The sequence below is a fragment of the Pseudomonas sp. DTU_2021_1001937_2_SI_NGA_ILE_001 genome (assembly GCF_032463525.1).
Classification (GTDB): domain Bacteria; phylum Pseudomonadota; class Gammaproteobacteria; order Pseudomonadales; family Pseudomonadaceae; genus Aquipseudomonas.
The window spans coordinates 570,786-624,220 of the sequence record NZ_CP135971.1; the positions used below are offsets into that span (position 1 = coordinate 570,786).

Annotated in this window: 57 protein-coding genes, 3 tRNA genes and 1 pseudogene (2 of these 61 cut by a window edge); 22 read left to right on the forward strand and 39 right to left on the reverse strand. The window is 62.5% G+C overall.

Going from position 1 to position 53,435, the window contains the following annotated elements; translation table 11 throughout:
* Both RRX38_RS02435 and RRX38_RS02440 read right to left on the reverse strand, forming a co-directional pair.
* Positions 1 to 149, reverse strand: partial view of a hypothetical protein gene (locus RRX38_RS02435; protein WP_315961358.1) — the 5' portion only. Its footprint begins 4 nt before the window's first position; the window shows 149 of its 153 coding nt (coding positions 1-149); its start codon is at positions 147 to 149; its stop codon lies beyond the left edge, outside the window.
* 89 nt (positions 150 to 238) lie between these two features.
* Entirely contained in the window at positions 239 to 1,807 is a 1,569-nt protein-coding gene (locus RRX38_RS02440) for a sensor domain-containing diguanylate cyclase (protein WP_315961359.1), read from the reverse strand.
* Positions 1,808 to 2,177: 370 nt separating this feature from the next.
* Between RRX38_RS02440 and RRX38_RS02445 the strand changes: the two genes are divergently transcribed.
* From RRX38_RS02445 to glgB, 3 genes are read left to right on the forward strand one after another with little or no spacing between them, the layout of a single operon-like run.
* Entirely contained in the window at positions 2,178 to 4,196 is a 2,019-nt protein-coding gene (locus RRX38_RS02445) for an alpha-1,4-glucan--maltose-1-phosphate maltosyltransferase (protein ID WP_315961360.1), read from the forward strand.
* Positions 4,197 to 4,214: 18 nt separating this feature from the next.
* The gene (gene treS, locus RRX38_RS02450; RefSeq protein WP_315961361.1) at positions 4,215 to 7,544 is read left to right on the forward strand and encodes a maltose alpha-D-glucosyltransferase; all 3,330 of its coding nucleotides are present in this window, start codon (positions 4,215 to 4,217) and stop codon (positions 7,542 to 7,544) included.
* Positions 7,541 to 9,766 carry a 1,4-alpha-glucan branching protein GlgB gene (gene glgB, locus RRX38_RS02455; protein ID WP_315961362.1) on the forward strand — a complete coding sequence of 742 codons (2,226 nt, stop codon included), beginning with the start codon at positions 7,541 to 7,543 and terminating at the stop codon, positions 9,764 to 9,766. Before treS ends, glgB begins: the two co-directional genes overlap by 4 nt.
* A 147-nt stretch (positions 9,767 to 9,913) precedes the next feature.
* On the opposite strand, the gene RRX38_RS02460 is transcribed toward glgB, so the two are convergent.
* Complete coding sequence (locus tag RRX38_RS02460) at positions 9,914 to 12,538, reverse strand: autotransporter outer membrane beta-barrel domain-containing protein (protein WP_315961363.1); 2,625 nt, start codon at positions 12,536 to 12,538, stop codon at positions 9,914 to 9,916.
* Between the two features lie 161 nt (positions 12,539 to 12,699).
* Entirely contained in the window at positions 12,700 to 13,941 is a 1,242-nt protein-coding gene (locus RRX38_RS02465) for an MFS transporter (RefSeq protein ID WP_315961364.1), read from the reverse strand.
* Between the two features lie 153 nt (positions 13,942 to 14,094).
* On the opposite strand from RRX38_RS02465, the gene RRX38_RS02470 reads away from it, so the two are divergent.
* Entirely contained in the window at positions 14,095 to 15,216 is a 1,122-nt protein-coding gene (locus RRX38_RS02470; RefSeq protein WP_315961365.1) for a lactonase family protein, read from the forward strand.
* A gap of 39 nt (positions 15,217 to 15,255) precedes the next feature.
* On the opposite strand, the gene RRX38_RS02475 is transcribed toward RRX38_RS02470, so the two are convergent.
* Complete coding sequence (locus RRX38_RS02475; RefSeq protein WP_315961366.1) at positions 15,256 to 16,845, reverse strand: ABC-F family ATPase; 1,590 nt, start codon at positions 16,843 to 16,845, stop codon at positions 15,256 to 15,258.
* A gap of 71 nt (positions 16,846 to 16,916) precedes the next feature.
* Entirely contained in the window at positions 16,917 to 17,345 is a 429-nt protein-coding gene (locus RRX38_RS02480; RefSeq protein WP_315961367.1) for a tyrosine-type recombinase/integrase, read from the reverse strand.
* 87 nt (positions 17,346 to 17,432) lie between these two features.
* Here RRX38_RS02480 and RRX38_RS02485 point away from each other — a divergent pair, with 87 nt between their 5' ends.
* The 3 genes from RRX38_RS02485 to RRX38_RS02495 all read left to right on the forward strand — a co-directional run bounded on the left by RRX38_RS02485 (position 17,433) and on the right by RRX38_RS02495 (position 19,170).
* On the forward strand, positions 17,433 to 17,747 hold the full coding sequence (locus RRX38_RS02485) for a hypothetical protein (protein WP_315961368.1): 315 nt from the start codon (positions 17,433 to 17,435) through the stop codon (positions 17,745 to 17,747).
* 321 nt (positions 17,748 to 18,068) lie between these two features.
* Positions 18,069 to 18,455, forward strand: coding sequence for a hypothetical protein (locus RRX38_RS02490; protein WP_315961369.1), 387 nt, complete (start codon positions 18,069 to 18,071; stop codon positions 18,453 to 18,455).
* A gap of 127 nt (positions 18,456 to 18,582) precedes the next feature.
* The gene (locus RRX38_RS02495; RefSeq protein ID WP_315961370.1) at positions 18,583 to 19,170 is read left to right on the forward strand and encodes a hypothetical protein; all 588 of its coding nucleotides are present in this window, start codon (positions 18,583 to 18,585) and stop codon (positions 19,168 to 19,170) included.
* Between the two features lie 105 nt (positions 19,171 to 19,275).
* On the opposite strand, the gene comJ is transcribed toward RRX38_RS02495, so the two are convergent.
* Positions 19,276 to 19,755 carry a competence protein ComJ gene (gene comJ / locus RRX38_RS02500; RefSeq protein ID WP_315961371.1) on the reverse strand — a complete coding sequence of 160 codons (480 nt, stop codon included), beginning with the start codon at positions 19,753 to 19,755 and terminating at the stop codon, positions 19,276 to 19,278.
* Positions 19,756 to 20,227: 472 nt separating this feature from the next.
* Between comJ and RRX38_RS02505 the strand changes: the two genes are divergently transcribed.
* On the forward strand, positions 20,228 to 21,013 hold the full coding sequence (locus tag RRX38_RS02505) for an SDR family NAD(P)-dependent oxidoreductase (protein WP_315961372.1): 786 nt from the start codon (positions 20,228 to 20,230) through the stop codon (positions 21,011 to 21,013).
* A 132-nt stretch (positions 21,014 to 21,145) separates the two neighbouring features.
* Complete coding sequence (locus RRX38_RS02510; RefSeq protein ID WP_315961373.1) at positions 21,146 to 21,451, forward strand: hypothetical protein; 306 nt, start codon at positions 21,146 to 21,148, stop codon at positions 21,449 to 21,451.
* A gap of 37 nt (positions 21,452 to 21,488) precedes the next feature.
* On the opposite strand, the gene RRX38_RS02515 is transcribed toward RRX38_RS02510, so the two are convergent.
* On the reverse strand, positions 21,489 to 21,764 hold the full coding sequence (locus RRX38_RS02515) for a hypothetical protein (protein WP_315961374.1): 276 nt from the start codon (positions 21,762 to 21,764) through the stop codon (positions 21,489 to 21,491).
* A gap of 554 nt (positions 21,765 to 22,318) precedes the next feature.
* Between RRX38_RS02515 and RRX38_RS02520 the strand changes: the two genes are divergently transcribed.
* Positions 22,319 to 22,759 (forward strand): hemerythrin domain-containing protein, encoded by a 441-nt coding sequence (locus tag RRX38_RS02520; RefSeq protein ID WP_315961375.1) that lies wholly within the window; start codon positions 22,319 to 22,321, stop codon positions 22,757 to 22,759.
* Positions 22,760 to 22,812: 53 nt separating this feature from the next.
* A complete protein-coding gene (locus RRX38_RS02525) occupies positions 22,813 to 23,160 on the forward strand; it encodes a 2-oxoacid ferredoxin oxidoreductase (protein ID WP_315961376.1) in 348 nt (115 codons plus the stop codon).
* A 17-nt stretch (positions 23,161 to 23,177) separates the two neighbouring features.
* On the opposite strand, the gene RRX38_RS02530 is transcribed toward RRX38_RS02525, so the two are convergent.
* Positions 23,178 to 23,453 carry a peptidylprolyl isomerase gene (locus RRX38_RS02530; RefSeq protein ID WP_315961377.1) on the reverse strand — a complete coding sequence of 92 codons (276 nt, stop codon included), beginning with the start codon at positions 23,451 to 23,453 and terminating at the stop codon, positions 23,178 to 23,180.
* An 88-nt stretch (positions 23,454 to 23,541) separates the two neighbouring features.
* On the opposite strand from RRX38_RS02530, the gene RRX38_RS02535 reads away from it, so the two are divergent.
* Positions 23,542 to 24,717, forward strand: a complete 1,176-nt coding sequence (locus RRX38_RS02535; protein WP_315961378.1) for a PilT/PilU family type 4a pilus ATPase — start codon at positions 23,542 to 23,544, stop codon at positions 24,715 to 24,717.
* Positions 24,718 to 24,737: 20 nt separating this feature from the next.
* Here the strand turns inward: RRX38_RS02535 and RRX38_RS02540 are convergent, their stop codons facing one another.
* The 9 genes from RRX38_RS02540 to RRX38_RS02580 form a co-directional block, all read right to left on the reverse strand.
* A complete protein-coding gene (locus RRX38_RS02540; RefSeq protein ID WP_315961379.1) occupies positions 24,738 to 26,315 on the reverse strand; it encodes an ABC transporter ATP-binding protein in 1,578 nt (525 codons plus the stop codon).
* A 1-nt stretch (position 26,316) separates the two neighbouring features.
* Positions 26,317 to 27,339: an ABC transporter permease gene (locus tag RRX38_RS02545; RefSeq protein WP_315961380.1), complete on the reverse strand. Its 1,023-nt coding sequence runs from the start codon at positions 27,337 to 27,339 to the stop codon at positions 26,317 to 26,319.
* Positions 27,339 to 28,403, reverse strand: a complete 1,065-nt coding sequence (locus RRX38_RS02550) for a microcin C ABC transporter permease YejB (protein ID WP_315961381.1) — start codon at positions 28,401 to 28,403, stop codon at positions 27,339 to 27,341. The genes RRX38_RS02545 and RRX38_RS02550 overlap by 1 nt, the downstream gene beginning before the upstream one ends.
* Positions 28,404 to 30,272, reverse strand: coding sequence for an extracellular solute-binding protein (locus RRX38_RS02555; protein WP_315961382.1), 1,869 nt, complete (start codon positions 30,270 to 30,272; stop codon positions 28,404 to 28,406).
* A 164-nt stretch (positions 30,273 to 30,436) separates the two neighbouring features.
* Positions 30,437 to 30,718 (reverse strand): peptidylprolyl isomerase, encoded by a 282-nt coding sequence (locus tag RRX38_RS02560; protein ID WP_315961383.1) that lies wholly within the window; start codon positions 30,716 to 30,718, stop codon positions 30,437 to 30,439.
* A gap of 73 nt (positions 30,719 to 30,791) precedes the next feature.
* Complete coding sequence (locus tag RRX38_RS02565) at positions 30,792 to 31,874, reverse strand: 3-deoxy-7-phosphoheptulonate synthase (RefSeq protein WP_315961384.1); 1,083 nt, start codon at positions 31,872 to 31,874, stop codon at positions 30,792 to 30,794.
* Between the two features lie 38 nt (positions 31,875 to 31,912).
* Complete coding sequence (locus RRX38_RS02570) at positions 31,913 to 32,056, reverse strand: hypothetical protein (protein ID WP_315961385.1); 144 nt, start codon at positions 32,054 to 32,056, stop codon at positions 31,913 to 31,915.
* 134 nt (positions 32,057 to 32,190) lie between these two features.
* Entirely contained in the window at positions 32,191 to 32,337 is a 147-nt protein-coding gene (locus RRX38_RS02575; RefSeq protein WP_315961386.1) for a hypothetical protein, read from the reverse strand.
* A 235-nt stretch (positions 32,338 to 32,572) separates the two neighbouring features.
* Entirely contained in the window at positions 32,573 to 32,797 is a 225-nt protein-coding gene (locus RRX38_RS02580; RefSeq protein WP_315961387.1) for a DNA-binding protein, read from the reverse strand.
* An 82-nt stretch (positions 32,798 to 32,879) separates the two neighbouring features.
* Between RRX38_RS02580 and RRX38_RS02585 the strand changes: the two genes are divergently transcribed.
* The 7 genes from RRX38_RS02585 to RRX38_RS02615 all read left to right on the forward strand — a co-directional run bounded on the left by RRX38_RS02585 (position 32,880) and on the right by RRX38_RS02615 (position 37,171).
* The gene (locus RRX38_RS02585; RefSeq protein ID WP_315961388.1) at positions 32,880 to 33,269 is read left to right on the forward strand and encodes a helix-turn-helix transcriptional regulator; all 390 of its coding nucleotides are present in this window, start codon (positions 32,880 to 32,882) and stop codon (positions 33,267 to 33,269) included.
* 239 nt (positions 33,270 to 33,508) lie between these two features.
* Positions 33,509 to 34,153, forward strand: coding sequence for a UvrY/SirA/GacA family response regulator transcription factor (gene uvrY, locus RRX38_RS02590; protein WP_315962620.1), 645 nt, complete (start codon positions 33,509 to 33,511; stop codon positions 34,151 to 34,153).
* Between the two features lie 2 nt (positions 34,154 to 34,155).
* Positions 34,156 to 35,979, forward strand: coding sequence for an excinuclease ABC subunit UvrC (uvrC, locus tag RRX38_RS02595; RefSeq protein WP_315961389.1), 1,824 nt, complete (start codon positions 34,156 to 34,158; stop codon positions 35,977 to 35,979).
* A 32-nt stretch (positions 35,980 to 36,011) separates the two neighbouring features.
* A complete protein-coding gene (gene pgsA, locus RRX38_RS02600) occupies positions 36,012 to 36,572 on the forward strand; it encodes a CDP-diacylglycerol--glycerol-3-phosphate 3-phosphatidyltransferase (protein ID WP_315962621.1) in 561 nt (186 codons plus the stop codon).
* Positions 36,573 to 36,636: 64 nt separating this feature from the next.
* Positions 36,637 to 36,712, forward strand: a tRNA-Gly gene (locus RRX38_RS02605).
* A gap of 40 nt (positions 36,713 to 36,752) precedes the next feature.
* Positions 36,753 to 36,826: transfer RNA gene (locus RRX38_RS02610), tRNA-Cys, on the forward strand.
* A gap of 259 nt (positions 36,827 to 37,085) precedes the next feature.
* Positions 37,086 to 37,171, forward strand: a tRNA-Leu gene (locus tag RRX38_RS02615).
* 82 nt (positions 37,172 to 37,253) lie between these two features.
* Here the strand turns inward: RRX38_RS02615 and xerC are convergent.
* The 4 genes from xerC to RRX38_RS02635 all read right to left on the reverse strand — a co-directional run bounded on the left by xerC (position 37,254) and on the right by RRX38_RS02635 (position 39,147).
* Complete coding sequence (gene xerC / locus RRX38_RS02620; protein ID WP_315961390.1) at positions 37,254 to 38,285, reverse strand: tyrosine recombinase XerC; 1,032 nt, start codon at positions 38,283 to 38,285, stop codon at positions 37,254 to 37,256.
* Position 38,286: 1 nt separating this feature from the next.
* On the reverse strand, positions 38,287 to 38,493 hold the full coding sequence (locus RRX38_RS02625) for a DUF4224 domain-containing protein (protein WP_315961391.1): 207 nt from the start codon (positions 38,491 to 38,493) through the stop codon (positions 38,287 to 38,289).
* Between the two features lie 38 nt (positions 38,494 to 38,531).
* Entirely contained in the window at positions 38,532 to 38,759 is a 228-nt protein-coding gene (locus tag RRX38_RS02630; protein WP_315961392.1) for a hypothetical protein, read from the reverse strand.
* Between the two features lie 145 nt (positions 38,760 to 38,904).
* Positions 38,905 to 39,147, reverse strand: coding sequence for an AlpA family transcriptional regulator (locus RRX38_RS02635; protein WP_315961393.1), 243 nt, complete (start codon positions 39,145 to 39,147; stop codon positions 38,905 to 38,907).
* 526 nt (positions 39,148 to 39,673) lie between these two features.
* Here RRX38_RS02635 and RRX38_RS02640 point away from each other — a divergent pair.
* On the forward strand, positions 39,674 to 40,045 hold the full coding sequence (locus RRX38_RS02640) for a response regulator (RefSeq protein ID WP_315961394.1): 372 nt from the start codon (positions 39,674 to 39,676) through the stop codon (positions 40,043 to 40,045).
* Between the two features lie 187 nt (positions 40,046 to 40,232).
* Here RRX38_RS02640 and RRX38_RS02645 read toward each other — a convergent pair whose 3' ends face one another.
* The 3 genes from RRX38_RS02645 to RRX38_RS02655 are packed head-to-tail and all read right to left on the reverse strand — an operon-like array spanning position 40,233 to position 43,917.
* A complete protein-coding gene (locus RRX38_RS02645) occupies positions 40,233 to 40,658 on the reverse strand; it encodes a hypothetical protein (RefSeq protein ID WP_315961395.1) in 426 nt (141 codons plus the stop codon).
* Positions 40,655 to 42,568 (reverse strand): DNA cytosine methyltransferase, encoded by a 1,914-nt coding sequence (locus RRX38_RS02650; RefSeq protein WP_315961396.1) that lies wholly within the window; start codon positions 42,566 to 42,568, stop codon positions 40,655 to 40,657. Before RRX38_RS02650 ends, RRX38_RS02645 begins: the two co-directional genes overlap by 4 nt.
* A 56-nt stretch (positions 42,569 to 42,624) precedes the next feature.
* Positions 42,625 to 43,917: a DNA-methyltransferase gene (locus tag RRX38_RS02655; RefSeq protein WP_315961397.1), complete on the reverse strand. Its 1,293-nt coding sequence runs from the start codon at positions 43,915 to 43,917 to the stop codon at positions 42,625 to 42,627.
* Between the two features lie 102 nt (positions 43,918 to 44,019).
* On the opposite strand from RRX38_RS02655, the gene RRX38_RS02660 reads away from it, so the two are divergent.
* The gene (locus RRX38_RS02660; RefSeq protein ID WP_315961398.1) at positions 44,020 to 44,571 is read left to right on the forward strand and encodes a hypothetical protein; all 552 of its coding nucleotides are present in this window, start codon (positions 44,020 to 44,022) and stop codon (positions 44,569 to 44,571) included.
* A 5-nt stretch (positions 44,572 to 44,576) separates the two neighbouring features.
* On the opposite strand, the gene RRX38_RS02665 is transcribed toward RRX38_RS02660, so the two are convergent.
* The 13 genes and pseudogenes from RRX38_RS02665 to RRX38_RS02725 form a co-directional block, all read right to left on the reverse strand.
* Positions 44,577 to 45,194, reverse strand: a complete 618-nt coding sequence (locus tag RRX38_RS02665; protein WP_315961399.1) for a 3'-5' exonuclease — start codon at positions 45,192 to 45,194, stop codon at positions 44,577 to 44,579.
* 67 nt (positions 45,195 to 45,261) lie between these two features.
* Complete coding sequence (locus RRX38_RS02670; protein WP_315961400.1) at positions 45,262 to 47,010, reverse strand: AAA family ATPase; 1,749 nt, start codon at positions 47,008 to 47,010, stop codon at positions 45,262 to 45,264.
* 348 nt (positions 47,011 to 47,358) lie between these two features.
* Positions 47,359 to 47,544, reverse strand: a pseudogene (locus RRX38_RS02675) (DNA translocase FtsK); the annotation flags it as partial.
* Between the two features lie 563 nt (positions 47,545 to 48,107).
* A complete protein-coding gene (locus RRX38_RS02680; protein ID WP_315961401.1) occupies positions 48,108 to 48,308 on the reverse strand; it encodes a hypothetical protein in 201 nt (66 codons plus the stop codon).
* 6 nt (positions 48,309 to 48,314) lie between these two features.
* Positions 48,315 to 49,334 carry a hypothetical protein gene (locus RRX38_RS02685; RefSeq protein WP_315961402.1) on the reverse strand — a complete coding sequence of 340 codons (1,020 nt, stop codon included), beginning with the start codon at positions 49,332 to 49,334 and terminating at the stop codon, positions 48,315 to 48,317.
* Complete coding sequence (locus RRX38_RS02690; protein WP_315961403.1) at positions 49,331 to 49,543, reverse strand: hypothetical protein; 213 nt, start codon at positions 49,541 to 49,543, stop codon at positions 49,331 to 49,333. The genes RRX38_RS02685 and RRX38_RS02690 overlap by 4 nt, the downstream gene beginning before the upstream one ends.
* A 14-nt stretch (positions 49,544 to 49,557) precedes the next feature.
* Entirely contained in the window at positions 49,558 to 50,361 is an 804-nt protein-coding gene (locus RRX38_RS02695; RefSeq protein WP_315961404.1) for a RecB family exonuclease, read from the reverse strand.
* A 126-nt stretch (positions 50,362 to 50,487) separates the two neighbouring features.
* Positions 50,488 to 50,862 (reverse strand): hypothetical protein, encoded by a 375-nt coding sequence (locus RRX38_RS02700; RefSeq protein WP_315961405.1) that lies wholly within the window; start codon positions 50,860 to 50,862, stop codon positions 50,488 to 50,490.
* The gene (locus RRX38_RS02705) at positions 50,844 to 51,050 is read right to left on the reverse strand and encodes a hypothetical protein (protein WP_315961406.1); all 207 of its coding nucleotides are present in this window, start codon (positions 51,048 to 51,050) and stop codon (positions 50,844 to 50,846) included. The genes RRX38_RS02700 and RRX38_RS02705 overlap by 19 nt, the downstream gene beginning before the upstream one ends.
* On the reverse strand, positions 51,031 to 51,306 hold the full coding sequence (locus tag RRX38_RS02710) for a hypothetical protein (protein ID WP_315961407.1): 276 nt from the start codon (positions 51,304 to 51,306) through the stop codon (positions 51,031 to 51,033). Before RRX38_RS02710 ends, RRX38_RS02705 begins: the two co-directional genes overlap by 20 nt.
* Entirely contained in the window at positions 51,303 to 51,584 is a 282-nt protein-coding gene (locus RRX38_RS02715) for a hypothetical protein (RefSeq protein WP_315961408.1), read from the reverse strand. Before RRX38_RS02715 ends, RRX38_RS02710 begins: the two co-directional genes overlap by 4 nt.
* A 370-nt stretch (positions 51,585 to 51,954) precedes the next feature.
* Entirely contained in the window at positions 51,955 to 52,263 is a 309-nt protein-coding gene (locus tag RRX38_RS02720) for a hypothetical protein (RefSeq protein ID WP_315961409.1), read from the reverse strand.
* Positions 52,264 to 52,655: 392 nt separating this feature from the next.
* The gene (locus RRX38_RS02725) at positions 52,656 to 52,907 is read right to left on the reverse strand and encodes a DUF1654 domain-containing protein (RefSeq protein ID WP_315961410.1); all 252 of its coding nucleotides are present in this window, start codon (positions 52,905 to 52,907) and stop codon (positions 52,656 to 52,658) included.
* Positions 52,908 to 53,031: 124 nt separating this feature from the next.
* Here RRX38_RS02725 and RRX38_RS24940 point away from each other — a divergent pair, with 124 nt between their 5' ends.
* A complete protein-coding gene (locus RRX38_RS24940) occupies positions 53,032 to 53,187 on the forward strand; it encodes a DUF2188 domain-containing protein (RefSeq protein WP_410524862.1) in 156 nt (51 codons plus the stop codon).
* A gap of 61 nt (positions 53,188 to 53,248) precedes the next feature.
* Here RRX38_RS24940 and RRX38_RS02730 read toward each other — a convergent pair whose 3' ends face one another.
* Positions 53,249 to 53,435 carry the 3' portion of a hypothetical protein gene (locus RRX38_RS02730; RefSeq protein WP_315961411.1) on the reverse strand. It continues 161 nt past the right edge of the window, so only the last 187 of its 348 coding nucleotides appear in the window; the start codon falls outside the window, past its right edge; the stop codon is at positions 53,249 to 53,251.

Here is a 53,435-nt window from a genome sequence, read left to right on the forward strand (position 1 = left end):
AGCTTTGCCGGTGGCTCTTCGTTGGGCGGGTCGCCTACCGGAGCCGGGGGCGGGTTATCGGGCGGGCTCAGTGGTTCGTCCTTGGAAGGGGGAATCACTGGGTCATCGATATTCGGATCCGGTGCTTCAGGCGGAATCGGGATATTCATCGGGCTGATCTCCAGGTGGGTCCGTCCTGGTTTCGATCATGGCCACCGCGGAAAAATTCCTTGTTTCGTATCCAGCGGGCTCGGCGCGCTCAAACCGTGCCGGGCAGGCGCTCGCGGGTGTCGCGCACGGCTGCGCACCAGCGGTCGCGGCCCTGGCGTTTGGCCTCGTAAAGGAAACCGTCGGCTTTTTCGATCATGGCTTGGGCGCTGACCTTTTCCCGGCGTGGCTGATGGACGGTAATGCCGGCACTGGCGGTGACCCGCCCGGCGGGGTGTCCCGAGTGCTCGATGTCGAGGTCGCGAATGCTCTGCAACAGTCGTTCAGCCACCCAGTTGGCACCGGCGGCGTCGGTGTCCGGCAGTAGCAGGGTGAATTCCTCACCGCCGTAGCGCACCGCCAGGTCGGTGGAGCGTTGCAGGGTTTGCTGGATAGCCTGGCCGATGCTGCGCAGGCACTCGTCGCCGAGCGAATGCCCGTAATGGTCGTTGAAGGCTTTGAAGTAATCGACATCCAGCATGATCAGGGCCACCGACTGATGCTGGCGATGCGCGCGGGCGATGGCCTCGGGCAGGGCCAGGTCCAGGCGACGGCGGTTGCCCAGCCCGGTCAGGCTGTCGGTCAGCGCCATGTCCTGGACCTGCAGGTGAGCCAGCAGCAGTTCCTGTTCCATGGTGGCCCGTTCGCGCAACTGGCGCACCACGATCAGGCCGAAACCGCTCAGGCCGCCGATCAGCAGCAGGAGAATGAGGCCGGTCTTGACCACGTCCTGGATCCAGGGGGCGAGGATCGACTGCCGCGACAGCCCGGTTTCGACCACCAGCGGATAGCGGCTCAGGGCGCGATAGCCGTACAGCCGTCGGGTGCCGTCGACCACGGCATGCACATCGGCCACGCCGATGCTCGATTGCGGCAGGAAACGCTTGAAGATCTCGCTTTGCGCCAGGCTCTTGCCGATCACCTGCGCCATGAACGGGCGACGCACCAGAATGCTGCCGTCACGCAAGGCCAGCACCAGGGCGCCTTTGTCATCGATCTTGAAGTCGCCGTAGTAATCGACGAAGTACGCGACCCGCACGGTGCCGAGTATCACTCCGGCGAACGAACCGTCCGGGTTGTTCAAGCGTCGTGACACCGGAATCACCAACTCCTGGGTGGAACGGCTGGTCACCACCCGGCTGATCAGCACATCCCGACCGGGGTGGTCACGGTGATAGATGAAGTAGTCGCGGTCGGCATTGTTCGGCGAGTCGGGCAGTACGGTCTTGTCGGTGACGATCCACTGGCCGTCTGCCCCATAGACGAACAGGCCGTGCAGCTGCGGCATGATGCGGGTCTGCTCGACCATCAGGTCGTGCATGCGCCCCACGTCCAGACCGGCCATGCCGTTTTCTTCGATGCGCCCGGCCAGCACCGAGGTCAGGATGTCGACCTGGCGGATTGCGTCTTCGGCATGCTGGGCGGTGGCCCGGGCGAGGTTGGTCACCGCGTCTTCGGCGGCCGAAAGGGCGTTGCGGTAGTCGCGCCAGACCCGCCAGCCCTCGACGGCGGCAAAGGTGACGATCACCAGCACGATGAAGCTGATCGTCAGGCGCAACAGGCGCCTGGCGCGTTCCTGGCTGACCGCGACGCGTTCCTGTGGTTGTGGGCTTCCCTGCATGGTGCGTTCGTTCTCGTTTGTGGCGCCAAGCATACAGTCACGGCCACGCGCCGTGCTCGTGCTATTCATCAAAGGCGGCATTTTGACATCTATCCATTTGAATGTCTTAGCCTTCGAGCGGCAGAACCGCGCCGCCGCAGCATGCAGGCCTGCAGGTTGCCGCCGGGCAAAGCCGCCGAGGCCGCCTATGCTTGGCAGGCGACCATCCGACCGGCGGCATGCCGGAAAAGCTTTGAACTTTCCAACAGGCCACCGTTCGGAATCCTTGCAGCCGGGATCCCGTGCCAGAGCGTTCCGGGAGGCCCGTTCCATGCATTCATTTGCGGTCTGGCGCAGCGGAGCGTTCCAGGGGCGTAAGGAGAGATGCTCGATGAATGAACAGTCACAGGTTGTCGATTCACAGGCATTCGAGGGCTCACGCAGCCATCGGCCATTGACGCTGACCCAGGCCCTGCAATTGCCCAGGGTAGTGATCGAAGACACTTCGCCGGTGCTCGAAGGCGGTCTGTTCGCCGCCAAGGCCATCGTGGGCCAGCCGGTCACGGTGACCAGCAAGGTCTACGCCGACGGCCACGACAAACTGGCGGTGCAGCTGTGCTGGCGCGCCGAACACCAGGAGCAGTGGCAGCAGGTGCGCCTGCAAGAGCTGGGCAATGACAGCTGGGCGGGTGAATTCACCCCGCCTGCGGTGGACCGCTATCTGTTCCGCCTGGAGGCGTGGATCGACCAGTACGCCAGCTACTGCTACGAACTGGACAAGAAGCATGGCGCCGGGGTGCCCATCGAGCTGGAACTCGAAGAGGGGCGCATCCATCTGCAGCATGCGGCCGAGCGCAGCCATGGCGAGCTGCGCGAGCAGATCGAGGTTGTGCTGCGACAACTGGCCGAGGGCGACAACCAGAGTCGTGTGGTAGTGCTGCTCAACAGCGAGACCCAGGGCCTGATGAGCCAGGCCGATAACCGCGGTTTCCTGAGCATCAGCCGCGAATACCCGCTGGATGTCGAGCGCGAACGCGCGCAGTTCGCCAGCTGGTACGAGCTGTTCCCCAGGTCGATCACCGACGACCAGAGCCGCCACGGCACCTTCAACGATGTGCATGCGCGCTTGCCGATGATTCGCGACATGGGCTTCGATGTGCTGTATTTCCCGCCCATCCATCCCATTGGCCGCGCGCACCGCAAGGGACCCAACAATTCCCTGACCGCCGGCCCCGACGATCCGGGCAGCCCGTATGCCATCGGCAGCCCCGACGGGGGTCACGAGGCGATTCACCCGCAGCTGGGCAGCCGCGAGGATTTTCGTGCCCTGGTGGCCGCTGCCGCCGAGCACGGCCTGGAAATCGCCCTGGACTTCGCCATTCAGTGCTCCCAGGACCACCCCTGGCTGCAGCAGCACCCCGGCTGGTTCACCTGGCGCCCGGACGGCACCATCCGCTATGCCGAGAACCCGCCGAAAAAGTACCAGGACATCGTCAACGTGGATTTCTACGCCCCCGACGCGATTCCCGCGCTATGGCTGGAGCTGCGTGACATCGTGCTGGGCTGGGTGGCCGAGGGGGTGAAGATCTACCGCGTCGACAACCCCCATACCAAACCGCTGCCGTTCTGGCAGTGGCTGATCGAAGACGTACGGCGCCAGCACCCCGAGGTGATGTTCCTCGCCGAAGCCTTCACCAAGCCGGCAATGATGGCGCGTCTGGGCAAGGTGGGTTATTCGCAGAGCTACACCTACTTCACCTGGCGCAACACCAAGGCCGAGCTGGCCGAATACTTCACCCAGCTCAACCAGCCGCCGCTGCGCGATTGCTACCGGCCCAACTTCTTCGTCAATACCCCGGACATCAACCCCTACTTCCTGCAGCAGTCCGGCCGCGCCGGGTTCCTGATCCGCGCCGCGCTGGCGACCATGGGCTCGGGGCTGTGGGGGATGTACTCCGGGTTCGAACTGTGCGAATCGGCCGCCTTGCCCGGCAAGGAGGAGTACCTGGATTCGGAGAAGTACGAGATTCGCGTACGCGACTTCAACGCGCCGGGCAACATCATTGCCGAGATCGCCCAGCTCAACCGCATCCGCCGGCAGAACCCGGCCCTGCAGACCCATCTGGGGCTGAAGCTGTATACCGCCTGGAACGACAACATTCTGTACTTCGGCAAGCGCACCGCCGATGGCAGCAACTTCGTGCTGGTAGCGGTCAGTCTCGACCCGCATCACCCTCAGGAAGCGCATTTCGAGCTGCCGCTCTGGGAAATGGGCCTTCCGGACCACGCCGAGACCCAGGGCGAAGACCTGATGAACGGCCATCGCTGGACCTGGTACGGCAAGGTGCAATGGATGCGCATCGACCCGGCCTACCAGCCGTTCGGTATCTGGCGGATCAGCGCGAAGTAGCCGGGGAGGGCGTGCGTCATGGGAGACAAGGCATCGAAAGCTGCGAGCTTCATCAACGACCCGCTGTGGTACAAGGACGCGGTGATCTACCAGGTGCACGTGAAGTCGTTCTTCGACTCCAATGACGACGGCATCGGTGACTTTCCGGGGCTGATCGCCAAGCTCGACTACATCGCCGGGCTGGGCGTGAACACCATCTGGCTGCTGCCGTTCTACCCGTCGCCGCGTCGCGACGATGGTTATGACATTGCCGAGTACCGCGACGTACACCCCGACTACGGCAGCATGGCCGACGCCCGGCGCTTCATCCGCGAGGCGCACCGGCGTGGCCTGCGGGTCATCACCGAACTGGTGATCAACCACACCTCCGACCAGCACCCCTGGTTTCAGCGCGCCCGGCACGCCAGGCGCGGCTCCAGGGCGCGTGACTTCTACGTGTGGTCCGACACCGACCAGAAGTACCAGGGCACGCGGATCATCTTCCTCGACACCGAGAAATCCAACTGGACCTGGGACCCCGTGGCGGGGCAGTACTTCTGGCACCGTTTCTATTCCCACCAGCCGGACCTCAACTTCGATAACCCCCAGGTGATGGAGGCGGTGCTCGGCGTCATGCGCTTCTGGCTCGACCTGGGCGTCGATGGTCTGCGCCTGGATGCCATCCCTTACCTGGTGGAGCGCGATGGCACCAACAACGAGAACCTGCCGGAGACCCATCAGGTGCTCAAGCGCATCCGCGCCGAGATCGACGCCAACTACCCGGACCGCATGCTGCTGGCCGAAGCCAACCAGTGGCCGGAAGACACCCAGCTGTACTTCGGCGACCGCCATGGCGATGACGGCGACGAATGCCACATGGCGTTCCACTTTCCGCTGATGCCGCGCATGTACATGGCGCTGGCGCAGGAAGACCGTTTCCCGATCACCGATATCCTGCGCCAGACTCCGGAGATTCCCGCCAATTGCCAGTGGGCGATCTTCCTGCGTAACCACGATGAATTGACCCTTGAAATGGTCACCGATCGTGAGCGCGACTACCTGTGGAACCACTATGCCGCCGATCGCCGGGCGCGCATCAACCTGGGCATCCGGCGGCGCTTGGCGCCGCTGGTGGAGCGTGACCGGCGGCGTATCGAACTGCTCAACAGCATGTTGCTGTCGATGCCCGGCACTCCGACCCTGTACTACGGTGACGAGTTGGGCATGGGCGACAACATCTACCTGGGCGATCGCGATGGCGTGCGCACGCCCATGCAATGGTCCATCGACCGTAACGGCGGCTTTTCCCGCGCCGACCCGGCCAGCCTGGTGCTGCCGCCGATCATGGACCCGCTCTACGGTTACCCGTCGATCAACGTCGAAAGTCAGGACCGTGACCCGCATTCGCTGCTCAACTGGACCCGGCGCATGCTCGCGGTGCGCAAGCAGCAGAAGGCGTTCGGTCGTGGTGCATTGCGCATGCTGTCGCCGAGCAACCGGCGCATTCTCGCCTACACCCGTGAATACACCGACGCGGACGGCCATACCGAGATCATTCTCTGTGTGGCCAACATGTCCAGCGCCGCTCAGGCCGTGGAACTGGATCTGTCGGCGCATGCCGGCAGGGTGCCGGTGGAGATGCTCGGTGGCAGCGCCTTTCCGCCCATCGGGCAGCTGACCTACCTGCTGACCTTCCCGCCCTACGGCTTCCATTGGTTTCTACTCGCCGCGGAGAATCAGATGCCCAGCTGGCACGTTGAACCGGCCCAGAGCCTGCCGGACTTTCCTACCCTGGTGCTCAAGAAGCGCCTGGAAGAGCTGCTCGACCAGCCGTTGCGCGACACCATCGAGAACACCTCGCTGACCGGCTACCTGCCCAAGCGCCGCTGGTTCGGCAGCAAGGACAAGACTATCGAGAAGGTCCACATCGCCTATGCCGTACGCTTTGGCGAAGCGCCGCGACCGGTGCTGCTCAGCGAGATCGAAGTCACCGCGGGCGGCCAGTGCGAGCGTTATCAGCTGCCGTTCGGCCTGCTTGGCGAAGACGAGTCGGCCAGCGCCTTGCCTCAGCAACTGGCCCTGGCCAGAGTGCGGCGCGGTGCGCAGGTGGGCCTGATTACCGACGCCTTCACCCTGGAAGCCTTCGTTCGCGATGTGGTGCAGGCCATGCAGGCCGGTACCGAACTGGACTGCGCCGACGGTCGCCTGCTGTTCGCCGGTACCGCCGAGCTGGCGCCGTTGAGCCTGGGACAGGAGTCAGCGGTGCGCTACCTGTCGGCCGAGCAATCCAACAGCTCGGTGGTGGTCGGCGGCAGCCTGGTGCTGAAGATGATCCGCAAGGTCAGCGCCGGTATCCATCCAGAGCTGGAAATGGGCGCGTACCTGACCGCCGCCGGCTACCGCAACATCTCGCCGCTGCTCGGTTCGCTGGTGCGCGTCGACCCCCAGGGGCAGCCGCACCTGCTGATGATTGCCCAGGGTTACCTGAACAATCAGGGCGATGCCTGGGAGTGGACGCAGAACAACCTGGAGCGCGCCGTGCGCGACGAACTCTCGCACCGGGCGCCGGGGCAGGAGCAGAGCTACAGCGCCCTGGACGAGCTGGCGCAATTCGCTGGCAACCTTGGCCAGCGCCTGGGCGAAATGCACCAGGCCCTGGCCACGCCCACCGACAACCCGGACTTCGCCGTGGAACCCACCGACGCCGAGCAGACACGCAGCAGTGGCGTGCGGGTACAGGCGCAGATCGAACGCGCCCTGCAGTTGCTGGAACAGCGCGCCGCTGGCCTGCAAGGTGCCGACCGCGAGCTGGTCGAGCAGCTGCTGCCACGTCGCCAGGCTATTCTGGACCACGTCGCCGCGCTGGCGACGCGCTCCGCAGGTGGCCTGCGCATGCGCGTACATGGCGATCTGCACCTTGGGCAGGTGCTGGTGGTGCAGGGCGATGCCTATCTGATCGACTTCGAGGGCGAACCGGTGCGTTCGCTGCAGGAGCGCCGCGGTAAATACAGCCCCTTCAAGGATGTCAGCGGCGTTCTGCGCTCGTTCGACTACGCTGCGGCCATGGCCATGCGCAGCGCGCAGAGCGTCGATACGTCGGCTGAGGCCAGCGCCGCTCGCGAACAGGTGGCCACGGCCTATCTGCAGCGTTCGCGGCAGGCGTTTCTCGACGCTTATCGGCAGGCCACCGGCAGCCTGGCCCATGCCTGGGAGCATGGCCAGGGCGAGGCGGCAGCGTTGGAACTCTTTACTTTGGAAAAAACCGCTTACGAAGTGATCTATGAAGCCGAGAATCGCCCGGATTGGTTGGCCGTGCCTTTGCAAGGACTGCGTGGATTGCTGCATTTGAACGATGGAGAGTCGAAATGAATGTGCCTGACAAACGCGGTCCGGGCCGCCAACCAATGCCCGCCGCGGTGGACACGGATGCCTTGATCCGTGCCGAGCATCATGATCCGTTTGCCATTCTCGGCCCCCACGACGATGGCCAAGGAGGCCAGATCATTCGTGCCTACTTGCCCGGTGCCTTGAGCGTGCGGGTGCTGGCGCGCCATTCTGGCGAAGACCTCGGCGAGCTGCCGCAGGGCGACGTGCCTGGCCTGTTCGTGGGCCGCTTTGACGAGAAGCAGCCCTACCTGCTGCGCATCCAGTGGGCCGGTGGCGAGCAGGTCACCGAAGACCCCTACAGCTATGGCCCGCAGCTGGGCGAGATGGACATCTACCTGTTCTCCGAAGGCAACCACCGCGACCTGGGCAACTGCCTGGGCGCGCAGGTCATGACGGTCGACGGTGTCCAGGGCGTGCGGTTTGCCGTCTGGGCGCCCAACGCCCGACGCGTGTCGGTGGTGGGCAGCTTCAACAACTGGGATGGCCGTCGCCACCCGATGCGTGCGCGGCATCCTTCCGGCATCTGGGAAATCTTCATTCCCCGCCTGCAGCCCGGCGATGTCTACAAGTACGAAATCCTCGGCCCCCATGGCATCCTGCCGCTCAAGTGCGATCCGGTGGCACGGGCCACCACCTTGCCGCCCGATACCGCGTCCAAGGTCGCCGCGCCCTTGCACTTCGACTGGCAGGATCAGGACTGGATGGCCGGCCGCGCCGAATTCCAGTCCACCGCGGCGCCGTTGTCGATCTATGAGCTGCACGCCGGCTCCTGGCAGAAGGAGCAGAACGAAGACGGCAGCGCCTGGCGGCAGTACGACTGGCGTGAGCTGGCTGACCGGTTGATTCCCTACGTCAAGGAGCTGGGCTTCAGCCACATCGAGCTGATGCCGATCATGGAACACCCGTTCGGCGGTTCCTGGGGCTACCAACTGCTGGCGCAATTCGCGCCCACCGCGCGCTACGGCTCGCCTGAGGATTTCGCCGCCTTCGTCAACGCCTGCCACCAGGCTGGCATCGGCGTGATCCTCGACTGGGTGCCGGCGCATTTTCCGACCGATGAACACGGCCTGGCGCAATTCGACGGCACCGCGCTGTACGAGTACGGCAACCCCCAGGAAGGCTTTCACCAGGACTGGGATACGCTGATCTACAACCTCGGCCGCACCGAGGTCCACGGTTTCATGCTGGCGTCGGCGCTGCACTGGCTCAAGCAGTTCCACATCGACGGCCTGCGGGTCGACGCCGTGGCTTCGATGCTGTACCGCGACTATTCGCGCAAGGCCGGAGAGTGGGTGCCCAACCGCTATGGCGGCCGCGAGAACCTGGAGGCCATCGACTTCCTGCGCCACCTCAATGACGTGGTGGCGGTGGAGGCGCCCGGGGCCATGGTCATCGCCGAAGAGTCCACCGCCTGGCCCGGCGTGACCCAGAACACCCAGCAGGGTGGCCTGGGCTTTTCCTACAAATGGAACATGGGCTGGATGCACGATTCGCTGCACTACATGCAGCAAGACCCGGTGCACCGTGCCCACCATCACAACGAACTGAGCTTCGGCCTGGTGTACGCGTGGTCCGAGCGCTTCATCCTGCCGATTTCCCACGATGAAGTGGTACACGGCAAGCGCTCGCTGATCGACAAGATGCCCGGCGACCGCTGGCAGAAGTTTGCCAACCTGCGCGCCTACCTGACCTTCATGTGGACCCACCCCGGCAAGAAGCTGCTGTTCATGGGCTGCGAGTTCGGCCAGTGGCGGGAGTGGAACCACGACGAACAGCTGGACTGGTACCTGCTGCAGTATGCCGAGCACATTGGCGTGAAGACCCTGGTCGGCGACCTCAACCGCCTGTATCGCGAAGAGAAGGCGCTGCACGAGCGTGACACCGAACCGATGGGCTTCCAGTGGCTGATCGGTGACGACAACGCCAACAGCGTCTATGCCTGGTTGCGCTGGAGCAAGAGTGGCGAGCCGCTGTTGGTCGTGTGCAACCTGACCCCGGTGCCCCGCGAAGGCTATCGGGTGGGCGTGCCGTTCGAAGGCGTCTGGAGCGAGCTGCTCAACAGTGACTCCGAGCGCTATGCCGGCTCCAACGTGGGCAATGCCGGCGAGGTGCGCGCCGAGCCTGAACTGAGCCATGGCCAGCCGGCCTCGGTGCTGCTCAACCTGCCGCCGCTGGCGGTGGTGGTATTCAAGCCAAAAGGCTGAGTCCTTAGCGGCTCAAGGTCGTTCCTGCCTATCCGACAGGAGCGACCTTGAGCCGCGAAGCCGTCTTGCATCCAGCGAAGAAGCACGCATCTGCGCGCCTTTTCGCGGCTCAAGCGGCTCCTGCAACCGGCCGCTTTCCGGCCCTGCCTACCAGCTCACGCGTACCCCCAGGCTGGCTCGCAGCGCTTGCTGTTGTCTGTCATCCAGGTTGTGGCTGTAGTCGGTGCCCAGGTACAGGCTGACCTGCCTGGCCAGCCGTGCTGCCACCCCCACGCCAAGCTCCAGGCGATTGGCCTGCTGTTCGCTGTGAATGCGCTGTGCATGGTCGAACAGCACGGCGTCTTGCCCGGCGAAGGTGTGCCACAGGTTGACCCGTGCATAAGGCTCGACAGCCTGCCCGGCCAGCGTATATCGACCTTTCACCCGGACGCCGGCGCGTGCCGCGCTCCATGGCTCGGCATCGAAACCGATGTGCGCCACGCCGTCATCACGGCTGTCCAGCTCGATGCGCTGGTGCACCAGTTGCAGCTGCGGCTCGACCTGCCAGCGCTGGCTGGCCTGCCAGGGATAACCGGCTTCGGCAGACAGGCTCAGCGCGCGGCCATGCAGGTCGACACCCAGGCCGCGCAGCGAGCGGGTCTTGCCTTCCAGGCGGGTGCTCATCACCACCAGGTCGAGGTACCCACCTTGCGGCTCGCTGAGCGTCCAGTAGCCGCCCAGGCTGTCGCCGCGCAGCCGCAAGCGCCCCGTGTCGCGCTCATTGAACCCCTCGGCAAAGCCCTGTATCTCGCCGCTCAGGCGGCTTTGCGCGACGAACAGCCCGACGCGCTGATAGCGGCCGCTGGCGGTCTGTCCGGCCCACAGGTCCTGGCCGACCTGGTAACCACTGAGGCTGCCTTCGAAGCGGGGTGCGACCGCGCCGGACCAGCCCTGGCGCAGGTCCTGGCCCAGCAGCCGGGCCCAGGCTGCGGGCAGCCGGCCGGTTTCGCCGAGCAGGCTCTGTTCACCTTGGCGTTCATGAAAGGTGCCCAGCGTACCCAGCCCCAAGGCGGCGGCAGCAGGCAGGGCGGCGCTGTAGTTGGCGACTTCCAGGCGGTATAGCGGCACCGGTTCGGCCTGCGCCTGCGCGGCTGGCAAGACCGGTGTGCCTGGCGCAGGTGAGGGCAGGGCACTGGCCGCCGCCATGCCCGCCGGGGCCAGCGGCAGCAGCGTTGTAGCAACAGGTGGCACGGGAGGTGGCACCGGTGTAGGGGGTGTCGGGTTGGGCGCCGGGGTTTCAGGCGTCGATGGCGGCGGCTCGGCCGCCGGGGGCGCGCTGAGCGCAACGGCTGCCGGCAGTGACGAGCGCAGGAACCAGCTGTTTTCCGAACCCGCAGTCACCCCGCCACGATACAGGTAGTACTGGTAAGGCCCGGCCGAAAGCCCTTGAGGCAGGCTGAACGCGGCCGGCTCGCTGACGGCCCCATCGCGGGCCTGGACCACTTCGATACCGTTGGCCAGGGTCTGCGCACCGCTGCCGCCGGCATTGATGATATTCAGGCGGGTAGCGCCACTCAGGTTGCCGGCCGCTACCACCAGCCGGTCACTGATCGCGCTGTCGTCACCCAGCACGCTGCGCAGGCGCAGTTGCCCGCCCTGGCCCTGATAGTCGCCGTGAATCTGCAGGGTGTTGCCAGGATTGCCGGTTTGGCTGAGGTCAATGAGCCCGGCGTTCTGCACCCTGGTGTTCTGACCGGTGACGAAAGGGCGCACCACACCGCTCGACGACGCCAGGCGGCTGCTCGGGTCGATGGACAGGCTGCCGGTCTGGCTGACGGCATCGCCCAGCACCAGCGGCTGATCGAGGCTCAGCAGCGCGCCGTTGACCAGGGCCAGGCTTTCCCAGTTGCGATAACGGCTGGCCGTGGCGCTACGTGTCGCGTCCAGGGTCAGGCTGTCGTTACCAGGCCCGCCGTCGAGGGCGGTGGCGGCGGTGAGTCCCGGCTCGTCGAGACCGGCCAGGCGCGCCGTGTCGTCGCCTTCGCCCAACTGCACCTCGCCACGCACCTGGCCGCCGTTTTGCCAGTCGAAGCGATCATTGCCGAAGCTGGCACGGACACCGCCGATTTCTCCGCCACTGAGGCTGATGCGGTCGTCACCGCCGCTGGTACTGATGACCCCGCCGATGCGCCCGTCCGAGACGATCACCGTATCGCGGCCGAAGCCAGTGACCAGGTTGCCGATAATGCTGCCGCCGCTCAGCTCGAAGTAGTTGTCGTCCAGCTTCATGTCTACCCGGCCGATGCTGCCACCACTCATCTGCGCCCAGTCGCCGTCCTCGAAGGCATTGCTGATGGTGCCGCCGGTCATCACGAAGCGGTCCAGCCCATCGCCCTGGGTCAGGTTGCGCAGGCTGCCGCCGCTCATGTTGAACTCGTCGCGGTCAGGGCCTTGGTTGATGTCGCCGCTGACACTGCCGGCCCCCAGCGTAAAGCTGTCGGCTCCAGCGCCGAGGTTGAAGCTGCCGGTGACCGTGCCTGACTGCATCTCGACCCGGTCGTTGCCGTTGCCGAAGTCGAGATTGCCGTTGACCGCGCCGCTACCGCCGGGCGGGAAGTTCAGTTGCAGGCCATTGTCGGAGCCGTTGAAGGGGCCGCTGCTGCCGCTGTCGCAGACCAGCGCGGCGCTGCCGCTGCCCAGGTCGCAGGCCGCAGGGGCCGGTGGTGACAGGCAGGCCAGCAGGGTGAGGGGGATGGAACAGGGTTTGCCGAATGACGCGAGCACTCTTCTCATGACCACGCTCCCGTAAGGCGTGGTCAGAGGCGGCTGGAGAGTCCGATGTTTGCCCGACGGCCACGCAAGCAACAGCGCTGCTGCGGGGCAGCGCCTTATCCGGTTTTTCCAGCCTGTTCAAAGGCTAGCGTGATCAAGTGAAGAAGTATCCGGATAAGGCGTCAAGAAGTTGACCGATCAGCGGCAGGTTGCGGGCGCCTGGACAGCCAGAAGGTCAGCGCGAAGCCCAGCGCCGCGAGCAGCGCCGAGTAGAAGAAGATCATCGCGTAGCCCTGGCCCAGGGCGATGGCGCCCATGACCGGCCCAGCGAAGGCCATCGCCAGGTCGAAGAACACCGCGTACGCGGCGAGCCCCGCAGAGCGGCTGGCCGCCGGCACGCGCTTGATTGCCTCGACGCCCAGCGCGGGGTAGACCAGCGACAGGCCAAAACCGGTCAGCCCGGCGCCAACCAGCGCAAAACCGGTGTTCGGCGCCAGCCACAGCAGGGCCAGACCGACCACTTCGACAGCCATGCAACTGATCGCCGCCAGGAAGCCGCCCAGGCGTTTGATGGCATTGATGAACAGCAGCCGCGAAAGGATGAAGCACAGGCCGAACAGCGTCAGGCACCAGGCCGCGCCTTCCCAGCCGCGGCTGGCATAGAACAGGGTGATGAAGGTGGTCAGGGTGCCGTAGCCGATGGACGCCAGGGTCAGCGCCAGACCATAGGGTGAAACACGCCCGAACACCGACCAGTACGGCAGGCGCTCGCCCTTGATCACCGCCGCCGCCGGCTTGTGGCGCACCAGCAGCAGACCGCCCCCGGCCAGCAGCATCAGCGCCAGGCCCAGGCTGTGGAAACCCAGGTAGTCGATCATCAGCACACCGAGTGGCGCGCCGAGGGCGATGGCGCCGTAGGACGCGATGCCATTCCAGGAGATCGACCGCGCCGTGTGTTCGACGCCGACCTTGGCGATCGACCAACTGATGGTGCCAACGCCGATCATGCCTTGCGAGACGCCCATGATCAGCCGCGCCACGATCAGCAGCATCAGGCTCAGCAGCGGCCAGGGCGCCAGCAGGGTGCCGAACAGGGTCAGCGCGCCGCCGCTGACGAAACCGCACAAGCCGTAGATGATGGAGCGCTTGCTGCCCAGGGTATCGGTGACCCGCCCGGCCAGCGGTCGGCTGAGCAGGGTCGCCAGGTATTGCGCGCCGATCGCCAGGCCCGCCACCACCGCACTGAAACCCAGCTGGTCATGGATGTAGCCCGGCAGGATCGCCAACGGCAGGCCGATGCACAGGAAGGCAATGAAGGTGTACAGCACGATACCGACGATCTGCAGGGTGACGTTGCTTGAGGTGCGCGAGGTATCGGCACTGGAAGGGAACTGGCTGGCGGGGTCTTGGCTCGGGGCGGGCATGGTTCTCGTCACGGTGGCGGAGTGGACGTGCTTCATCATGGCGGTGAAGCGAGCTGAATGAAAGCAGCCTAACTATTTAGGTAGTGGGGATTGTCGTCATTCACCTCAAGTCATAGGATGACTGATAACAATCAAAACAACAAAGGCGTCCCCATGATCAAACCCCTGCTGTTCGCCGTCGCCACTGGTCTGACCCTCCAGGCCCAGGCGACGACCTTCGCGTATATCTCCAGCCCGGCCGACGGCCTGATCTCGCAGTACCGCCTCGACGAGAGCAACGGTGCCCTGAGCCTGGTGCAGCAGACCCGCGCTGGCGAGCAGGTCAACCCGCTGGCCGCCTCAGCCGATGGCAGCCGCCTTTATGCTGCCTTGCGGGCCAAGCCTTTCACGGTAATCGCCTACCGCATCGAGCCGGGCAGCGGCCACTTGCAAGCGCTGTCTCAAGGTCCGCTGGCCGAGAGCCTGGCGTACCTGGCGCTGGACCGCAGCGCAGGCTACCTGATGGGCGCTTCCTATGGCGGCGACCTGCTCAGCCTGCAGCCGGTCGAGACCGGCGACGCGGCGCAGATCAGGACCTACAAGACCGGCATGCATGCTCACTCCGTGCGCACCGACCCGAGCAATCGCTTTGCCTATGCCGGCAACCTTGGGGTCGATCAGGTCTTGCAGTATCGCTTCGATGCCGCCAAGGGCAGTCTTGAACCGATCGGCAGTGGCCAGGTAGCAGCACCGCCGCACAGCGGTCCGCGGCATCTGGCTTTCGCGCCGGACAGCAGGTTCCTGTATGTGGTCGGTGAGATGAGCGGAACGGTCAGCGTCTTCGCCATTGACCCGGACAGCGGTGCGCTGACGCCGATGGAGGAGGTGGCGGGCATCCCCGAGCGCCTGAAGCTGGCCCACGGCGAAGTGCGCGATGCGCGTAACAACGACCTCAAGGACGACCCGACACCGCGTATCTGGGCGGCAGATATTCGCATGGCGCCAGATGGCCGCCTGCTGTTCATCAGCGAGCGCACCAGCAGCAGCGTCTCGGTATTCAAGGTCGATCCGGGCACAGGACGGCTCACGTTCCTCGACAACCACGCGGTCCAGGAAAAGCAGCCACGCAACATCGCCGTTTCACCGAACGGGCAGTGGCTGTTGGTGACTGGAGAGAAGAGCGACACCGTTGGCAGCTATGCCATCGCACCGGACGGCGGCCTGCGCCGGGTCAGTGAAGCGCCCTCGGGCAAGGGCGCGCTGTGGATCGAGATGGTCCAGGTCCCGCAAGGCTGAAGCCGTGCCCCGCCGCCTGGCGGCGGGGCCTTCACGGCCTCAGAGCACCACACCCTGGCTGCGCAGGTAGTCGTCGTAGGTGCCGCTGAAGTCGATCACGCCGTCGGCCGACAGCTCGATGATCCGCGTGGCCAGCGAGGAGACGAACTCGCGGTCGTGGCTGACGAAGATCAGCGTGCCGGGGTAGTTCTCCAGGGCCAGGTTCAGCGCCTCGATGGATTCCATGTCCAGGTGGTTGGTCGGTTCGTCCATCACCAGCACGTTGGGCTTCTGCAGGATCAGCTTGCCGAACAGCATGCGGCCTTGTTCACCACCGGAGATCACCTTCACCGACTTCTGGATCTCGTCGTTGGAGAACAGCATGCGGCCCAGGGTGCCGCGTACCAGCTGCTCGCCGCCCTGAGTCCACTGGCCCATCCAGTCGAACAGGGTGACGTCGTCTTCGAAGTCGTGGGCGTGGTCCTGGGCGTAGTAGCCGATTTCCGCCGAGTCGGTCCATTTCACGGTGCCTGCATCCGGCTCCAGCTCATTGACCAGGGTGCGCAGCAGGGTGGTCTTGCCGATGCCGTTCGGGCCGATGATCGCCACGCGCTCGCCGGCTTCGACGGTGAAGCTGAAATCCTTGAACAGGGTCTTGCCATCGAAGCCCTTGGCCATGCGCTCGACGGTGACCGCCTGACGGTGCAGCTTCTTGTTCTGATCGAAGCGGATGAACGGGCTGACCCGGCTGGATGGCTTGACCTCGGCGAGCTGGATCTTGTCGATCTGCTTGGCCCGCGAGGTGGCCTGCTTGGCCTTGGAAGCGTTGGCCGAGAAGCGGCTGACGAAGGTCTGCAGTTCGGCGATCTGGGCTTTCTTCTTGGCGTTGTCGGCCAGCAGTTGCTCGCGGGACTGGGTGGCGGCGGTCATGTACTCGTCGTAGTTGCCCGGGAACAGGCGCAGCTCACCGTAGTCCAGGTCCGCCATGTGCGTACACACGCTGTTGAGGAAGTGACGGTCGTGGGAAATGATGATCATCAGGCTGTTGCGCTGGGTCAGCACGTTCTCCAGCCAGCGGATGGTGTTGATGTCCAGGTGGTTGGTCGGTTCGTCGAGCAGCAGCACTTCCGGATCGGAAAACAGCGCCTGGGCCAGCAGCACGCGCAGCTTCCAGCCGGGCGCCACTTCGGTCATCGGCCCGTTGTGCAGCTCGATGCCGATCCCCAGGCCCAGCAGCAGCTCACCGGCGCGGGATTCGGCGGTATAGCCGTCCATCTCGGCGAACTCGGTTTCCAGCTCGGCGACCGCCATGCCGTCCTCTTCGGTCATTTCCGGCAGCGAGTAGATGCGATCACGCTCGGCCTTGACCTTCCACAGTTCCTCGTGGCCCATGATCACGGTGTCGATCACGCTGTACTGCTCGTAGGCGAACTGGTCCTGGCGCAGCTTACCCAGGCGCACGTTGGGTTCGAGCATCACCTGGCCCGCAGAAGGCTCCAGGTCGCCGCCCAGGATCTTCATGAAAGTCGACTTGCCGCAGCCGTTGGCGCCGATCAGGCCGTAACGGTTTCCGGCACCGAACTTGACCGAGACGTTCTCGAACAAGGGTTTGGGGCCGAATTGCATGGTGATGTTAGCTGTAGAGATCAAGTGCTTGTCCTGTAAGGGGTTCAGGCGGGTGTTTCTGTGTCACTGACCTACATGGGCCAAATTTGGGCCAATCACACTCTGGTCGGTAGCTTGTCCAGCTCCTTCCAGTCCGAGTTTGAGTTGATCCATTTTGCGTAGGTGGAAAGCAGCATTTCGACGCTATGGCCCAATTGGCTGGCAATAAATGCTGGATTCATTCCGGCCATCAGGCACATGGTTGCGTAGGTATGGCGGGTGTCGTACTGACGACGCTCGCGGATGCCAAGCGCTTTGAGCACAGGTTTGAGGTGGCGGATTGTAACACTTGGCTCCTGAATCCACATCCCGCCCTTGCTCGGCGGAAACACGTATGGGCTTTCAGCGTAAGCACCTTTCGATGACATGCTGCGTAGCGCCGCGATCCGCCTGGCTTGGGAAAGCGCTCCGATTGCCCGATCATTCAGCAGTACGACGCGGTCTGAGCCCGTCTTGGTTCGCACCTCGATTTTGGCCAAGCGCATACGGTCGTATCTGTCGAACCAGCTCTCGTCGGCCGATACGGAACCGACTCAAGCACACCTCCCTTAAGCAGAAGCCAGAACGCCAAGATGAACGCCCTCGCACAAGCCAGAGCCCTGGTAACCGACATCGGGCAGCATCCAGATCATTTCGGCGAACGTCTGACGGAAGCTGCGCGCATTCTTTGTAGTGCTGCACGGGCTGAGCCATCGAACACTGAGGTGCTCACCTGTTTCGGCGCATTGTTGAGCGATCTGGGCAAACACGAAGAGGCCGCTCGGGTACTGCATGCGGCCATAAAGGCCGGCTCACAAGATCGCAATACGCACTTCAATATTGGCGTCGCACTGATCAACCTTGCAGCACACGAAGAGGCTATGGGCTTCTTCAAGCAAGCCAATTAGCTTGGCTCGTCCACGCAAACCTGGGAGGCATATTTTGATCCGCAGGCGCACTGAGTCGCGGCCCAACATTTTGTTCAGGGCGCGCGCCGTCCGGCATGGCTGCGCTGTACCCGAGTGCGCGCTTATGCTGCATGGCTACCCAAACTGCACTCATCCCTTTCAGGATGGTCGATGCCTGAAGTACTTCTGGGATAGTTCGGTGTCGGCGGAAAGCGAGAGCGCTATATTCGGCGACCCGGCAGATGGATGACGGGCTCCAACCTTCTGCGTTGCTACACCGAAACCGGCCGACGCCCCCTTGATAAACGTTAGCGAGTTGAAATGAGCACTTCGGATATTTTTGTGTTTGGCTCGAATGAGCAGGGAATTCATGGCAAGGGAGCTGCGCTTTACGCGGTGAATAAGTGGGGTGCAATCAGGGGGATTGGCTCAGGCTTGCAGGGTCGTGCTTACGCGATCCCTACCAAAAGCACACCGCGCCGGACGCTGCCAATCGAGAAAGTAAGTACCTACGTACGAGACTTTATCGAGCATGCTCGACGGCACTCCGACAATCGGTTTCTCTTGTCGAAAATTGGTTGTGGCCTGGCTGGGTTTAGCGAAGAAGAAATCTCACCACTCTTTAGCGATTCGCCATCAAATGTCTTCCTGATTGACGAAAACGGCGAACCTATGTTCCCCGCTAGTGAATGGGCCGCGAACTTGTGATCAGTACGCTGATCACTGGTTGGCTGAAGCCACAGAGCGGTAGCGCAGATATGCTTGCGCCGTGGTTGCTTGGGCCGCTATGCCGCACAGCGCTGTGGGCCGCTCAGACTACATATACCGAGGTGCTATGAAGTACGTCGTATTCATCAGTGAACAATCCTGCCCCGACGGTCTCTACACCGGCCCGGTCGCGCCGCAGGATGCGGGCTATTTCACCCGAGGCGTGATCCCTCATCTGCAACCGCTCAGCGATAAGGAGTATCTCGACGGGCCCGCCGCGATACTGCAAACCGGTGCGCGTTACAGCTACATCGTCAGCGGCGAAGACATTTACTGGTGCGTGGAGTGGGAACCGGGTCTTGTCGTGGTGAAGTTCTCGCCCGATAGCAGCATGGCCTGGACAGCGCTGCGCTCGCCCGTCCCCAACTTCGGAGGCCGTCTGGCCTTGGAAGTCGATACGGCCCAATACGATGAAGACGAAGAGAACCATCAATACAACCTGGTTTTCAGGAGCTGGGATGCCCAGTTCGACGAAGACCATAGAGTCTGGGGCGCCTTCAAACCCGCGTCGCCTGGCGAAGAGGCTGCATTCAACGCAGCCATTAGGCACGCCAACAGGCTGTCGAAACAGCATCGGAGCGACGGCCAGGAACATCGTGAGCGCCTGGCGCGCTTCACCGCCCGCTGCGGCGAAGGCATCCGAGTCAAGTATTGACGCGGGCTGGGCTATTCGATTGTCTCTGAGGTGGCGGCGTATGTTTGCCCGGAAGGCGCTGTGCGGTTCGAGCACCCGGAGGGTTGCTCACGTCGGTCCGGTCAATCAGGCGATGCCTTTGACCAGTGCAGCGCCTTGAGTCCCTCCCCAGGGGTCGTCGATGACATACCTGGGCTCCTGATGGGCGTCGCTCGGCACAAATGTGAACTTGTAAAAGACTTCATCGCCCTCGCACACTTCGAAATACAACGCATAGTGCATTTCCTTCAAACCAATATTCAGGCGCTTTGACTCTGTGGCGGAAGCAACCTCGACGCGCGTGCTATCGGCCACTCGAAAGGAAACCGCAATACAACGTTGGGCTCTGCTGTCCTGAGCAAATGCCTCGCAAACGGCCAACTCGACGTGCGCGCCGAATGTGTCGTCAGGCAGCGGATCGAATATCACGTAGTCATCATGAATAATTGCACCCTGCCTGATGTTGAGAGGGCCCCATTGACTGTCTTCTTCGCTGTAGTCACGCCCTCTGACCAGGATTTGACTATGTGATATCAACAAGTCAATCGTCTGCTTATTTTCATTCATCAGTCAGCTTCCACCTTGATTTCTCACCCACTCAACGGTCTTCTCGCGGCCTTTCCAGACTCGCTGTACTTTGAATCGCTAGCAGCGCTGCTTGCAACCGCGGCAGACGCTTATGCTGAACGATCCTTGAAAAGGCGCCGCCTTGATCAATAGATGCTCATCGCTTTGATCAGCGTCGCATTGGCGATGCTCCTGCACGGCAAGCGCTTTAAGCACAGTACTGTTCGATTAAGCGGCATGTGGCCCGGTGGGAGCGGCTTTAGCCGCGAAAGAGCCAGGAAACTCAGTGCATCTGTTGTGAACATGCGGTCGCTCGCGGCTGAAGCCGCTCCTAACCGGGCTAACTGATCAGTATTGGCTTTAAGCACATTTGAGAGCGGGGCATGTAACATTCGACGACTCAATCCATGTTCTGTACGAAATGTTTTGGCCTTGCCTGGCCCCTGATCTCCAAAACCAAAGGGAACTCCGTATGCCCGCCTCATGGTCGTCTCAAGTCGCTTTCATCACCGGTGCCGGCAGTGAGCACGGCATCGGTTTCGCCATCGCCCGCAAGCTTGGCCAGCTCGGGGCGCGGTTGATCGTGACCGCCAGCAGCGCGCGGATCGCGGCGCGGGTCGAAGAGCTGCGTGCGGAAGGTTTCCAAGTGGAAGGGCGGCCGGCCGATCTCACCGACGAAGCCCAGGTCGAGGAGCTGGTGCGCTGGGCGCATGCGCGCTGGGGGCGGATCGATGTACTGGTGAACAATGCCGGCATGGCTGCGGTGGGCAGCCCGGAGACCTTTGCCGAGCTGGCGCAGATGAGCCTGGCCACCTGGCAGCAGGCGATCACCCGCAACCTGACCAGTGCCTTTCTGGTGACCCGCGCGGTACTGCCAGGCATGCAGGCACGTGGCTACGGGCGCATCGTCAATATCAGTTCGACCACCGGTACGGTCGCCAGCAATGTCGGTGAGGCGGGCTACAGTGCGGCCAAGGCGGGCATGGTCGGCATGGGCATGACGCTGGCGCTGGAGGTCGCGCGCCAGGGCATTACCGTGAACGCCGTTGCGCCTGGCTGGATCGCCACGGCCTCCAGCACCGAGGAAGAAATGCAAGCGGGCGCCTGCGTGCCGGTCGGTCGCGCGGGGCGGCCAGATGAGGTCGCGGCGGCCGTGGCGTTTCTGGCATCGCCTGAAGCGAGCTACGTGACCGGCAGCACGCTGGTCGTAGACGGCGGCAACTGCCTGCAGGAAAACAAAGCCGCCGCTCACGCCTGACCGCTTGGCGAGGCGCTGCGGGCAGGAGGCGAAGTACTTCTGCCCGTCGGTCGCGGCGCAGGCACTTCTTATCTACGCCCGTTCTCTCAACTTCACACGCAGATGCCCTGCGTGTGATTAGGGAGAGCGATCATGGCAATTCAAGACAATGGCCCGGAAAACGGCTATCAAGGCCCGGCGGCAGATGCACCCGACACCGACGACGGCCTTTACCCAGGCAAGGAGGGCGACCTGGGGCAGGAGCAGGGCGGTGACACCGCGCCGCTGCCAGGCGCTAATGAACCGTTGGTTTCCGGTGGCGATTCGGTGGAGTCCGAGGCCGGCCAAGGCAGCGACGAGCCTGATTCGTACGCGGGTGATGAGGCTGAAGATCCGGATATGCCGGTGCAGTCGCCGGTGGATGAAGATGAAGAGCCTGGGGCGGGCACTGTGCCTTGATATTCAGGTGGCTGAGCGCGGTCGATTCTCGTGAAAACTAGGCGCCTCGGGCCAGCACGGCCTTGTGCAAGCGGGTGGAGACTGCGCAAGCCTGCACTGCAGGGCTGGGCTTATCGATGGTGGCGGCAGCGGTGCGCAGCGCCTTGATCGAGGAGTCGATGGCGTCGATATGTTCTTGCACGTCGAGCCCGTCGATATGCCCGCCACGTTGGGCGAGAAATACCAGATGGCCGGCCATGGCCAGCGACAGGCGCTCCATGTGCAAGGCCGTTCGTTCCAGGTCACTCTTGATGGTATGCAGGGATTCCAGCATGACAAAGCACCTTGACAGGGTGAGCCGTGGAATCCGTTCTTGAGTTCACGGAGCGTTGAGCCGCGAGTCGTTCGCGGAGCTGTCGGCGCCTGAAGAATGAGGGGCCGACTGGCTGGTGGGGTAGCGAAATATTGGCGCCTGACAACCGACGCAGCGGGCGCCAACTTCTGAAAGGCTGAGATGGAGCTTGTAAGAATTGTCTTACAAAGTAAAGACGCCGGGATCTGGAAATGTTCAATTCCATCGCCTTATGTCGGGAAAGTGTTAAGTGGATTGAAGGTCGTGTGAAATCGCCGTTGCTGCCTGTCGCCACGGACGAAGCAGGTTGCTCCGTTTGTAGCGATTTTGCCTGCAGCCCACGCAAGCCGAGTATTGGCGTGACCGGCTGCTGCGCAAATGCTGTTCCGACACCTTGCCTTCATACCCGCTGCAAGACTCTTGAGACCAGAGGCCACTGTGTCTTTCAGGGGAATGGTCTGTAATGCGGTTGAACCGCTGCGCTTGGCCGGAGGTCTAGCGAGTAGTGCCTTCATTCGCTATCAGGAGCCCCGCCCTTGAACATTTTCGAAGCCCTTCGCGAGAGCCACGACCGTCAACGCCGTTACGCCGAAGCCATGCTCCAGACGCAGGGTGCCAGCGATGAGCGTGCCGAAGCTTACCGCTTGCTCAAGGAAGAACTGCAAGCCCATGAAACAGCCGAAGAACGGCATTTCTATGTGCCCCTGATGGCCCATGACAACGGTGTGGACCTGAGCCGCCACGGCATTGCCGAGCATCATGAGATGGACGAGTTGATGGAAGAGCTGGACGCCACGGACATGTCCAGCCCGGCCTGGCTGGCGACCGCGAAAAAGCTCAGCCACAAGGTGCACCATCATCTTGAAGAGGAAGAGCAGAAGTTCTTCCAGATGGCCGGCAAGATCCTCGATGCCAAACAGAAGAAAACGCTGGCCGAGCATTACGTCAAGGAGCTCGAAGAGCAGCGCGCCGAGTAATGCAGGCACGCAAGGATGCTAGAATCGGCGTTTTTTCAGGGAAACAGGCATTGATGAAACCTGCGATTCTGTTGCTGGCAGCGACGCTGCTGGCAGGCTGCGCCGCCCCATCGAGTTCCGCGCGCAGCGCGGGTCCGCTCAAGATCCTGGCCAGCGGCAAGACTGCCGCCGAGGTCGCGCAGTGCATCGAGGTGTCCTGGCAGGACACCAAGCTGTTCGGTGACACCGCCGACGTATTCCTCGACCGTCTGGACGACGGTGGCTTCACCGTGTTCACCACCCAGACCCGTTATTTCGCCGATGTGGTACGCGCCGGTGCGGGCAGTGAAATACGTTTCTATGCCAGCAAGGGGGCAGACCAGATCCCGCTACGGGCCGCGTCCATCGCGACCTGCCTGTAATCTTGCGCGGTGTTCGTTCAATCGCGGTAGAACACCTGGACCAGGTGATAGCCGAACTTGCTCTTCACCGGCCCATGAACGGTGCGCAGTGGCTTCTTGAAAATGATCTGGTCGATGACCGGGACCATCTGGCCGGGGCGCACTTCACCGAGGTCGCCGCCGCGCTTGCCTGACGGGCACACCGAATGCTTGCGGGCCAGCATGTCGAAGGCCTCGCCCTTGTCGAGGCGTTGCTTGAGGCGTTCGGCCTCTTCGGCGGTCTTCACCAATATGTGGCGGGCTTGGGCTTTCATGGCGCTGCTACCTGTCGCAAAAGCCTGTCATTATGCCTGTCTTGCAGGACGTTGGCTGTTTCAACCTCTTTTTCGTGCGGTGTCGATTATGGATTTCCAGGCATTACTCAAAACCCTGGCCACCCAGGACGGTTCGGACCTCTATCTATCCACCGGCGCGCCACCCTGCGCCAAGTTCAATGGCGTGCTGCGCCCGCTGGGCAGCGAAACCCTCAAGCCCGGTGATGTGGCGCGGGTGGCCGAGGCGATCATGGACGAAGAGCAGCGGCGCGTCTTCGACCGCGAGCTGGAGATGAACCTGGCGGTGTCGGTGGCCGGGGTCGGGCGCTTCCGTATCAACATCTTCATGCAGCGCAACGAAGTGTCGATCGTGGCGCGCAACATCAAGCTGGACATTCCCAAGTTCGAAGACCTGCATCTGCCGCCGGTGCTGCTCGACGTGGTGATGGAAAAGCACGGTCTGGTGCTGTTCGTGGGCGCCACCGGTTCGGGCAAGTCCACCTCCCTGGCGGCACTGATCGACTACCGCAACCGTAACGCCAGCGGGCACATCATCACCATCGAAGACCCGGTGGAGTTCATTCACCGGCACAAGAAGTCGATCATCAACCAGCGCGAGGTGGGCGTGGACACCCGCAGCTTTCATGCCGCGCTGAAGAACACCCTGCGCCAGGCGCCGGACGTGATCCTGATTGGCGAGATCCGCGACCGCGAAACCATGGAGCACGCCCTGGCCTTCGCCGACACCGGGCACCTGGCGATCTCGACCCTGCATGCCAACAACGCCAACCAGGCGCTGGACCGAATCATCAACTTCTTCCCTGAAGAACGCCGCGCCCAGTTGCTGCACGACCTGGGCAACAACCTCAAGGCCTTCGTTTCCCAGCGCCTGGTGCGCACGCCCGACGGCAAGCGTCGCGCGGCGGTGGAGGTGATGATGGGCTCGCCGACCATCCGTGACCTGATCCAGCGCAACGAGCTGACCGAAATCAAGGGCATCATGGAGAAGTCCGAGAACCTCGGCATGCAGACCTTCGACACCGCGCTGTACCGCCTGGTGGTGGAGGGGGCGATCAGCGAGGAAGAGGCCATCAAGCATGCCGACTCGAAGAACAACTTGCGCCTGCGCCTGAAGCTGCATGGTGAAGGCGGCGTGACCGCTGCGCCCACCCAGGCGCCCGCCGCGCCGGTGGGCGTGGCCAGCCCGAGTATGGCGCAGTGGGGGCTGGTGGACGACGATGAGCAAGGGCCCGGGCAGGCCTGAATAGCCGCGGATTGCGGCGGCTATCCCGGTTGCGCTGCCGCCAGCAATTCTTGGGTATAGGGATGCTGCGGTGCGTCGAACACCGCCTGGATGCTACCGCGTTCGACCACCTTGCCATCCTTGAGCACGATCACGTCATGTGCCAGGGCGCGTACCACGGCCAGGTCGTGGCTGATGAACAGGTAGGTCAGGCCGTGCCTGGCCTGCAGGTCGTGCAAAAGGGCTACGACCTGTTTCTGTACGGTACGGTCCAGCGCGGAGGTAGGCTCGTCGAGCAGGATGAAGGCCGGCTTGAGCACCAGCGCACGAGCGATGGCAATGCGCTGGCGCTGGCCGCCGGAGAATTCATGCGGATAGCGATGGCGACTTTGCGGGTCCAGGCCGACTTCGCGCAGTGCCTGGATTACCCGCTCGTCACATTGCGCCGCGTTCAGCCCCTCATGGGCCTGCAGCCCTTCAGCGATGATCTGTGCCACCGACATGCGTGGGCTCAGGCTGCCGTACGGGTCCTGGAACACCACCTGCATCTGTTTGCGCCATGGGCGCATCTCCCGCGCATCAAGCCCATCCAGCGCTTCGCCACGAAAGCGGATCGAGCCACTGGAGTCGAGCAGGCGTAGGATCGCCTGGCCGAGCGTCGACTTGCCCGAACCCGACTCGCCGACGATGCCCAAGGTCTTGCCGCGCTCGATGCTCAGGCTCACACCGTCGACCGCCTTGAGATATTCCCGGTGGCGGCGCAAGAGGCCGCCGGCCAGGGAGAACCACACGCGCAGCTGGTCCACCTGGAGGATTTCCTCGCTCGGCGGCCGGGGCAGTGGCTCGCCGGCCGGTTCGGCATCCAGCAACAGACGGCTGTAAGGATGGCGCGGGTTGTCGAACAGGCTCTGGCAGTCGTTCTGTTCAACGATGCGCCCTTGTTGCATCACGCAGACCCGCTGGGCCACACGGCGTACCAGGTTGAGGTCGTGGCTGATCAGCAGCAGTGACATGTTCAGCGACTGCTGTAGCTCCTTGAGCAGCAGCAGGATCTTGCGTTGCACCGTAACGTCCAGCGCCGTAGTGGGTTCGTCGGCGATCAGCAGTTCCGGTTCGCAGGCCAGGGCCATGGCGATCATCACCCGTTGGCGCTGGCCGCCGGACAGCTCGTGGGGGTAGGCCTTGAGGCGTTTGTGTGGCTCGCGGATGCCCACCAGCTCCAGCAGCTCCAGAATGCGTTTTTCTGCACTGCGCCCGCTGATGCCGCGGTGCACAAGCAAGGTCTCGCCGATTTGCCTAGCCACGGTATGCAGTGGGTTCAGCGAGGTCATTGGTTCCTGGAAGATCATCGCGATGCGGTTGCCGCGCAACTGCTGCAAGGTGCGCGGCGCGGCGCCCAGCAATTGCTCGCCGCGATAAGTGATGCTGCCCCTGGAAGTGGTGCCGGCCTGGGGTAGCAGTTGCAGGATCGAATGCGCGGTGACTGACTTGCCCGAGCCGGACTCGCCGACCAGGGCCAGGCATTCGCCGGGGCGGATGTCCAGGTTCAGGTCGCAGACCGCCGGCTGGCCATTGAAAGCGACGTTCAGGCCGCGTATTTCGATCAGGTTGTCGGTCATTTCACGATCTCGGGTCGAAGGCATCGCGCAGCGCCTCGCCGATGAACACCAGCAGGGTGAGGATCAGGGCCAGAGCGAAGAAAGCGGTCAGGGCCAGCCAAGGCGCCTGCAGGTTGGCCTTGCCCTGCGCGATGAGTTCGCCCAGCGAGGCGCTGCCGGCCGGCATGCCGAAACCCAGGAAATCCAGGGCCGTGAGGGTGGTGATGGCGCCGGTGAGGATGAACGGCAGGTAGCTCAGCGTGGCGCTCATGGCGTTGGGCAGGATATGCCGCAGGATCACCCGTCGGTCGCTCAGGCCCAGGGCTCGCGCCGCCTTGACGTATTCCAGCTTGCGCCCGCGCAGGAACTCGGCGCGCACCACGTCGACCAGCGCCAGCCAGGAAAACAGCGCCATGATGCCCAGCAGCCACCAGAAGCCCGGCTCGACGAAGCCGGACAGAATGATCAGCAGGTAGAGCACCGGCAGCCCCGACCACACTTCCTGCAGGCGCTGGCCGAACAGGTCGACCCAGCCGCCGTAGTAGCCTTGCAGTGCGCCGGCGGCAATGCCGATGACGGTACTGACCAGGGTCAGCGCCAGGGCGAAAAGGATCGACACCCGTGCGCCGCAGATCACCCGCGCCAGCACATCGCGGGCCTGGTCGTCGGTGCCTAGCCAGTTCTGCATCGAGGGCGGGCTGGGCGCAGGCACCGTGAGGTCGTAGTTGGGCGTGTCGGCACTGAAGGGAATCGGCGGAAACAGCATCCAGCCATCGCCCTTGGCGATCAGCTGGCGCACGTACTCGCTGCGGTAGTCGGGCTGGAACGGCAGCTCGCCACCGAACTGCTGTTCGGTGTAGCGCTTGATGGCCGGGAAATACAACGAACCCTGGTAGCCGAGCACCAGCGGCTTGTCGTTGGCGATCAGTTCGGCGCCCAGGGTCAGGGTGAAGAGGGCGCAGAACAGCCACAACGACCACCAGCCGCGCCGATGGTTACGAAAGCGCTCCAGGCGGCGCCGGGCAACGGGAGACAAGCGCGACATCAGGCACTCCTCGCGCTGAAGTCGATGCGCGGATCGACCAGGGTGTAGGCGATATCGCCGGCCAGTTTGATCAGCAGGCCGAACAGGGTAAAGATGAACAACGTACCGAACACCACCGGATAATCCCGCGAAACGGCCGCCTCATAACTCATGCGGCCCAGGCCATCGAGCGAGAAGATCACTTCGATCAGCAGCGAGCCGGCGAAGAACACGGTGATCAGCGCCTGGGGAATGCCGGCCACTACCAGCAGCATGGCGTTACGGAACACGTGGCCGTACAGCACCCGCCGTTCGCTCATGCCCTTGGCCCTGGCGGTGGTCACGTACTGCCGGGTGACTTCATTGAGGAAGGCGTTCTTGGTCAGCAGGGTCAGGGCCGCGAAGCCGCCGATGACCAGCGAGGTAACCGGCAGCACCAGGTGCCAGAAGTAGTCGGCGACCTTACCGAGCAGCGACAGATCGGCGAAGTTCTCCGACACCAGGCCGCGCACCGGGAACCAGTGCAGGCCGGTGCCGCCGCAGAACACCACCACCAGCAGCATGGCCACCAGAAAGGCCGGCATGGCGTAGCCAATGATGATCACCGTGCTGCTCCAGACATCGAAGTGGCTGCCATGTCGTACGGCCTTGCGGATGCCCAGCGGGATCGACACCAGATAAGTCAGCAGCGTTGCCCACAGACCCAGCGACAGGGATACCGGCAACTTCTGCACGATCAGCTCGGTCACCGAGGCACCGCGAAAGAAGCTGTTGCCGAAGTCCAACCGTGCATAGTTGCCGATCATCAGCCACAGCCGTTCATGCAGCGGCTTGTCGAAGCCATACTGGCGCTCGATGTCCTTGATCAGTTTCGGGTCCAGACCCCGCGATGCGCGGGACTGGCCGGCGACTGGCGCATCGGCCGCGGTGCTGCCGACGGCGCCGCCACCGACGCCCTGCAGGCGGGCGATAGCCTGTTCTACCGGGCCGCCGGGTGCGGCCTGGACGATGAAGAAGTTGACCAGCAGGATGCACAGCAGCGTGGGGATGATCAGTAGCAGGCGACGCAGGATATAGGCAAGCATTCACTGCATCTCCGAAACCAGGGCCGAGGCGCCCCGGCGCGCGGCGAACTCTTCGTTGGTGAGCGGGGTAGGGCTGACTTCCCACCAGGTCTGGATCGCTTCGCTGTTGCGCGCCTGGATCTTCGGAATGCCGAAGCGGTTCCACCACACCGTCGAGCTGCCCGGCGGGTAGTAGTTGGAAATCCAGTAGAAACCCCATTGCAGCACGCGGTCCAGGCAGTGGGCGTAGGCGACCATGTCCTGCTGATTGCCGGCCTTGACCAGCCCATCGATGAGCGTATCGACGGCCGGGTCCTGCAGCACCATATAGTTGCTCGACCCGGCGTCGTGGGCGACCTTGGAGCCGAAGGTGTTGTACAACTCCAGGCCCGGCGAATCGCTGACCGAATAGCCGATCACGATCATGTCGTAGTCGCGGGCCATGACCCGGTTCAGGTACTGCGCGGCGTCGATGCGGCGGATGTCGAACTGGATACCGATCTGTGCCAGGGTGCGCTTGTACGGCAGCAGCAGGCGCTCCATTCCTGACTGGGCATTGAGAAAGGTGAAGCTCAACGGCTCGCCTTGCGCATTCACCAGACGATCACCCTGAGGTTTCCAGCCGGCCTGTTCGAGCAACGCCAGGGCCTGCAGCTGTTTGTCGCGGATGAACCCGCTGCCATCGGTGCGCGGTGGGTGAAACACCTGGGTGAACACCTCGTCGGGCACCTGGCCGCGCAGCGGCTCGAGAATTGCCAGCTCCCGCGGCGTCGGCAAGTCGGTGGCGGCCAGTGGCGAGTTGGAGAAGTAGCTGCTCTGGCGGATGTACATGTTGCGCATCATCTGCCGGTTGGTCCACTCGAAGTCCCAGAGCATGGCCAGCGCCTGGCGCACCCGGCGATCCTTGAACATCGGACGGTCCAGATTGAAGATGAAACCTTGCGAACTCTGCACCGCGCCCTTGGCCAGATGGGCCTTCTGCAGGCGCCCCTCGCTCAGCGCCTGGCCGTTGTAGCGGATGGTATAGCCAGTGGCGGAGTATTCGCGGTTGTAGTCGTAGCCGCCGCCAAGCAATACCTGGCGGGCGACATCGGTGTCGCCGAAGTATTCGATCTTGAAACTGTCGAAGTTGTACTGCCCGCGTGCCACGGGCCGGTCGCGCCCCCACCACTGCGGATCGCGTTCGAAGGTGATGCTGCGCCCCGGGTCGACCTTGCCGATGCGATAGGGGCCGCTGCCAGGTGGGATCTCGAAACCGGCGCCGCCGGCGAAGTCGCGGCTCTTCCACCAGTGTTCGGGCAATACTGGCAGCGAAGCCAGTTCCAGTGGCAGGGTACGGCTTTCGTTGTTGCTGAAGTCGAAGCGCACCTGGGTCGGTGACTCTACCGTGACGCTCTTCACGGCGGCGAAACGGGTGCGGTATTCGAGCTTGCCCTGGCTCATGAACAGTTCGAAGGTGTATTTCACATCGGCGGCGGTGATCGGCGTGCCGTCGGCGAAGCGCGCATCAGGGTCGAGATAGAAACGCAGCGACAGGCCGTCCGCGCCAGGCTCCATTCCCTTGGCGACCAGTCCGTAGACGGTGAAGGGCTCATCCAGCGAGCGCACCGCCAGTGGTGAATACAGCAGTTCGTCGATCTGCGCCACGCCCATGCCTTTGTCGACATAGGGGACCAGGTGGTCGAACTGGCCGATTTCCTGGGCGGAACGGCTCATGCTGCCACCTTTGGGGGCATCCGGGTTGACGTAGTCGAAATGTCGGAAACCTGCCGGATAGCGCGGCGCCTCACCATAGACGGTCAGGGCGTGCTGCGGTGCCGCATACAGCGATTGCAGGGTGGCCAGCCACAACAGCGTGACGGCAAGAAGCGGTGAACGAGCAGAACCCATGAACGGACCACAGCGATGAGCGATCCTGCCGTTCTACAGGGAAAGCCCGGCGTCGCCAAGGGTAGGGCGCGGATAAATCCGCGATCGCCGCGGTGCCTGGCAAGGGGGACTGAAAGCGCAACGGCCCGCCAGAGTAGCGGGCCGTTGCGCGAGCGGTGCTGGGATCAGTCCTGGCGGCTGGTCACTTCCAGCAGGTGGTAGCCGAACTGGGTCTTCACCGGACCCTGCACCACGTTGATCGGTGCGCTGAACACCACGGTGTCGAACTCCTTGACCATCTGGCCTGGACCGAACGAGCCCAGGTCACCGCCCTGGCGGCTGGATGGGCAGCTGGAGTTGGCCTTGGCGATGTCGGCGAAGTCGGCACCCGCTTCGATCTGGGCCTTGAGTTCCTTGCATTTCTCTTCGCTGGAAACAAGGATGTGACGGGCAGTGGCTCGTGCCATGGGTAGGGACTCCTCTGGTTAAACGCGCAGCCTACCGGATTGGGCTGCGCATTTCTTCACATTCTTCGCCCGCTCAGCGGTAGCGCAGGCGATCTACTGCTTCGCGCAGCAGGCTCTGTGTGCCGCTCCAGCCCAGGCAACCGTCGGTCACCGAAACCCCGTACTTCATATCTTTGCCAAGAGGCTGGCAGCCATCGAACAGGTGGCTTTCGATCATCACGCCCATCAGGGCCGGGTTGCCCTCAAGCCGCTGCTGCAGAACATCGCGAAATACCTGGGGCTGACGCAGTGGGTCCTTGCCGCTGTTGGCATGGCTGCAGTCGACCATGATGCGCGGGTTGGCGCCGTGTCTGGCCAGTGCTTCGCTGACCTTGGCGACATGTGCGGCGGAGTAGTTGGGGCCCTGGTGGCCACCGCGCAGTACCACATGAGTGTCCGGGTTACCCTGTGTCTCGATGATGGCTGGGTGGCCGTGGCGGTCGATACCGAAATGCCGGTGCGGGTGCGCGGCCGAGCGCATGGCGTCAGTGGCTACGGTAACTCCACCATCGGTGCCGTTCTTGAAACCGACCGGAATGCCCAGCCCGCTGGCCATCTCGCGGTGGATCTGCGATTCGGTGGTGCGTGCGCCAATGGCCACCCAGCTCAGCAGGTCATCGAAGTAGCCAGCCGCCATGGGCTGCAGCAGTTCTGTGGCGACCGGCAAACCCAGCGCGAGCATGTCGAGCATCAGCTGGCGTGACAGGGCCAGTCCGGCGGCCATGTCGTCGCTGCCATCCAGGTGTGGGTCGTAGGCCAAGCCTTTCCAGCCGACCGTGGTGCGCGGTTTTTCGACATAGGCGCGCATCACCAGCAGCATCTGGTCGCTCACTTCGTTGGCGAGTGTGGCCAGGTGTTCGGCGTATTCCAATGCGGCACGCGGATCATGCAGGGAGCAGGGGCCGACGACCACCAGCAGGCGCGAGTCGCTGCCATCGAGGATGGCGCGTACGGCACGACGATGGGCGGCTACCTGTTCGAAAAGGTGGGTTGGCAACGGTTGGCGGTGCTTGAGCTCCGCGCCGGTCGGCAAGCGACGGGCTGTGGTGGCAGAGTCCAGACGGGTGACGGTGCTGGACGAGACATCGATATCTTTCAGGGCAACGGACGAGTTCATGTGCTGGCTTCCTGGGCGGCGGGCTGGCCCGCCTGCCGCTATAGAGGTGTTCGACAAAGAGCGGGATTGATCGGATTGCCACCGCGCAGTGACCGGTCGGAGGCGGCAGGCTGTCCCGAGCGGAGGGTGGTAAATCGCCAGGTGCGGGTCTCTTCGTTGCGGTAATAGGTGAAGTCGGTCATGGGGTGTGTCCTTTTGGAAAATGCTGTTGAAGTCATGGAGCCGGAAAAACAAAACCCCCGGTCGGGGAGGCCGACCGGGGGTTTTTGAGTTCTCTGGTTGGCGTCCCTGGATTTACCGGGCGCCGAACGGGGTATCAGGCGCGCCGATGGCTAAACCAATACCCATAATAAAAATCTGCCGGCAGGGATACCGAAGCACGAACGCCAGCAGCAGCTACACTCGCCACCAGGCATTGGATGCTGGCAGTGGATGCGGTGAGCTGAAGAGGACTGGTGATCATGGGTGTCTCCTGAGGAAGGCTCGAGCTTAATGCAGCCCGAGAGCAACTTCAATTGAAGAATTCAATCAGGCTGAAGGGTGTGATAATCTCAGTTTAAGGCAAAACGCTATCATTCACGCTTGGCTCTTATAGCTGCCGACACTGCTTGTCGGAAAAGGCGATTTCTATCGCGGAAGTAGGGTTTTGGAGAGAAGGGCTTTTCCTGGAAATTTTCGACCCCGAGACGCACCCAGATTCACTCGGAAGCAGGAGCAGCTTCCTCGGCGGGGATGGTCCCTTCCTTCATACCCAGCAAAACCGCGACTTTATGAGCTTCTCCGCGTCGACCTTTCTTGCGGCCAGCCAAGACCTGATAGGTGGTTGCTGGATCGACATCGTTTTCACGCGCGAACTGTTGAACCGATTTCCCCTGTTGATCGAGCCAGGCCTTGGCTTGTGCAGCGGTACGGATTGGAGGCATAGTTCAAAACCGTTCAATTCAGTTTAATTTTCTCTGAATATTACCATTCGTAAGGATAGGGTCAACAGGGTTGTGCATTCAAATGAGTGGAATCGGATACCGGCTAAGGAAAGAACGCGAGCGTCTGGGACTGTCCCAACGGGCGTTCGGCGAAATTGGCGGCGTGGAGGCCAATGCCCAGGGCAAGTACGAAAGTGGCGACCGTACACCCAAGGCCGACTATCTGGCTGCGGTGGCGGCCAAGGGAGTCGACGTGCTGTATGTACTGACCGGCAAGCCTACCCCGATTCCACTCGATAATCTCAGTCTGGCGGAGGAAAAGGTACTGGGCAGTTACCGGAGTCTGCACAAGGAGGATCAGGACGCTATTCGTCGGCTCACCACTTCGATGGCGCAACTTTCTATTACATCTGCTCCGCGCAAGCGCCAGGCTGATGGCGTGCAGGATAGCCCAGTCCTGGACGAAACCTGAGTAATCGGCCTTTCCTAACGCCCGGCCTGTGAGCGGGCGCATAATTTTTGCTGGCATACGGCGGCATCAGTGATAGGTTGTTGTCAGCATTGTCAGAAATTTCAAGTGCGAACCAGGCATTGCCTGCGGATACCAAGCGCCTGAAGCCAAGCCGCTTTGTTTGCAGAGCCTAGGTCTGACTCGCCGTTTTTGCTATGGTGAACGGCAATTGTGTTATGACTGTTTCGCGAGGTAACTCCTTGATTAAGGTGCTAGTTGTCGACGACCACGATCTCGTGCGCACAGGCATAACCCGCATGCTCGCCGATATCGATGGCTTGCAGGTCGTCGGCCAGGCTGATTCGGGCGAGGAGTCACTGAAGAAGGCCCGTGAACTCAAGCCCGACGTTGTGCTGATGGACGTCAAGATGCCAGGCATCGGCGGCCTTGAGGCGACCCGCAAGCTGTTGCGCAGCCATCCGGACATGAAAGTGGTGGCCGTTACCGCCTGTGAAGACGATCCGTTTCCGACCCGCCTGTTGCAGGCAGGGGCTGCCGGCTATATGACCAAGGGCGCCGGCCTGACCGAAATGGTCCAGGCCATCCGTCTGGTATTCGCCGGCCAGCGCTACATCAGTCCGCAGATCGCCCAGCAGTTGGCCCTCAAGTCGTTTCAGCCGGAACAGAGCAATTCGCCGTTCGATCTGCTCTCCGAGCGTGAAATCCAAATCGCCCTGATGATCGTCGGCTGCCACAAGGTGCAGAGCATTTCGGACAAGCTTTGCCTGTCGCCGAAAACCGTCAATACCTACCGTTATCGGATATTCGAGAAGCTTTCGATCAGTAGTGATGTCGAACTGGCATTGCTCGCGGTTCGTCACGGCATGGTCGATGCCAGCGCCTGAAAATGACTGAACTCTTTGATTACAGTGCGTTCCTGGCGACCTGCAGCGGCCGGCCGGGTGTCTATCGTATGTTCGACGCGCAGGGGCTGCTGCTGTACGTGGGCAAGGCGAAAAACCTGAAGAAACGCCTGGCCAGCTACTTCCGCAAGACCGGGCAGGCGCCCAAGACCGGCGCGTTGGTGGCGCGGATCGCGACGATCGAAACCACTATCACTGCCAACGAAACCGAAGCCTTGCTGCTTGAGCAGACGCTGATCAAGGAGCATCGGCCCCCCTACAACATCCTGCTGCGCGATGATAAGTCCTATCCCTACGTGTATCTCTCCGAGGGCGCTTTTCCTCGGTTGAGCATCCATCGCGGGGCCAAGAAGGGTAAAGGCCGCTATTTCGGGCCTTACCCGAGTGCAGGAGCGATTCGCGAAAGCCTTGGCCTGCTGCAGAAGACCTTCCTGGTTCGCCAGTGCGAAGACAGCTATTACAAGAACCGTACCCGGCCGTGCCTGCAGTACCAGATCAAACGCTGCAAGGCACCCTGCGTCGGTTTGGTTGAGCCGGAGGTCTATGCCGAGGATGTGCGCCACTCTGTGATGTTCCTTGAAGGGCGTAGCAATGCGCTGAGCGACGAACTCAATGCCTCGATGGAAAAGGCGGCCATGGCGCTGGACTTCGAGCGGGCTGCCGAGCTGCGCGACCAGGTCGCACTCCTGCGTCGCGTGCAGGACCAGCAGAGCATGGAAGGTGGCACCGGGGACGTCGACGTGGTTGCCGCATTCGTCAACCCGGGCGGCGCCTGCGTGCATTTGATCAGTGTGCGCGGCGGTCGCGTGTTGGGCAGCAAGAACTTCTTTCCCCAGGTGGGCATAGAAGAGGAAGTGGGCGAGGTGATGTCGGCGTTCCTCGCGCAATATTTCCTCGGTGGCGTCGACCGCGAATTGCCCAGCGAAGTCATCGTCAACGTCGTCAATGAAGACTTTCCTGCGCTGGTGGATGCCGTGCACGAGTTGCGTGGCCGTGAGCTGGTGATCAGCCACCGGGTACGTGGCACGCGTGCGCGCTGGCAGCAACTGGCGGTCACCAATGCCGAACAGGCGCTGGCTGCACGACTTGCCAATCGCCAGCATGTGGCTTCGCGCTTCGAAGCGCTGGCTCGGGCGCTGGACCTCGACGAGCCGCCACAGCGTCTGGAGTGCTATGACATCAGCCATTCCAGCGGTGAAGCCACAGTGGCTTCCTGCGTGGTGTTCGGTCCTGAAGGGCCGATCAAATCGGATTACCGGCGTTACAACATCGAGGGCGTGACCGCCGGCGACGACTACGCCGCCATGCACCAGGCCCTCACCCGGCGCTTCAGCAAGATCAAGGATGGGGAGGGCAAGCTACCGGACATCCTGTTGGTGGACGGCGGCAAGGGGCAACTGAACATGGCGCGCGAAGTCCTTGATGAACTGGCCGTGCCCGACCTTATCCTGCTTGGCGTGGCCAAGGGTGTGACCCGCAAGGCTGGCTTCGAAACCCTCTACCTCAACGATGCCGCCCATGAGTTCACCCTGCGCGGCGACTCTCCGGCCCTGCACCTGATCCAACAGATTCGCGACGAAGCGCACCGCTTTGCCATTACTGGCCACCGGGCGCGGCGCGGCAAGACCCGGCGCACCTCGACCCTGGAAGGCGTGGCCGGTGTCGGGCCGACCCGGCGGCGCGAGCTGCTCAAGCACTTTGGTGGCCTGCAGGAGTTGTCCCGCGCCAGTATCGAAGAAATTGCCAAAGCGCCCGGTATCAGCAAAAAGCTTGCAGAGTCGATTTATGCCAATCTGCATAGCGAGTAGAATGCCCGTTCACCTCGTAGCCAGTTGTGCCGATGAATATCCCTAATCTGATCACCGTTCTGCGCGTTCTACTGATTCCGATCTTCATTCTGCTGTTCTATATGCCTTATCACTGGAGCTATGCGGCGGCCAGTCTGGTATTCGCGTTCGCCGCCGCCACCGACTGGTTGGACGGCTACCTGGCGCGCCGCCTGCAGCAGAGCACGCCGTTCGGTGCATTTCTCGACCCGGTCGCAGACAAGCTCATGGTCGCCGTGGCGCTGGTCATGCTCGTACAGACCCACGCCAATTTGTGGCTGACCCTGCCGGCAGCGGTAATCATCGGCCGCGAGATCGTGATCTCCGCTCTGCGCGAGTGGATGGCGGAGATCGGGGCTCGCGCCCACGTCGCGGTGTCCAGCATGGGCAAGTGGAAGACCGCCGCGCAAATGCTTGCCCTCGTCATCCTGCTGGCTAATCCACCCCAGCTCACGTTCTGGGTATTCATCGGTTATGCGCTGCTGCTCATCGCAGCTGGGCTGACCCTGTGGTCGATGCTGCAATACTTGAAGGCGGCATGGCCCCATTTGAAAACCACCGCAGAAAAAAAATAAGTTTTTTAGAATCAAGGGGTTGACGGATGGTTTTGAATGTATAGAATGGCGCACATCAAATGACGCGGGAATAGCTCAGTTGGTAGAGCACGACCTTGCCAAGGTCGGGGTCGCGAGTTCGAGTCTCGTTTCCCGCTCCAGTTTGATAACGTTTAATGTTGATAGCATCAGACGTTTTGAGGCCGAGTAGCAAAATGGTTATGCAGCGGATTGCAAATCCGTAGATGCCGGTTCGATTCCGACCTCGGCCTCCACATTCGAAAGCCCCGTAGATGAAAGTCTACGGGGCTTTTTTGTGGCTGCGATTCTAGAAGGCCTGTTCTCTAATGAGCGGCTGATGTTCCCTAACTTGGCGTTTGGCTGGAAACTTATGGCTGGAGGAAGGCAAGTTCTCTAGCTGCATGATTTCAAAAGTGTTTTTTCTGTTGTGGTGTCACATCTTGTGCCATTCCAGGGCACTTCATGCTTGCCTAGGCGCCGAGGGATCTATATATTCTTCGGTCTGTCACGCCTGCCCCGATGGCGAAATTGGTAGACGCAAGGGACTTAAAATCCCTCGTTCTTTGAACGTGCCGGTTCGACCCCGGCTCGGGGCACCACAAGCAAATCAATAGTTTCGGGATAGTCCGCGACTAAGTGTAATGCCGCTTGTTGGTCCGCAAAAAAAGCCCCGGTCCGCAATCAGCGCGTAGGGGTTACCTTTTTACCCTTCCTTTCGCGAACATACTTCTCTGTCATTACGACAGTCGTATGCCCAAGTTGATCTCTCGCCTGGACGATATCTCCGCTCGATTCAGCTTTGTCCGTGCCAGCTTTGGCTCTCAGATCCCTGAACTGAAATGCCGACTTATCGACGCCGGCTGCTGCGCGAGCATCATCGAACCGCTTGCGAAGCATGCTGTACGTCATCGACTGGCCATCGTCCGCTACGATCAGCTTTGTTGAGTGCACTCGGTAGCCGGCCTTTCGGGTTCTTATGCGTGTTAGCAACGCTTCCAGCTCGCCGACGATCTCGATCCGGCGCTTTGCATTCGTCTTGCTCTGCACGATCCATATCTGCCCGTCGCGGATATTTCTCTCATCCATGGCCAGGGTGTCACTCACGCGCTGCCCTGTGAGGTACGCCAGATCCATAGCATCCTTCAGTCCGTCGTCGGCCTTGTCGTAGACCAGGCTGTACATTGAGTCCTCAACGTACACGTCGCGCCCTTTCTCTTTGTTGCCCTTGATTCCAGAGCATGGATTCGCCAAGGCGGTGTAGCCCGTATCCCTGGCGTAGTTCCAGATCGAACTGAGCAATGCCTTTTCGCGGTTTGCGCGCACCGGGGCAGCCTTTCTCCAGTTCAGGTACTGGCGAACGTGCTGGGGCAGAATCGACTCAAGTGGTGCAGGAGGATCATCGAAGAACGCGATCAGGTTCTTCAGCTCCCGGGCATTGTCCGCCTGCGTCGTGCGTGCCTTGTTGGGTACAACGTCAACAAAGTACTTCTCGGCCACATATCTGAATGTGATCGTGGCCGTTACAAGTGCCGATGATGTGCGATCCCTCTCGAACTCGGCGTACTTCATGATCGCGAGTCCGTAATCAGAGCCCAATGGGATCTCCTTACGCGGATGACCACCGGTGTCGTAGTAGTAATAGGTTGTGCCACTCGCCTTCTTTCTCTCACGAAGGCGAGCAATCGATCCTGGCTTGCTGGGGCGTCTACCCATTTCATCCCGCCTTTCTTGGCTGCCATGTTGAAGGCTCAGGAGCTGCTGCTCCTACTGCCGTTACCGCTTCTGTGGTAACGCTTGGCCAGCCGCTCACTTTGATTGTATGGCGAATGCCATTCCGCTTGAGATTCATGATTTGCCCGGCTTTCGTGCGCGCTCCGGTGAGCTGGCACACATCGTCGTGGCTCAGAAATTCAATTGCCATGGTTGTCTCCAGGCCGCACGGCGGCAGAGGATTAGTTATTAAGCACCGCCTTCGGTGATGGCGATCTCAACACTGACTTTCAGTGCTTCGGCGTCACCCAAATAGACGTGATTGATCGCGGTCTCTTGGCGGGAAAGCACCTCGTCAGTCTCCTCTTCATCCTCTGCCAGTTCAGATAAAGCCAACTGTCGGACGCGCTGAATGTCGAGGCCTTCCGGAACTTCGAAAACAGTGCTGATGGTGGTGGTTACGGTGATTTGAGGCATAGGAGCTCCAGCCCGCCGGCTGGCAGGCATAATAGGAAGGGAAGGGGTTACTACTTCGCTGGCATGCGCAGCTTGGTGCCAACTAGGTAACAGTCCTGCGGGCCGCTACCGGGATGACTCAGGACTGGGCTGACTACCTAGACGCTCAGGAAGCCAGTTGTTCGGATTGCTGATGGCTGTGGCCGCGTGCTTGGGTTACGCGGTCGCGGTTCCACTCGAGCACCTCTGACTTGATCCAGGCCACGGAGCGCTCGCCCAGTTTGACCTGTGCTGGGAACAGCCCGTCGTTGGCCATCTGGTAAATCTTGGTGGTGCCCAGGCCGGTGAGCTTCTTCACCTCAGGCAGCTTGATGAACTCTATTTCGGTGATGGTGGTTTCGGTATTCATGGGGATCTCCTGCCGCAGCGCGGCTTGAATCGTGTGTGTGGCTGACTGGCGTAGCAGGTCACAGCCAGAACCTTTCGGCGACCTGGCGCTGGGTGGGCGCCACTGCCGGCATGGGCCGGCTCGGCTTTTCGTGAGGGGATAATTGCCTGATGCTGCTGGCCGGCGGGCAGAAGGCCTGAGCCGGGTCGGGTTGATTTTCTTGGGCCAGCCAGGCGCCTAGGATGAGGCCAGCTACCAGGGCTGTGATGATGCTGTTCGTGGTCATGGCAGAGCCGCCTTGGCGATAGGTGTTGGTTCGTTGCGCATGGGGTGTTCCTTTCAGACAGGGCGCGTGTTGCAGCGAGTCAGCTATCGAGCTGGGTGAAGTGAAACTTTTCAGCCTGATAGCTATGCGATGCGGAGCTAAGGACGTTCAACGAAAAATCGTCTCGTCATGCGATCGTTGTTGGCCATTTGCGCAAATCGACTGAACCAGTCACGACGCCCTGATTCATATGGGTATCCCTAAATAAAACCGGAGTGGGTCGTGGACAGAGTCGTTCTAGTAGTAGAAGACGAACCCGTGCTGCTAGAACTGGCGCAGGAAATCTTAGATTCAGAGGGGCTGAAAACTATTGGTGCCTGCGATGCGGACGAGGCGCGGTTGGTGCTGGAGTCAACGCCTAACATCAGCCTCGTGATTACAGACATCAAGATGCCGGGCACCATCGATGGTTTCCAGCTGGCCTGGCTGATAGCCGAACGCTGGCCTGACATTCCTGTGCTTGTAACGTCAGGTCATAGTCGACCGGGACTTAGCGAGCTCCCTGGAAACTCGAAATTCCTGCCAAAGCCATGGCTGATTGGAGATTTCATCGACCGATCTACAGAAATGCTGGGAATGAACAGCTCGTCGTAGCTCAATCAGGTCCAGGCATTTCGCGTCATGGTGGGGGGCGTCGTGCGGGGCGCTGTCATCGCTTTCTGCTCGTGGTCAGCTTGGCGCTGCCGGCTGCATTTCGTGTGATCACCGCTGCCCCGCGCCCGGCCGCACTGGTCGCAGACCGGTGACAGTGCCAGGCGCATCCGTTGCTTGCGTTGGCGCTTCATAGGGCTTGGGGTAGGGCGGGGGTCTTCATGTGCTCGACCCGCAGCAGATCCAGCACCTGGTTGAAGCCGTGGGCGAAGCTGGCTGGCTTGTTGGCCAGCGATGCCTCCATCCGCCGGATTAGGTCGACGAGGCCCAGGGTGGCGATAACCTGCGCGGGGCACTGCTGGATGAACTCGATGGCGGCCTCCCGGCCGCGCATCACCTGATACCGGTCGAAGTGGCCACCAACTGCAATGGGCGGGGCCGGCGGTGCATAAACAACCGGTCCTGATGCATGAAACGGGGCCTGTGTTGCATAAACTGGCTGGTCTGTTTCGGTTTTCGTGCGTTTCGTTACGGGGCGGCGGGTAGCCCCGGCGCCTGGCGCCGAGGTCAATACCGCGCGCGCCTTGGCCAGGGCCTGTTGGGCGATGGGGTTCATTGAATGGTCTCTCGCTGAGCAACGCTCAACCCCACCGCAACCGGGCGTACCCAGATCGGCATGCTGCTGAGCATGAAGGTTTCGCCGGCGGCGGCCAGCAGGAGGGTGGTGCCCATTACATCGGCGATGGCCTGGGCGGCGGCCGGCGGTACCGCGTTGCCTATTCGCTCGCGCCAGTCGCTGTCGCTGAGCCCGTCGAGAATCAGTTGCTCTTCCGGATCGACCAGGCTCTGCAGCGCGGCCAGCTCCAACGTGGTGAACGGGCGGTGCCATGTACCGTCCAGGCTCTGGATGATGCAGGTCAGCCGCTCGCTCGGCTCCGGCATGCGCGGGTCAGCGACGGACCACCGGCCGTTGTCCTGGCGGGCGCTGGCAGATACCGCGCCGGCCTGGCTGTTCCAGTCGATCACGCCGTAGTGCCCGCCGGTCAGGTAGGCATCGCCTTTGCTGCGCCTCATGCCCGGGCGGGGGTCTGCGATCGACAGCGCCCCGCTGGCTACCTGCTGACTGCCGGTCACCGTGCCAGCGGTACCGGCCCAGGGCACGACGTTCAACTTGCGGTTGGACGCGCCGGGGTGCCAGTTGTGGTAGCGCGGATCGGCCACCGCCTGACCGCCGGAGCTCGGCGAGTGGCCGCCAGTGATGGTGCCGGCGTGATTCTCCATGCTGACCACCCGGAACACGTTGTTGTGCCGCACGCCGGCGGGGCGCGGATCTGCCACTGCGAAAGCACCCTGGCCGGTGGTACTGGCCGCGATCACTGTGCCTGCGGTGTCCTTCCAGTCGTTCACCAGGTACTTGCCGAAATCACCGCCACGAGGGTCAGCCACAGAGAACGTGCCTTGGCCCGGCGATTTCACGCCGATAATGGCCCCAGTCGTGTCGGTCCAACGCCGCACCCCGAACTGCTGGTACTGCAACGCACCAGCTGGCGCCCGTGGATCGGCCACCGAGAACGCGCCGTTGGTGGGCAGCGATTCTCCGGCGACCGTGCCTGTAGTGTCCTCCCAGCGGCGCACGCCCAGCACACCGCGGCGCATTTCGGGGACTATCACCAGGTCGCGCAGATACCCGTCCTCGATCGCCAGTTCGTTCAGGCTGCGCCAGTCGCTGCCGGCGCGCACCAGGGCCAGTCGAACCCACGTCTTCCACTGCAGCGCCGGGATGCGGTGCATCGGCCCGGCCGCGTCGATATCGCCCGGCATCGGCATGCGGCCAAGAATGTCCCCCACGGCGCGCAGCGACTTCTTCTCGGGCTCATAGAGGAACGGGGGCACCTTCTCGATGTGGCGAGCCACCAGCAGGAAGCGCTTGCGGGACTGCGCCAGGCCGCCCAACTCGCCACAGTCGTGGGTTGTTTCGGCCACCGCGTAGCCGAAGCCCGAGAGCAGGGCGTTGATCTGGTCCAACAGATGCCGGCCACGGCTGGCCAAGCGCGGCACGTTCTCGAACACGATCAGCGGTACCGGGTCATCGGCCCAAGCCTCGCCCATGAGCCAGATGCAGCGCAGGGTCAGTTCGTTCAGGGCTTGATACTTCGGGGTCAGGCTCATCTTTTCCGACAGTAGCCCGGATGCGCCCTTGCACGGGGAACTGATGAACACGGCATCGGGCCGGCGACCACCAGCAGCGCGGCGAACATCGTCTGGCGTGGCCTCGGTCCAGCCTGGTGGCGGCTCCTTGCCGTGGAAGTGGGTGTACTGATCGCGTGTGAACAGGTCGAGGAGGGTGCCTTTCACGCCGGACAAGCGCTCGAAGTCGCGCAGCCCTGCCGGGTCAACGTCGATGCCACCCAGGCATTCCCACTGGGCCTGCACGTTGCCGACCCGTGGCCGGGAGTTGTTGAAGCCCTTGGCGCCGCCGCCGAGGCCGCAGCAGAAGTGGAAGTGGGTGAGAATCTTTTTGAGCATGCAGGACTCCAGGCAGCCGCAGTTGCCTGGGCCGGCGTTGGGATTGAAAGATGGGGTTAACCGAATAGGTCTGGCTGCTGGTTCTTGAGAGCTTGCTGCGTGACCTCGTGCTCTATACGGGCGCGAGCGATGGTTAGATACTCTGGGTCCAGCTCACAGCCAATGAACCGAAAGCCTTCCCGAATCGCGGCTTTGCCTGTGCTTCCCGAGCCAGTGAAGGGGTCAAGCACTAGCCCCCCCGCCGGGGTTACAAGGCGACACAGGTAAGCCATCAGGTCGGTCGGTTTGACCGTGGGGTGGTGGTTGCCGTTGCGGGCCGACCAATCGGCGTCCTCGATGTTGCGCATGGTGGCGCTGGTCGCGACAGCAGGCGTGACGCCGCTGTGGAGGCCCTCGTTGCGATCCTTGCGGCTGGCCTTGGCGCAGTAAAAAAAGCGGGCGGCGCTTCCGCTGTCGCCATGGAAAGCGCCTTGAACACGCCCCATCATGCCGCTGTAAGCGACAGATCCGCTGAATCCGTTGGCGGTCGGTTCTGACCCCTTCACCGGGGCGCTTGCACCTGCTTCTGCTGGAAACATCGCGACAACCTCAGGGCTACCATCGTGCACCAGGTTCGCCGGCCACCGCCCAAGGGCCGAGGCCTCGGTGGTTTGGAGTACTCCGCCCGATCGACCGCCGACAAAGTTGCCGCCGCGCATATCTATAGTGGTCTCGCGGTCCCAGTGCTTGGCAAGCCGCTCAGCATCAACCGCCTCGACTCGACATGCATCGATGTTGATGGCCCCAGTGCCGTGCCGTTGGACGTTGTCCGCTACCGTCCCTGTCAGGGGCTTGCGCGCCATGCAAATTGGCTCATGTGCGGGTTTGAGTGCGGTGCCCCAGCCAGCGCGATCGCCTTTCAGGTTGTGCGACTTCGGGAAGCCGCTGCCGAACACCCACATGATCTGGTCGCGGATCTCGAATCCGGCCATTTCAATGCCGACTGCCATGTGGTGGTAGGTCCTTGCGGCCGCAAACGACAGTAGGTGGCCGCCTGGCTTGAGGACCCGCAGGCATTCGCTGGCCCATTCGAGTGTGAAGGCTTGGAAAGCGCGCATGCCCTTCGGGGTCAGGTCGTATTTTCCGGCTTCGGCTGCCACAGAGCGATGACCGCCGTTAGGGCCGCAGGCTTCTGCGTGGGAAGGCATGCCGGCTCGGTAAGCTGCGCGCTGCTCGATGTCGGCTCCGTCCCAGCTCTTGCCCATGAAACGGATTCCGTAGGGCGGGTCGGTCACAACGCTGTCGATTGAGTCATCTGGCAGCGTGCGTAGCACCTCAAGGCAGTCGCCCAGATGCAGGGTAAAAGACATAGGGGATCCTCCCGGCCTCGGCGTGCCGGGCTGGCATTTTGATGTTGGGTGAGGTACTAGAGGCGGCACTACAGTCGGCAAATGCTGCCAAGGAGGGTAGTTATGGAAGTTCTAACGCTCAGTTCTCAAGCGATTGGTGTCATCGCAGCGGCATTCATTGCAGGGCTGACATCGCTGATAGTCACTATTTTGGCGAAGGACCAGAAGGTGTCCGAGTTTCGACAAGCTTGGATCAATGATCTTAGGGACGATGCGGCAGAGTTGGTATCGCATCTGTCAATTACATCGCTGATTTTGAGATACCAAGACGGCCTGAGGATTCAAGGAAAAGACGTCCCTCAGATCAATGCTGGTGAGTACAAAGATTTTGTGACAGTACAGGCGTGCATCCTTCGAATTCGATTGCGACTGAACGAAAAGGATCACGCCGATTTGCTGAAGGCTCTCAAGAAGTTTGACTATGGCCCCGAAGGGACACTGCATCATCATGCGCAAACCCTGAATGCGTTTACGGATGAGGTTCGAAAAGTTATCAGTAATGAGTGGATCGCAGTTAAGAAGGGCGAACCATGGGTGCGAGCTATAAAGCTTTCAGCGACAGTAGTCGTTGGTGTGAGCGTGCTCGCACTTGCCTGGAAGCTTTCGGGAGGCTGATGCCTTCATCCTCTCGTCGCCGCTTCCAACTCCTGCAACGCGAAGTAGATCCGGGCACAGGCTTCAGTATCAGGCCGTGCCCGGTGACCACCCACCAGATCCTCGCCGTAGAAGTGGCGCAAAGCCTCGGCTACGGTGGGGATCTTGTACTGACCACGCCGGCCGGCGGCGATCATCTTCGCGGTTGGCGGGCATTTCACGATCTGGGTGCTGTTCTGGCAGGTGCAGTAACCAGGACCGGCCTTGAACTCGTCCGCCACTTCCAGGCCCCGGAAGCGCATCAACGCGATGCGCAGGATCCGGTCGTCGAAACTGATGTTGTGGGCAACACGCAGACCGGCCTGGCGCCAGACGCGCATGAACCCGTCGATGGCTTCGGCTTCCGGAATGCCTTGTTCCAAGGCCATTTCGGTGGTGATGCCGTGGATCGCTGCCACCTCGGCGGGGATCACCCAGCCGTCGGGGCGCACCAGCGCCTCGAAGCTTTCCACCAGGTCGCCCTGAGGGGTGTAGAGCTGGGCGCAGATATCCACGATGTGAGGCTGGCGCGGGTCATCGCTCGGGTTCCTGAACAGCGGCAGGCCAGAAGTTTCGGTGTCGAAGACGCAGATCAGGTCGGACATTGGTAGGTTTCCTTGGGGCGAAAGAAAGGCGCCCGTAGGCGCCTCGTTGGTTTTGCGGTGGGTGGTGTCAGCTGGCTTGCTGAAGCGGCGGCTCGCCCGCCAGGCCGTTCTCTACCCACACCGCCGTGAACTCCGGCGGCAGGGCGGCGGGCTTCTCTTTGAGCGACCCGCAGACAATCGCTGTCTCGATCTCTCCGGCCTTGGCCAGCACCTGCAGCATGCCCAGATGCTTGGCACGCACCGCTGGCAGCAGCACGTCGGCCCGGTCCAGCACCACCATGCGCAGGCCGGACAGCAGGGCGACGGTCAGCGCGATATGCGCGTCGCAGCGCCACTTTTCAGACTCCGATAGCAGCTGATACAGCCGGCCGCCAGCGGTGATCGCCATGTCGGCGCCGATCTCCATCGGCAGCCAGCCCGAAAGCTTGCACAGGCGTTTCAGCTGGTCGTTCACCGGTGCCAGGGCGCCGGCCAAGATCTCGCCGGGGATGCCGTCGGGGGCCAGGGCCTTCTCGATCAGCGTCCAGTCCTTCACGTCCTGGTGGTGGCCGGCGGCCTTGGTGGTGTTCGTGCCAGCGTTCTTGAGCTCGTCCTGGCGCTCCTTCATCGCGTTGATCTTTGCGCGGCGCTGGTCGTTCGCAACGCGGAATTCCTGGATCGTGCCGATGGAGGCGTCATATTTTTCCTGATCGAAGCCTTCGGCATCCTGCTGCTCGCCCAGCTTCGCCAAGTCGGCCTGCGCGTGCTCGGCGGCGGTAACCGCCGCAATGTCGTTGGTCAGGGTGCGCCGGTAGAGGTCGACCGCCTCGCGGGCTTTCTGGACCTCGGCGGCCAGCGTCTGTGTCGCGCTGGTGTCGGCCACGAGGCCGTCATATTTCTCCAGCTTGCTGCCTACGATTTTCAGTGAGGTACCGCACTCCGGGCAGTTGCAGCCGCCGGCACCGGCCTGGGCCTCGCGCAGACGAACCTGCAGGTCTTCCAGCTTCGGCTGCCAGCTGTCGAGGTCCTTCTGCGTGGCTTCACGCTTAGCAATCGCACGGGGCAGGAGACCGGCGGCGGCTTCGAGGTCAGCCTTGCGCTGGGCGAACCCGGCAGCGTGCCGGCGTTTCTCGTCCTGAGCGCCCACCCAGGCGGTGCCCTCGCTGATCAGCCTCTCGTACTGCGCGTGCTCGGCGATCACTGCGTCGATGGCCTCGGGCGAAACATCGACCTCGCTTTCCGGCACCTGGTAGGTCCAGCCCTCGGCCTTCTCGCTGCCGTAGGCCTCGCCGGTGATCGCTTTCCAGGCACCGCGCGACTCGCTTGCGTAGGTCTTGGCCTGCTCCTGGCCGGCAGCGAAGCCTGACAACAGCAGCGGCTTGATCTTCTCGACCTTGGCCGCGTCCGCGCCGCGGGCCGCCAGCTTCTCGACGATGATCGCCGGCTTGGCCGAGGCTTTGGTCAGCGACATCAGCAGGCTGCGTTTGGCCTTGTCGTCCAGCCGCGCGAACGCCTCGGGCGCCAGTACGAACGGTAGGAATTCCTGGCCATCAACCGGCGCGCGCTCGCCCTTGCCGGCGGGGAGGGTGATGCTGCTGGCCACGCCGTCGTGTCCGATGATGACCTGGCCTTTCTTCTGGCCTTCGGTGACCAGTTGCGCCCAGTCCTTTTTGTGTTGTACGCGGGCACCCTCGCCGAATGCCAGGGCGATGGCATCGCGCAAGCTGGACTTGCCGACGCCGTTGTGACCGCAGACAAGAGTGATCGGCGTAGCGAGCTGCAGGTCAGCGTGCCGCAGACCCTGGAAGTTCTCGATGTAGATCGATTCGATGCGCATGGCTTACTCCATGACGAGGTCGCCCAACTGAGCGGCGACGGTGTAGGTGTTGTCGATCGAGGCGGTGGCCTCGGTTTCCATGGCGATCACGCCGTCTTCGACCAGGCGCAGCAGCAGGGTCGTGGCCTGGTCTTCGCTGATGCCGATCCGGCGTTGCAGCCAGGCGTTGGTGACGCTGTTACCGTGCAGCACGACAATCTGCTGAGCTTCGCTGTAGGAGAGGTCGCCGAACTCTTTGCCGGTGCTGGCCGCGTGCTGACTGTGCAGCGCCTCTTGTCCGGCCAGGGCCTGCTCAGGCGCCTGCTTGAGGTCGGCTTGTTCCTGGCGCTCGGGCGCGGCCTGAGTGTCTGCCGGCGCGATAACTTCGCGGGCACCGTTCGAGTTCGGCGCTGTGACCAGGCCGGCCAGCTCCATTGCCTCGAGGATGCGTGCCGCACGGTTGTAGCCGATCTTGAGCTTGCGCTGGATGGCGCCGATCGAAGCGCGCCGAGTGTCGGTGATGAACGCCACGGCCTCGCTGTACAGCGGGTCTTCGCCATCGGTCAGCGTGTCGTCGAACCCTGCCAATTCATCGTCGTCCGAAGAACTGTCGCGCTCGCGATCCAGCCCCATGCCCGCCACGAGCTCCGAAGCGCTCAAAGGCAGCTCGTGCTGATCGCGCTCTGCTCGGATGCCGTCCACGCCCTCGGCGTAGTCGCTCGGCGCAACCACCAGCAGACAGAGTTTGCCGGCCACGTCGATCAGCTCATGACGATTCGGGTCTTGCGCGTCCACGGCGCCGGTGATGGTGATCACCTTAGGCTTGAACTTGGCATCGTTGACCGTCACCGGGATGGATTCGACGCTGCGGGTACTGATGATCCCGATTGCAGTCTGGACCACCTCGTGGGCCTTCTTGGTGATGCGATCAATCACCTCCTGCTGCTCGTCCTCGTTCAGGCGACCGAACGGGGCCTTGATGTTGCGCAGCTCGAACAGCGCCGCGTCGGTCAGGTCATGGACCATCAGCTGGTGGGCGAACACCATCGGGTGAACGCCATGCAGGCGTGCGCGCTCAACAGCTTGTTTGTGCTCAGCTTTCATGGGGGGGGCCTTCCTCAGATTTTTGCGATGCGCTCGAGCTTTTGCTGCTGAGCATTGGAAAGGTGGGTGCGAGGGCCGTAGCGCTTGAACGAGGCGCGCATATCGTCCACGAACTGAATCTCCCATTCGCCGCTGGCGTAGAGCTCAGCGGCGGCCAGGATCGCGGCGAACTCTTCGACTCGGTCGTAGAGCTCTTCCACTGTCTGGGCTGTCATGGGCGGTTACTCGAAGTTGAGGCCGGCGGTGTCCGGCTCTTCGTCGTCCTGCTGCTGGTCGGCCTGGACGGTTTCGGCCTTTTCCTTGACAGAACCGGCCGCTTTTTCACCATTTTCGGCCGCTGGGTTACCAGTTTTCGCCGTTTCTTTACCACTTCCGTTGGCCGGGGTTGCCACTTCGGCGTCCAGGATCTCGCCGGTGGCGGTGTCGACCTGGTCGCCGTCATCTGTCTCGACGATAGATGGCGGTTCCGGTTCGCGGTTGCGCAGGTCGTTCACGTCGACCGTGTACCCGCCAGCACCATCTGGCGTGGCGTCGATGTAGTCCTCGACCTCCTCGCGGGTTTGCAGGCCCATCAACAGCTCAGGCGCATACAGCCGGCCCAGCAGGCTCGCCGCGCGGTAGCGCAGCATGATCTCGGGCATGGTCAGCCACTTGCTGCCGTTCTTGGTCAGCCAGCCTTCGTCGATTGCCATCTGGATCGACACCAGCGGGCCGTCCAGGCGGTCGCCGGTTTCCTTTTCGATGACCCATGCCCGACAGGTCTGGTGCCGAATCTTGGCTTTCCGCTGCTCATCCACCTTCTGCCGGTTCTTCCAGACCGACACCTGATAGGTGATTTCCTCCTCCTTCCCCGGTTCGCTGATGTCGAAGCGCAGCGGGCTGAACCGGCCGCAGCTGTTGATCGAAGCGATGATGAACTGGCTGGACCAGGACGGCCGGCCCTCGATGACGTAGAGGTTCTGCATCACCATCAGCGGGTCGGCGCCCATGCGCTGGGCCATGTTCAGCGCCACGATGCAGTTCGGCAGGCCGGCGCCGTTGGGGTTGTGTCCGACCACTTGGCCGCGTTCCTTCACCTCGGTGAAAGCCCGGTACTGCACCGGGACCAGGGTAGAAGCGCTCAAGGCCTTGGCCACGCGCTGGATCTGGTCGAAGCCTGGGCCGGTGAGCAGCGACATTGGAGCGTCGCTGGCGCGCGCCACGGCACTGGTCTGCATCTGCTGGAGGGTGGTCTGGCTCATTTCTTCTCCTTGCGCTGATGCGCCAGGTATTCGGCTTCGGATACGACGGACACCAGGCGGCGGTCCGCGATGGGCTTCTCGGGGTTTTCGTGGAGCTTGCACTGGGCCGCGTAGAAGCGTTCGCCGTCCCAGACGCGGTGGTGGTTGATCACATCAGGGTGTTTGCCGGTCGCGTCGACCAGCTTGATGTAAATGTCTTTGGCAGCCATGAGGCCTCCTGGGGTCAGGTGTGGTAAGGGCAGGTCGACCAGCGCGGGCAGTACTTCGCGCTGCAGGTGAATGACTGGGGGTTGGGTGGGAACAGGCCGGTGCGCAGCATCTCGGCGCCGATCTGGATCAGGCCGGGAAACTCTTCGGTACCGACCATCATTTGCTTTGCGCCGCGGATCTCCCCGACACCGGCCTCAGGCGCGCCACGGGTTTTCAGCCCGATGATGTGTGCTTCGGCGGTGACCGGCTCGCCGGTGGTGTGCTCGTAGAGGATTTCGTACGTGCCGATCTGGGCAGCGTGCGAGCCGGTTTTCGCGACCCCCTTGCTGACTGCCGCGCCGCCGGTCTTGACGTCCGCGATGCCCACACCGTCGCCGCTCTTGCAGATCCTGGCGCGGTCGAGCTGCCCGGTCAGCCGCACGATCACGCCGTTGCCGCAGTCGATTTCCAGCGGCTTGGTGGTCAGCTCTATCGCCACGAAGTCGTAGCGCGGGCTGATCTCGTTGCAGTACATGGTGTGCAGCTTGAGGCCGGTGGCCTCGGCCTGGGCGAGGGTGATATCGGCGCCGCGCCAGTCGACGTCGAAGTCGGGGTTGCGCAGGGTGTGCACGAACAGCTCGGCAGTGTCGAAGGCGCTGAATCCGCTGCCGTTGATGCGGGAGGCGTCGAATGCGGCGGTGCTGGCGTGGATCGCGGTACCGAGCTGGGAGCGTGGACTACCGGGCGAGCGGTGCCCGAGGATGTGCACGAATTCCCACTGGTATGCGCAGTTGAAGAGCGAGCCCCAGGACGAGGCACGGATGGTGGTAACGCTCATTGGGGAGGTCCTACTGAGTGATCAGGCCGCCGATGGCGGGCCCGAGCAGGGTGATGGTGAGGAAGAGCACGCCGACGAGGGCGGAGGCGGTGCGGATTCGGCGGCGGCGCTGGGCCTGGGAGCGGGTCATGACCGGGCCTGCTGGATGCGTCTGCCCTCTATGAAAATTCGCCGTTTGATATTGCCGGCGGCGACCCGAAGCTTGGCCTTCTTGTCGAGCAGATCGACCAGCTCGCGCTGCTCTGCCGACAGGCCGTACTCGTCGTCCTGGTCGTCAGGATCGTATTGGCCGTGTACCAGCTCCATGGCGTACGCCCATCCGCGCCAGCGGTCGCCATGCTCCAGGTACTCATCGCGCAGGCCGTCGAGGTGGACGCCTTTGTCTTCTCGCTGCCAGTCGGTCAGCGCCTTGATTTTCTTGGTCACCGCCGAGATTTCTGCGCGGTTCTGAGCGTACTCAGCGACCAGCAGGTCGGCCTGGCTCAGTTTTGCCTTGTACATGGGCGAACCCTCACTGCGATGCGGCGCCCCTTCATCGTTGCGCCGAGCTGCTGTTTCAGATCGACCACCAGGGTTTCCCGAGGCTGGCCGATCACTTCGTGGAAGGGCACTCCGTGGCGAATGATCACCACGGCATCCAGGTCCTCAATCTGCTCGTCGACCAGCGACTTAACTGGCGGTGTGGTCATGGCGCACCTCATACAGAAGGCCCAGGGACTGTTGGTGGCGGGCGGATTTCTCTGCGCGCAGTGCGGTACGTCGGTCGAGCACGGCCTTGGCCGCCTGGGCTTCCAGCTGCTCAACCTGCAGCTCGTCGATGAAGCCGTGCCGGTAATTCGCCAGGATCATGCCGACCACCAGGTCGTCGCTGGGGAACTGCGACTCGGTGATGCGGCTGATCTCCTGCTCGATCATCTGGGTGGCGAGCTGGGCCTGGCTGCTCATACTGCGCACCGCAGGCGCTTCGCGCGGCTGTCGATCTCGAACCACAGAGCGGTTTCGATCTGCGCTGCGTACTGGGCCTGCAGCTGGCCGGTGTCCGGCGCCACACGCTTACCGCCGGCATCGTCGTACTCGATCGCCGAGACGACGCGGAAGTCGATTTCGCGCTCGCCCTGGGCGTCCCAGTCGCTGGACCAGCTGCCGGGCGCGGCAGGAATGTTGACGCAGTGCAGCACCTCAACGTCCATGGCAAAGCCATCGACGACGATGTCGTGAATCATGGTGTGTACTCCGTAAACCGCATTGGTCGGCCGTCCGGCCGGACAGGTGACCAAGCCCGTGCCGTGAAGCACCGACCGGGCGTCCGCCAATGCGGTTGAGGGTGGTGGGGGATTGATGCGGGCTGCATCGGGGTGTGATCTGGCCGGTGCTGATCCCCGGCTTTGGCGGTGTCGGTATTTGGCCGCCCAATTTGTTTCGTGACTAGCACGCGGGACGTTAGTCGCATCAGCCTGCGCATTCAGATCACACTCCGATCCAGCCTGGCGATGGGGAACCAGGTGAGGCGGGCCGTCTATTCCGTGCTGTCACGTCGGTTTCGGTGCTGGAGGGCAGCACCCAGGCCGCCACGCGCCGATGGGTCAACTGAAGTCAGGCTTCGGGCTCTGGATCGAGACCGCTGACGCGAAAGCCCAGGTGGCGCAGCGCCCAAACGGCTTTTGCGGTGTCGTCGTACGGGTCGCACGGACGCTCATTCCACTGCTGCTGGGTCAGGAAAACATGGGCCGCCTTCGTCATGTCGCCCAGGGTGTGGCCATTCACAGCGCTCAGCCGCACTGTGCCGTCGCTCATGGTGTTGGCTTCGGCCTTCACCAGCACGGGGCAGGCGTAGGCGTCGTGATTGCAGAGCAGGCCTACGGTCGAGTTGATGAACTCTGAAACAGTGGCTTTCTTGGCCATGGTGCAGTCCTCATAGGAGCCAGCTTTCGGCTGGCGGGGGTTAAATGGCTTCCCGTCTGGCCCTCGCGAGAAGGCCAGCCAGTGAAACCGGTGTTGCTGATCCAGGTGCCCATCGCTCACTGGGCATCGCGCTACCCCTCAATGGCATGCGCGCCGCTCGGTCCGCTGGATCCAGCTCACTGCGTATGGCAGCTGCTGCCTTCATGTGCCGCTGAAGGTGACGGTGGTTTCGGTTTTTAAAGAGCGTTGGCTTTCGCCGGGTTTCGCTGCGTGTCTCGCTGCGATGCATGAAAATTAGCACTGCTGTTATATGAGAGTCAACAGCACTGCTAATATAAAATTTGTTGGGCAAAAAAAAGCCCGCTCGGCGGCGGGCTAGGGTGGCGGCTATGTCACTCATCTCTGGGCACTGTCCAGGTCAGTTGCACAGCGCCGTCATCGCGGCGGGCCACTGTCACGTTCTCGTTCTCGGCGATCTCGTCGAGGATCCGCTCCCAGTCGGCCGGATCGTCGTTCGCCGACGGCTCGAGCACCACCGCCTTTGCGGCCTGGGCTCGTGGACTGTTGACCACGGCCTGGATTCTGAGGCCCAAGACTTCGTAGGACGAAAGCTGGCGGGTGGTGGGGGAGTTCGCGTGTGGCATCGGATGATCCTCCAAATACTGTTCATGCATACAGTATTTTTGGATCCGATGGATGGCAAGAGTCCGAAGGAAAAATCCTGCGCTACAGTGAGCACAGGCGTTTAACTGGAATTAGGAGTCGACGATGCAGAAGCCCGAAAGATCCAAGATCAATGGTTACTGGGTGACGGAGACAGCAGACGGGTGGGAGGTAGGTAATTCCGACAGGCGCCTGGCGGGGCCCTTCGAAAGCAAGCAAGAGGCTGTTGACGCAGCAACCAAGCTACCGTCAAAGGGGTGAGTCAGTAGCTCCGATATGGAAAGCCAGGCACAGCACCGGGCCTATTGAACAGACGGCAGTCCTATTCGACGTACAGGAAATACTCTGGTCGAGCGTTTCTCTCCCATTCTGTCATCGCACGCTCCACCAAGTCCCGCGAGGCTCGCGGGTGATAGATAGCTAATGGGGAGTAAAATAGAACGTTAATCCAGCTCGGCATATCGTCGCCGGCCCAGATTTCGAGCTGGTGGTAGGAAACGCTGTCGCCG

What these genes read in the sequence shown, in the direction of transcription:
- RRX38_RS02440 (WP_315961359.1), bottom strand. Translation starts at nt 1,807, where the DNA reads ATGCAGGGAAGCCCACAACCACAGGAACGCGTCGCGGTCAGCCAGGAA.
- RRX38_RS02445 (WP_315961360.1), top strand. Translation starts at nt 2,178, where the DNA reads ATGAATGAACAGTCACAGGTTGTCGATTCACAGGCATTCGAGGGCTCA.
- treS (WP_315961361.1), top strand. Translation starts at nt 4,215, where the DNA reads ATGGGAGACAAGGCATCGAAAGCTGCGAGCTTCATCAACGACCCGCTG.
- glgB (WP_315961362.1), top strand. Translation starts at nt 7,541, where the DNA reads ATGAATGTGCCTGACAAACGCGGTCCGGGCCGCCAACCAATGCCCGCC.
- RRX38_RS02460 (WP_315961363.1), bottom strand. Translation starts at nt 12,538, where the DNA reads ATGAGAAGAGTGCTCGCGTCATTCGGCAAACCCTGTTCCATCCCCCTC.
- RRX38_RS02465 (WP_315961364.1), bottom strand. Translation starts at nt 13,941, where the DNA reads ATGCCCGCCCCGAGCCAAGACCCCGCCAGCCAGTTCCCTTCCAGTGCC.
- RRX38_RS02470 (WP_315961365.1), top strand. Translation starts at nt 14,095, where the DNA reads ATGATCAAACCCCTGCTGTTCGCCGTCGCCACTGGTCTGACCCTCCAG.
- RRX38_RS02480 (WP_315961367.1), bottom strand. Translation starts at nt 17,345, where the DNA reads ATGCGCTTGGCCAAAATCGAGGTGCGAACCAAGACGGGCTCAGACCGC.
- RRX38_RS02485 (WP_315961368.1), top strand. Translation starts at nt 17,433, where the DNA reads ATGAACGCCCTCGCACAAGCCAGAGCCCTGGTAACCGACATCGGGCAG.
- RRX38_RS02490 (WP_315961369.1), top strand. Translation starts at nt 18,069, where the DNA reads ATGAGCACTTCGGATATTTTTGTGTTTGGCTCGAATGAGCAGGGAATT.
- RRX38_RS02495 (WP_315961370.1), top strand. Translation starts at nt 18,583, where the DNA reads ATGAAGTACGTCGTATTCATCAGTGAACAATCCTGCCCCGACGGTCTC.
- comJ (WP_315961371.1), bottom strand. Translation starts at nt 19,755, where the DNA reads ATGAATGAAAATAAGCAGACGATTGACTTGTTGATATCACATAGTCAA.
- RRX38_RS02505 (WP_315961372.1), top strand. Translation starts at nt 20,228, where the DNA reads ATGCCCGCCTCATGGTCGTCTCAAGTCGCTTTCATCACCGGTGCCGGC.
- RRX38_RS02510 (WP_315961373.1), top strand. Translation starts at nt 21,146, where the DNA reads ATGGCAATTCAAGACAATGGCCCGGAAAACGGCTATCAAGGCCCGGCG.
- RRX38_RS02515 (WP_315961374.1), bottom strand. Translation starts at nt 21,764, where the DNA reads ATGCTGGAATCCCTGCATACCATCAAGAGTGACCTGGAACGAACGGCC.
- RRX38_RS02525 (WP_315961376.1), top strand. Translation starts at nt 22,813, where the DNA reads ATGAAACCTGCGATTCTGTTGCTGGCAGCGACGCTGCTGGCAGGCTGC.
- RRX38_RS02530 (WP_315961377.1), bottom strand. Translation starts at nt 23,453, where the DNA reads ATGAAAGCCCAAGCCCGCCACATATTGGTGAAGACCGCCGAAGAGGCC.
- RRX38_RS02535 (WP_315961378.1), top strand. Translation starts at nt 23,542, where the DNA reads ATGGATTTCCAGGCATTACTCAAAACCCTGGCCACCCAGGACGGTTCG.
- RRX38_RS02540 (WP_315961379.1), bottom strand. Translation starts at nt 26,315, where the DNA reads ATGACCGACAACCTGATCGAAATACGCGGCCTGAACGTCGCTTTCAAT.
- RRX38_RS02545 (WP_315961380.1), bottom strand. Translation starts at nt 27,339, where the DNA reads ATGTCGCGCTTGTCTCCCGTTGCCCGGCGCCGCCTGGAGCGCTTTCGT.
- RRX38_RS02550 (WP_315961381.1), bottom strand. Translation starts at nt 28,403, where the DNA reads ATGCTTGCCTATATCCTGCGTCGCCTGCTACTGATCATCCCCACGCTG.
- RRX38_RS02555 (WP_315961382.1), bottom strand. Translation starts at nt 30,272, where the DNA reads ATGGGTTCTGCTCGTTCACCGCTTCTTGCCGTCACGCTGTTGTGGCTG.
- RRX38_RS02560 (WP_315961383.1), bottom strand. Translation starts at nt 30,718, where the DNA reads ATGGCACGAGCCACTGCCCGTCACATCCTTGTTTCCAGCGAAGAGAAA.
- RRX38_RS02565 (WP_315961384.1), bottom strand. Translation starts at nt 31,874, where the DNA reads ATGAACTCGTCCGTTGCCCTGAAAGATATCGATGTCTCGTCCAGCACC.
- RRX38_RS02570 (WP_315961385.1), bottom strand. Translation starts at nt 32,056, where the DNA reads ATGACCGACTTCACCTATTACCGCAACGAAGAGACCCGCACCTGGCGA.
- RRX38_RS02575 (WP_315961386.1), bottom strand. Translation starts at nt 32,337, where the DNA reads ATGATCACCAGTCCTCTTCAGCTCACCGCATCCACTGCCAGCATCCAA.
- RRX38_RS02580 (WP_315961387.1), bottom strand. Translation starts at nt 32,797, where the DNA reads ATGCCTCCAATCCGTACCGCTGCACAAGCCAAGGCCTGGCTCGATCAA.
- RRX38_RS02585 (WP_315961388.1), top strand. Translation starts at nt 32,880, where the DNA reads ATGAGTGGAATCGGATACCGGCTAAGGAAAGAACGCGAGCGTCTGGGA.
- uvrC (WP_315961389.1), top strand. Translation starts at nt 34,156, where the DNA reads ATGACTGAACTCTTTGATTACAGTGCGTTCCTGGCGACCTGCAGCGGC.
- pgsA (WP_315962621.1), top strand. Translation starts at nt 36,012, where the DNA reads ATGAATATCCCTAATCTGATCACCGTTCTGCGCGTTCTACTGATTCCG.
- xerC (WP_315961390.1), bottom strand. Translation starts at nt 38,285, where the DNA reads ATGGGTAGACGCCCCAGCAAGCCAGGATCGATTGCTCGCCTTCGTGAG.
- RRX38_RS02625 (WP_315961391.1), bottom strand. Translation starts at nt 38,493, where the DNA reads ATGGCAATTGAATTTCTGAGCCACGACGATGTGTGCCAGCTCACCGGA.
- RRX38_RS02630 (WP_315961392.1), bottom strand. Translation starts at nt 38,759, where the DNA reads ATGCCTCAAATCACCGTAACCACCACCATCAGCACTGTTTTCGAAGTT.
- RRX38_RS02635 (WP_315961393.1), bottom strand. Translation starts at nt 39,147, where the DNA reads ATGAATACCGAAACCACCATCACCGAAATAGAGTTCATCAAGCTGCCT.
- RRX38_RS02645 (WP_315961395.1), bottom strand. Translation starts at nt 40,658, where the DNA reads ATGAACCCCATCGCCCAACAGGCCCTGGCCAAGGCGCGCGCGGTATTG.
- RRX38_RS02650 (WP_315961396.1), bottom strand. Translation starts at nt 42,568, where the DNA reads ATGCTCAAAAAGATTCTCACCCACTTCCACTTCTGCTGCGGCCTCGGC.
- RRX38_RS02655 (WP_315961397.1), bottom strand. Translation starts at nt 43,917, where the DNA reads ATGTCTTTTACCCTGCATCTGGGCGACTGCCTTGAGGTGCTACGCACG.
- RRX38_RS02660 (WP_315961398.1), top strand. Translation starts at nt 44,020, where the DNA reads ATGGAAGTTCTAACGCTCAGTTCTCAAGCGATTGGTGTCATCGCAGCG.
- RRX38_RS02665 (WP_315961399.1), bottom strand. Translation starts at nt 45,194, where the DNA reads ATGTCCGACCTGATCTGCGTCTTCGACACCGAAACTTCTGGCCTGCCG.
- RRX38_RS02670 (WP_315961400.1), bottom strand. Translation starts at nt 47,010, where the DNA reads ATGCGCATCGAATCGATCTACATCGAGAACTTCCAGGGTCTGCGGCAC.
- RRX38_RS02680 (WP_315961401.1), bottom strand. Translation starts at nt 48,308, where the DNA reads ATGACAGCCCAGACAGTGGAAGAGCTCTACGACCGAGTCGAAGAGTTC.
- RRX38_RS02685 (WP_315961402.1), bottom strand. Translation starts at nt 49,334, where the DNA reads ATGAGCCAGACCACCCTCCAGCAGATGCAGACCAGTGCCGTGGCGCGC.
- RRX38_RS02690 (WP_315961403.1), bottom strand. Translation starts at nt 49,543, where the DNA reads ATGGCTGCCAAAGACATTTACATCAAGCTGGTCGACGCGACCGGCAAA.
- RRX38_RS02695 (WP_315961404.1), bottom strand. Translation starts at nt 50,361, where the DNA reads ATGAGCGTTACCACCATCCGTGCCTCGTCCTGGGGCTCGCTCTTCAAC.
- RRX38_RS02700 (WP_315961405.1), bottom strand. Translation starts at nt 50,862, where the DNA reads ATGTACAAGGCAAAACTGAGCCAGGCCGACCTGCTGGTCGCTGAGTAC.
- RRX38_RS02705 (WP_315961406.1), bottom strand. Translation starts at nt 51,050, where the DNA reads ATGACCACACCGCCAGTTAAGTCGCTGGTCGACGAGCAGATTGAGGAC.
- RRX38_RS02710 (WP_315961407.1), bottom strand. Translation starts at nt 51,306, where the DNA reads ATGAGCAGCCAGGCCCAGCTCGCCACCCAGATGATCGAGCAGGAGATC.
- RRX38_RS02715 (WP_315961408.1), bottom strand. Translation starts at nt 51,584, where the DNA reads ATGATTCACGACATCGTCGTCGATGGCTTTGCCATGGACGTTGAGGTG.
- RRX38_RS02720 (WP_315961409.1), bottom strand. Translation starts at nt 52,263, where the DNA reads ATGGCCAAGAAAGCCACTGTTTCAGAGTTCATCAACTCGACCGTAGGC.
- RRX38_RS02725 (WP_315961410.1), bottom strand. Translation starts at nt 52,907, where the DNA reads ATGCCACACGCGAACTCCCCCACCACCCGCCAGCTTTCGTCCTACGAA.
- RRX38_RS24940 (WP_410524862.1), top strand. Translation starts at nt 53,032, where the DNA reads ATGCAGAAGCCCGAAAGATCCAAGATCAATGGTTACTGGGTGACGGAG.